Raw genomic sequence first — 54,142 nt, 5'->3', positions numbered from 1 at the left:
CGGCGCTGCTCCCGGCGCTCCGCGCCGGGAGACGGGGCGAGTCGCTGCGCTCCCCGCCAGGGAGCCGCTGCGCGGCTCGCAGTGGGTCCATTCCCGTTGCCGTCGATCGAGTCGCTTCGCTCCTCTGAGTTTCCGAGATTAGGCTCTCACCTGAGCTTTTCATCGGCACGTTTGATCCGGTCCCCCACACCCGAACGAGGCTGGGGAGACGGTGTGGTGCGCACGACCCGCCGCTCCATGTCATACCCACAGCATACCACCCACCCTACTACGAAACCCCAAACAGTCGAAAATCTCGAAACATCCAAACTTATTGATGTACAACATATTACGAACCTTAAAATCTGATGTTTGTGCACAACTCACGTAAATACCTACTAATCAACAGATTATCCAAACATATTGTTAATCAACAACTTTCAAATCTGGCTCCAAATTGGGCGAAACAGACACCCGCGCGCCGCCGGCACTCCCCGGCATGTCGCCGGCACCTCCACATCACAAACCGGGGACATGTCATCACACCAGGTCACAGCACCATTACGCCCAGGGCTGCCGAGGTCGCATCGATCCCACCCATAACCACCGACACACCGCCCAGAATGGGCAGCAGAGATTCAGCAGCCGGTTCGCGTCGCTCGCGGCGACGCCTGGGGGAGGGAGTGCGTCATGGTGTTCGAGAGATTCTCCGATCAAGCCCGTCAAGTGGTCGTCCTCGCCGCCGGCGCCGCCCGCACCCACCACCAGAACTCCGTCGGCACCGACCACCTACTCGTCGGGATCTTCGACGCCGGCGGCCCCGGAACGGCAGCACTGACCTCATGGGGCGTCACCGCGCCGGCCCTCGACAGCAAGCTCGCGGGTACCAGCTCACCGACGGGCACCGCACCGGCCGCCGGGCACATCCCATTCACCCCGAACACGAAGAAGGTCCTCGAGGGCAGCCTGCGCCAGACCGCCCTGCTCGGGCACGAAGAGATCGGCACCCACCACCTCCTCCTGGCCCTGCTCGACGACCCCGCCTCCACCGGCGCTCAAATCCTCACCGACCTCGCACACCTCAGCATCAGCGAGATGCGTGAGCACCTCAAACGCGAACTCGCCCACAGGCCCACACCAGGCCCCGCCCACCGCATCCCCATCCGACTCAGCAACGACGAATACACCCGCGCCCACGCCGCCGCCCGCACCGCCGGCCAGAACCTCGAAACATGGATCCACGAACGCATCACCGACGCCCTCGATACCGAACAACCCGAATAGCAAGTTCAGTCGGGGGTGAAGAACAGACTGATCCGCCGCCGGTCGAGTCCTGGGTGAGCTGGGCGGCACCAGCCCGTGGTGGCGTGCGGGTTGAGCAGCAGACCCGCTCAGACACCCAGTGAAATCCGCCAAACCCGCCGGTGCCACCTCGCCCCACGGCGTGGGCGGGCGATCAGCTTCGTTGCCTTCCTCCGCCCGATCCCCGGCAGCGCCCAGAGGGCGGTTTCCAGGTCCCAGGCGGGCCACCCAGGGGCCAGCGGGTCTGGTTCATCACCCAAATCCCGATCCGGGCCCGCCGCCCTCAGAAGGGCGTTCAGCGCCTCCGCATCGGTATACAGGATCGCGCGGGCCGCGTTGGGGGAAATCTGCACGGACAGGAACGTCACTGCAACCAGATCATCCGCGGTGAACCGATCCGCCTCACCCGCCCGATTGCCGGTGCTCGACCACGAGACCGGCCGACCACTCGCCTCAACCCCTAGCGCCTAGCTATGCCGGGGGTCGGTCTTCTCGCCCTCGACGCTGACCCAACCGGCCGGACCGTAGGTAATCACGACTCCGCTGGTCTCAGTGAAGTCGCTGACACCCTCCTTCCAGGTGGCGCCGTCGAGATGGCGCCGCCACACACGCAGCACGCCGTTCTCGTTCACGTTGTACCAGAAGTCCTCGCGGTCCAGGGTTTCCCCGCGGCCATCTTTCCTATCGACGTACTCCTTGGACGTGCCGTCGTGGAGAACAATCTGGACGGTCATAGATAGTGCCTCTCGGCTCGGTGTGTTTGCTGTTCCTTCGGGCTCTCGTGTGCCGCAACTATCGCATGCCATCCGGACAGGGATTACGCCGTCCGGTTAAGCGAGCTCGCCGACGACCTCACCGTCACCGCACGTCTGCTAGACGAGAACGGTGCATTATGCCTGTGCTCCCCGACGCCCTACCTCCGGCCTCGGCGACCTATCCTCGTTGGTCGGGTAGGCCGCCAGATGCGGTGCTGCCGAACGCCACGGGCTCGCCCTCTAAGACAACGTCGCGGGCCAAATCCGCGCCCAGCGCCTCGCGCGCAGCCTCTTCGATCATCTTCGTAGTTTTGAGCACTACCTTCTGCCCCACCGCCGAGCGGAGCGTCTCAAGCTCATCACGCCGGCGGGCGACATGTGCTGCCACCTGATCGGTGCCCTCGTGGGGGGTAGGAGCCAGTTCCTGCAGGCCGTGAAGGTAGGCCGAATGATGATCTTGCATCGACGCGACAACGCGTACGTGCGCGCGTTATCCGGATCTCTCGTGAGTCTGGCCCTAACACCCATACCGCTTGTGCGGCACCGACCAGCGCTGTGCGGCACAGCGTCTGATGCGCTGACGGGAATAGCTTGATTGGGTGCCCTTTCGGAGGATCGAGGTGCGCCCGTACGGCCTGCATATGCTCGACCGCGACCGCGAGCCCGAGGTAGGCGATTTGAGACAGGGGAAACCACGGCCAATCTCGATCATCCTCCTTCAGCTCACTTCCCGACCCCGGCACGAACGGGCTCGGTGTGCGCTGCCAGTCGTCGAGTTGCCGGAAAGTTCCCTCGATCGCCTCTCGTGCATGTTTCTCTGTGGAGGATGTCACGTCGTCATTCCCGTGCTGGATCGGTCTCTCCGCGATCCCCGCTCTGTCGTCATGTAGAGGCGCCTCAGGCCCTTCACGCCATCAGCTCCGGACAGTGTTGAGCCAGTAGGACTCTGGTGAGCTGTTCCCCTCGGATGGTGATGGCATCGAGATCTGCTCGGCGCATCCTACGCAGATTGGTGGGGTAATCAATCACTGCGCCACGAGGTACGAGATCAGCTAAGTATGACGGCAGATTAGCGTCTCTCATGCCCAGATAGCTGTGGACGAAGCCGCGGAGTTGCCCCGTGCGTCCTGCTTCATGGATGCGTGTTCGGCCAGCGTCCTGTGTCTTCTCGTAGGTGATGTCGAAACTTCGCGGGAGCCTTCGGACCATGTATCCGGACGAAGACTTGACTGTCCGTCCACGTCCGGCATCGGATGAGATCAAATAGTCCAAGTCGTATACGTGGTCGGTGTAGTACACCGACCTCCCGGGGAACAGGGGCGACAACTCGAGGTTTTCGTAGACACCGCCGTCGGTGAGCACGACCCGCTGCCGATGATTCTCGCCGCCTCGACCCGCGAATGTGAAGGTCCGCGAAATCGGGGGGAAGGCGAGAGGGAATGCCGCTGACGCGGAGACGGCGTCAGCGACCGTGATGGGGTCGGTGATCCGGCCGTACTTAGAACATGAGCTGACTGCGCTGCCAAAACGGACGGCGTTCGTGGTCTCGAGGTCGGTGGCAGAGATGACGGTGGCCAGGCCCGGGTGTGTGACTTCTTCGATCCGTTTGCGGCCGAAATCTCTCGCTTCGAGGGCCGCGAGCAGGCTGTTGGTCCGGGTGTAGTGCCGCGGACGCCACGTGGCAAGAGAACGCGTGGTGCTTGCTGCGCTCCGGGCCAGGCTGATGGGATTTCCCGCTCGCCGGGCGAGTTCCCACTGCAGTCCTTGGTGGAGCAGTTCGGTGACGGAGTCGTCGAACTCGGCGAACGATTCGGGGCCGTAGGCCCACATTGCGGCAAGCAGACTTCCACCACTGATCCCGGAGACCACACGGACGTGGCGGAGGAGGTCGCGGTCGTGCAGGGCGCGCAGGCACCCGAGTCCGAATGCCGTGGCTCGGAAGCCCCTCCGGACAGGGCCAGTCCGATGCGTGGATTTGTCCCGGAGGTCATCGACGACGTCCCAGCAGTCGGTACAAAACACGTTGGGACGGATCTGGTGCCGGCATACCGTAGCCCCCTGGAAAGTAGTGTGCCTCCGGTGGAAGCGGGGTTACCGCAGCGTGACCATCACCGGCGGGACGGCGGTGGACGATGCGGGCGTAGATACGTGGCGGGGTTCCGCGGTCGCGCCACTCGAGCCACGTAGGTTCGTCACCTCCGAGGATCAGCATCAGGGCGCGTCGTCCTGTGCCATCCGGGGCTACGAGGGAGGCCATGCCGGCTTCGTCCGTGGCACTCGGGCGGGCCGGACCGAAGGGGTGGGTGTGCCACATGCCGGCGAAGCCGACGCGGTTAGTGGTCGCCGCGCGGTGCAGGTCGATGATGGCCTGGCTCCCTTCGGTTCCGTGGTCGAAGTGCAGTGCTGACAATCTGCTGTCGGGGGTCGGTCCGGTCGCCACATCGATGGAGAGCGTGCCGGTCGCGTCGTCGAAGAATCCGAGCAACATGCCGCCCGTTTCGATGTGGTCCCCGCGGAGCCGGGCACCTCGACGTACCTCGGCACGCATCTCGGCCAGGGCGCGCTGCGAGATCCGCACCTCGACGCCGTCCTCGACCTCGGTGACGATCTGATCGTCGGACCAGGTCAGTCGATCGACGGTGTTCCTCCCCGTCGCCACACTTGGCAATCTGACGACGCTGGCGGTCATGGGACGCCGATCGGACCCGTCGCGGTGATCGGCGAGGATGGTCAGAGCTTCGACGAATAGCATGGACGCGAGCGCCACCACCTGCACTGACGACCCGATAAACGTCGGTGCCGAACATCCCGGCTCCGGGAAGAACATCTCCGTGCGCGGTGGATTGGGGAAGAAGTCCGCTGCCACATCCGACCACGCCCCCGCGGCCGACCCGAGGACCTCGATTGCCGTGCGACGAAGGATGTCATGGCCGGCACCGGTCGCACCCGGCATTGCGACGGTGACCAGCCCACGGTTGGCATCGTGGCCGAACAGTGCGGTGACCACTGGTGGCCAGCCGTTGCGCTGGCGGGCGCGGACATGTTCGAGTGCCGCTCGGACGCCGCCGTCGGCGGTTGCATCGACGACTAGGTCAAACGGGGGCAGAGCCGCCTCACCGCTCAGGTAGGTCGTCACGACGTCATCATTGGTGTACTGCACCGACAGGTCATCTCGGATTTCACTGAGTCGGTTGGCCAGTACATATGATTTGGCATAACCGATGTCGGCGTCGGTGTAGGGCTGGCGGACCAGGATGCCCGGCGACACGGCACTCTTGTCGGCGACCGTGAGAGCGGATACGCCGGCGCGTACGCAGTGCTCGGCAATCGGCGCACCGAGTGCGCCGCAACCGAGGACAAGGACCCGTTTCCCATGCAACCAGGTCGCCGCGGTGTCTGTGTCACGCCGGCGGGTGACCTCGGGGCGGTCTTCGAAAACAACCATCCACGTCGCCTTTGCGAAGCCGAGCCAGCTGGTCGCGAGATCGGCGACCTTGCCTTTCAGGGGCTCGGATGAGAGGAGTTCGACGTCGCCGAGCAGTTCGGTGATGTTGGTTCCGAGCTCGTCGAATTTCCACGCCACCAGATGCGCCAGTCGCCCGGTGCCCTCGACCCGCCGGGCCGGGGTGCCGAGGATCAGCACGGCTGGCGCCTTGTGATCCGATCCGGCGCGATTCGCAACATGAGCGGTGATGAGGCCTGCGATGGTGATCGCGTGAAGCAACTCTTCTCGACTGATTCCGGCCCCGTCGAGGTGCTCGGCGAGAGCTGCTGCCTTGGTCGGGTACTCGAAGCCCAGCTCGTCGCTGATCAAGAACGCCGGTGTCACAAAGTACGGGCGCCCCGACGCGTCGACGGCCTCGAGGTCGTCGGCGAGGACACGATCACGCACCTGGCCAAGGGTCAGCCATTCCACGACATCGATCCGTTTACCGTGACGGCCGCACCACGCGTACAGGGTGCTGGTGCGCTCCGAACCTTCGGCCGCCCACGGGACGCGGGCGCCGAGATCAGGGTGGATCACAATCCACCCATTGTCGTAGCTCGAGTACGCCACCGGGGGATGCAGCGGCTGACCGTCGGGGTCGAGCGTTCCCTCCGCAGCTCGTTGCAGCCACAGCATCAGTCGAGCGATGAGCCCGCGCATCCCGTCGGCCGGATTCCATTCCACCGACGGTGCGGCGTAGATGCAGAGCTGCGAACTCCATTGGACGTGCGGGGTGCCTGCCCAGCGGGTGTGGGGAACCCGCACGGTGGGGGGCTTGTACGGAAAGGTGTCCGGCACGACGAACTCGAACCGCTCACGCGCGCGAATTCGTATCTGCCCGTTGCTGGTCTCGATGCCGTGGGTGTCCAGGGAGACGGTGAACGTCGTCGCACGGGAGCCACGGGACTGGCCGATCAATTCGATCGCACCGTCACTTGCGGCAGCGAGGGCCCTCAGCTGCGTCGCGGCGAGATCGCTCAACGACCGAATCCAACGGGAGCGTCGGGGGCACTAGCGCCACCCCGGTCGGCAGCGATCGCATCCTGGACTCGTTCCGGCCCAGTCGGCTGCGTCGCCGCGCTGGCCGTTTCCGGTAGTGCCTGCGCCACGGCCACCGCGGCAGCGGTCACAGCGCCCAGACGGCGTCGGCTGGCACTGTCGGCGGACTTGGCGAACCCGGCGCTGGCTGAGAGTGCGGAGACCGACTCCCGCACAATTCGGGCTCCGGACGCGTCGACACCAAATACGACGGGCGACGGGGCTTGCTCGTCGCCCCAGGACATCGTGCAGATAAACTCGGCGATCTCCTGGTACCGGTCGCGGGCCTTCCGGTGCGGCGGGTTCATCCCCGGCTCGTCCTTGGGACGGAACGTGTCGCTGCTGCTGACGATCACGACGTCGTCGTGACGGGCGTTGGCCGAGAAGGCGTCCAGCACATCCTCCTGCAGGACATCCTCGCCGTCGACCGGGATGTACATGACCTTCTTCGAGCAGTGGTGCGGCGCGAGCAGCAGATCCCACTCCACTTTCTCCCGGCGGTCGTGGTCGACGCTGTATTTGAAAATCTTCATGATCGTGTCGTGCGCGAGGTCGCCGAACAGCAGCATCTTGCCGTCGACACCGCTGTCGTCGATGAGGGTGATCTGCATCGCCAGCGACGTCTCATTCCGCTCGGCAGCGCAGTCGTCGACGAACGGGGCGTGGAAGAACACCTCGAATCGGTCGGAGCAGTCGTGTTCGTCGAGAGTGCTCACCGACTTCCCTGGCCCGGACAGGTACTTGTCCGGCAGTTCGGAGTAGGCATGCGAGTCGTGGTCGGTGTCGTAGCCGATGACGAGGATCCGATCACCACTGACCGGTTCTTTACCAGCATCGACGGCCTTCTTCGTAGCGGCGACTCGACGCTCCGACTCCTCCTGGAACGCCTTCGCGTCGGTGCACGGGTTCGGAGCATCCTTGTCGGCGAACTCCCGCCACATCCGCGGTGTTGCCCAGAGTTCACCGATGCGGACACGTGAGAGCAGTTCTTCGAATCCGAGGCAGTGATCCATATCGGCGTGGGTCAGCGCGAACACTGCAAGGTAGGGGGTGCCGTCAATGACGGGCAGCGCTTCGACGAGCCGGTCGACGACCGGTACGTGCGGGGTGTCCTCATCCTGGGCCATCGCGAGGGCGTGCAGGTCGACCTGCATAACGATCTCGTCGTCGAGCACGATCGTGCTGCTGTCCCCGGTACCAACAGGCCAGAACACCGCACCGCGGTCCGGCAACTCATTGTTCGCCACTGCTCCTCCTTCACCGGCGACGGCCGGCTGGTTCGCCTGGCGTTTGCCCGGCCTGGAGAACGATAACCGGTCCGACCGACAGCGAACGGCGGCGCAAACCCGCTGCCATCACTGATCCGCGTCCGCCCGCACAGCACACGATCGAAGCGGGGGTGGCGAGCTGGAAGCCACACGTTCACTTGCCGGGGGATGGCCGAGCCGCCGGCACACTTCCCCGCATCCATCAGCTGACGTGACACGACCGCTGGAGGAGTAGTGGGGCGGTGACCTCGATAAATGACATGTCCCCCGGCAGTCTTGACGCCGGGACAAACTCGGGATCAGACCGCTTTACTGGGCTGGGGTCTTCCGGATCGGCCACAGGTCGGACCTCGCGCACAACCAAAGGTCCGTAACTGGCTACGGCCAGGTAGGGACGAGCCCGCGCGGTCCGCCGTCCCAAGTTGCCGCGCACGTGACCGAGGGCGTGCGAAGTTCTGTCGTACTCCCGCTGGCTGATCTGCCTCCGCGGGACAGTCCCGATCGTCGTCCCTTCCTCCGGCGGAAAGTGCCCACATCTAGGTCTCACCGGTAGTCGAACGCCGACCGTCCGGCGCTCAAGCGGCCAAGTATGAATCACATATGTGTGACACAACATGTAGAGGTTGGTTGCACGGTCGCCCACTAGGTGTAGGGTTTGAAAGCACCGAAAGCCCCGGTCCTAATCCGGGAGCCGGAACAGGAGCGGAGCTAGTCGGCGGAACTTGGTCGGTTCATTGCCAACGTAGTTCCTACCCCTTGCGCTGCGCAAAAGATCACGCAGCGCAAGTTCGGCGAACAGCCTCGGTAGGAGTACGCCGCATGTACCAGATCGATTTCTTGCCGGTCGAAAGCGAGAGCGGAACCGGCAGTAAGAGCGGCGATGCAATCGCCGCACAGATCACCCTCGACGACGGCCGCGACGTGGTCCTGGTCATCGACGGCGGATATGGCGCGACCGGGGAAAGCCTCGTCGAGCACATCCGGACCCACTACGGCACCGATCACGTCGATATCGTCGTATCCACCCATCCCGACGCCGATCACATCAATGGCCTGAAGTACGTGGTCGAGACGCTGTCCGTGGGTGAACTGCTAATTCATCGCCCCCGCAATCACGCCGCGAACGTGGCGGACTTCAGCAATCTCGAAGCAGTCAACGATCTAATCAAGACCGCCGAAACCCGGGGCGTCACAATCAGCGAGCCCTTCACCGGTCTTGAGCGGTGGGCGGGCCAGCTGCAGATCCTCGGCCCGACCAAAGACTATTACCGCGAGCTGCTCGCGCAGCACCTGCAAGAAGAGAAGACCGGCGTCGCTGCAGGTCGCCGCTCGCTGGCCGCCTCGTTGATGACCAAGGGCCGCGACTTACTCGCGTGGGCGCTGCCCTCCCTCCCCATCGAGACCCTCGGCGAGGACGGTGAGACCGCTCCACGGAACAACACCTCCGCGATCGTCCTACTCACCGTGGATGGTCACCGCATCCTGTTCACCGGAGATGCCGGCATCCCTGCACTCTCCGCAGCCGCTGATCGATACGAAGTCGCGGTGGGCCCCTTCTCGTCGTATCCCCTCAACACGCTGCAGGCACCGCACCACGGCAGCCGCCGCAATCTCTCACCTTCCCTGCTGAACCGTATCCTCGGCGCGCCGGGCGGTACATACTCGGAATCGTTCCTTGCCCCCATCAGCTCGGCGAAGGCATCGCCGAAGCATCCCTCCCCCAAGGTGGTCAACGCACTTACCCGCCGGGGCGGGTACGTGGTCGCCACCGAGGGCCAGACCATTTGCCTGTTGAACGAGGTCGCCCGTCCCGGTTGGTCGACGGTAGCTGCGATGCCACCGCTCGTCGAGGACGACGACTAGTCCACGCCGGCCTCCTGGGAAGGGACACACCAATGTCATTCGACACCTTCGACTTCCGCGCCCGCACTCTCCCCATGATCGTCGTGTGGTTCCCCGTCATCCTGACCACGACGATGATCGCTAGTGCGTCCCCTGCGGCCCATCGGGTGTGGACACTGCTGCCGCTGCCGCTCATCCTCGTTCTCACCGTGCTCGCCGCCCACCTCGGCAGAGACGCAGGGAAGAAAGTCGAGGGTCGGCTATGGGCATCGTGGGGTGGGCCGCCGGCCACGTCCCGCCTCCGGTGGTCGGCGGCACCGAACCCGATCCTGCACCAGAGCTTGCACGCCAACGTCCAAGCTCTCATCGGGGGCCAGCTCCGCCTCCCCACCAAGGAGGAAGAGGCCGCCGACCCGATCCATGCCGATCAGGTCTACGAGACCGCTGTGCGCACCCTGATCGCCCGCACGAGCAGCCAGGACACCTACCCCAAGCTGAAGAACGATCTCGTTTGGTACAGCTTTCGCCGCAACCTGTACGGGCTTCGTAAGGTCGGGTACATCCTCGACGCCCTCTTGGCCCTCGCATCCACCGCCGCTATCGTGACCATCATTCGTACCCCGATCGAGTACAACCTCGCAGTTCCCATCGTCGGTATCCTCGCGGCAATCGTCGCGGCAGTGTTCTTCTACTGCGTCATCACTCCCGACTGGGTTCGATACAGCGCTGACGCCTACGCGGACGAGCTGGTCAAGCACGCACACATCGTCGCCAGCACCACTGCCGAATAGCGTGCGTGGCGCAGCGAACCCTGCTTGACTGGCTCCTCTTGCACCGGTCCGTCGTCTCCGGCTCCTCGAGTCGGCCGCGGCGAACGGGTTGAGGGCGCGGGGCGGTAGCCGCAGCACACGCGGCCACACGAGCTGGTCAGAGCTCTATGGGGCACTTTCGCCGGATCTCAATGACCGTACTCATGCCAGCGCACCAGTCCCGGACCTCGGGGCTGATCGCGGCGAGGAGGCGAAGCGCGTCGTTGTGCCGGGCAGTGATATTCACGCCGAGCAGAGGCTCCATGTGCGAGACCCGGTTACGCAGACCATGCAGACGACCGGCCCGGTCGGCGACGATGTAACCGTTGGGATCATTCGTGTTGTGGGGGAAGGCGTGACGCAGCGCCTGCTGCCACAGGATTCGCCGGGCGCGGTAGCTGGTGTCGGTGGTGATCTTCGTGGGAAGCAGTTTCGGCCACACGCCAAAGGTGATCTGCGCGAGGATGTCGTCGTGCGTAACCGGCGCACCCTTCCGCGGGTGCGCGGAATCCCTGGTGCCGTCGGCTGCCGTGGCATGGTTCGTTGCCGTCCTCCGCGAGTCCCGGGTCAACGAGTTGAGAGGACGAGCCGGATCGAGGAGCCAATCCTGGCCATGGGTGCCACCCGGCGGGCTGTGGCGCGGCTGGCCGGCGTTCCAAATGCGCAACTGCTCGTCGATAGAGTTACGCAGTGCCACCTCGGTCACCGCGAGGACCTGCTGGAAGGCCGCCGACAGCTGCAAATTCCACTTGTACAGCTCCAGCGCCAGATACGGGTCATTGCCGCACCGCGAGGTGTACGTGGCCAGGCGGACCGGATGCAGATGCTTGTTGACAGCGAGAATCGTCGCGTGCTTTGGCATCCGTTCAGCCCTCCGCTATCATAGATTCCAGATACGAGGACAAGGTCCCTCGTAAACACATGGAGTTCCCCCCACGGCAGCTAGGCCGTGGGGGTTCTTCGTTTCAGAAGCACCCTATCTACTTCCCGGGTTCACCTTCCCCACCAGGCCCTCCCGTACCATCCGTCCCGTTTGTTATAGAAGCGACACCTGTGACAGGTGATGCTTCTGTGATCTAGTCGTTAAGTTGCTGAGAAGCGTCGGACCCGCCGCTGACCGAAGTCCCCTCATAGGAACGGGATGTCAGATGGCCATAACCAGCATGGACCGGGATCACCCACGCCCGAAACGAGATTCACTGCGGAATAGCCTCCTCACTGCCGCGCTGATCGCCACTATGATCGCAACGGGCGGTGGTATTGCCGCTGCGCAACCGACCACTACTCCCACGCCAGTACCGAGCACCAGCACCACCACGACGAATGCGCCGCCCACAACCACCCCGCCTCCCGCTCGTCGGGTCGCACCGAGCACGATGCCAGCCGAAACGCCGGCGTCCTCTGAGGCGCGTTCGTCGGCAGCGCCGCCGCCTACTCCTACGACGGAAGTGGCACCCGCTAACCCCAATGCCGCGCAGTTAGGCGTGTGACTGTTGGGTCAAATGGGACACACGCGAGTAAAGGGCGTGTCGGTGCGTGTGGGACAGCGGAACTCACGGTATCGAGGGCTTGTCCTCGCAAGACAACCCTTTACCTTGGGAGTTCCGCTGTCCACACAGTCTGTCATCCGCCGCCCCGTCGAGGTTGCCGTAGGCCGGTTCGCGCCCGGTCACCTCGGCGAGTTGACCCAGATCGTGCCGTTCGAGATGGTCGACGACGCGCTCGCGTCGACGTCGAGTGTGCAGAAACGGGTGCGCGATCTGCCCTCGCGGGTGGTGGTGTACCTGCTGCTCGCGGCCGGACTGTTCGCCGAGGGCGGCTACCAGCAGGTGTGGGCACGGCTGACCGCCGGACTGGACGCGCTGACGCCGGCCCGGCCGGGCAGTTCCGCGCTCGCCCAGGCTCGCCGCAGGGTTGGGGCCAAACCGTTGCGGGCGCTGTGGGCGAGCTCGCGGGTCGCGGCAGCCGTACCGCGCGCCGCCACCTGCTGAAGCTCTCGTCGTGCGCGACTTCGTATTCGACGGTCACCGGGTCCCAGCCCATGCCGCCGCGCTCGCCCAGGCTCGCCGCAGGGTTGGGGCCAAACCGTTGCGGGCGCTGTGGGCGAGCTCGCGGGTCGCGGCAGCCGTACCGCGCGCCGCCACCTGCTGAAGCTCTCGTCGTGCGCGACTTCGTATTCGACGGTCACCGGGTCCCAGCCCATGCCGCCGCGCCCGCCCGGGGCAAGCGGATCCGGTGCCAGGCGTGTCCACAGGACGACACCGTCCGGTGTGGGATCGCCCGATGCCACACCGAGTGCGAACGGGTCATCTGCCCGCCACCGCGGCGCTGGGAACCGGGCGCTGCTCACCGCCGACGTACCCACCAGCACCGCAGCCGATCCGGCCACACCTGCTCGCAACACCGGCGGGAGAGGGGCATACACCACGGTATATGGCTGCGATCGGCGAGTCCGAGCGGGGCTGATGGGACGACCCGGACGGGGTATGGCCATTCTCTCCACCCTGAGTCCGAGAGCACCCGCGACGGCGGCGGTACGGGCCTCCGGTAAGCGCACGTCGCGCACTTCAGAGTGTTCTGAAGGCGCTGTGCTCGCCGGCTGCGGAAGGGACTGCCCCGGATCTGGTCGACCTGACCTGTGAGGGATCCGCCCTCACGGTGGAAGGATGCTCGACATGCCCGAACCGCTTGCGGGACGCGGGCTGCCGTCCCGGCCTGCCGCGCCTCGCATCGTTTGGAACTGACTACCGCCGGGGCGAGTTCTAGTCGGCTCCCCAGGTCGCCGAGACGCCGCGGTCGCGCAGCCACTGGCTCGGGTTGAGCCGGTTGCCGCCTGCGTCCGACACCTCGAAGTGCAGGTGTGGACCGGTCGACTGACCACGGTTGCCGACGGTGGCTATCTGCTGACCCGCCGCGACCCGCTGGCCGACGTTGACGATGAACTCGTTGATGTGGCCGTAGACGCTGACTGCGCCGTCGTCGTGGCGCACTCGCACCCACAACCCGAAACCGGACGCCGGGCCCGCGGAGATGACCTCACCGTCGGCCGCGGACTGGATCGGGGTGCCGATCGGGGCCGCGATATCGATGCCGCCGTGGTGCGCGCCCCAACGGGGGCCGTAGCCGGAGGACAGTGTGCCGGACACCGGCTGCACGGTGCGGGCCTTGAGCGGAGCGGGGGTGCCCGGGTTGACCGGCCCGGGCATGCCGGGTGCGGGAGGGGCGGCCGGGATGTCGGGCAGCTCGATCGCGGGCAGCTGAACACCGGCGGGCAGTAGGCCCGGCGGGATCTCGAGCGGGCGGGCTGCCGCGGACGCGGCGCCGAACTGCGCGCCGCCGATCAGGATGGCACCGGTCGTCGCGGCGACGGTCGCGATCTTCAGGCGGCCAGTGATGGAATGAGAACGATGTGCCGTCCTGCGGTGTTTCGCCACGGTGTCTTACCTCGTCTTTGTTGGCTAGGCCCGCGCTCTTGAGATTCGCGGCCTCGGACCCCCGTCGAGAAGGAAAGTAACAAAACGATATCGACTGCACAATCGTTACCTAATCGATATTTCAAGAATGATCTTGGTCGAATACGCCCACGTCAGAGATCTAGAACTTCTACATCACCATCACGAGCAGATAACGACACTGGGATCACACCCCGTCGAGCGACACCGCGCAAGGCCGAGAAGCCTGCGGCGGCCTCGACATTCGCGGGCCCGGCAACAACAGCGGGGCCGGTGCGACGACATCCCCCGACGCGACGCGGACTACTCCACAGCACGCCGCAAGCGAACACGCCGCCGACGCGACAGATGTGACGAACACCACAAAACAGGTCCGGTCCAGCGGGACACTCGGACGGGAGAGGGCCTGGCGCGGCCATCCGGTCACCACGGCACCGGCGCACATCGCCGCGTCACATCGCTCTCGTCATCGATCGACTCTCAGCACCACCGCCCTCGGCCGGATCGAGCGCGGCGAAAGGCCCCTGCCGACTGCCATGCCTGCACTTCCCGATGCCCAGTACCTGGAAGAACGAACGATCCGTGCCGCACATCCCCCGCAACCGACCGCTTCCTCAGTCGCGGTAGCCCCGAAAGCCCTCACCGGCGGCAGCACGCCCGGCGGACGGTCGTTCGGGCCCACACCGGGTTTTCGTCAGGCGCCTGAGGAACACCACCGGGGGGTATGAGTCCGGCTGGAGCAGGTGAGGCCACTCCTCCGTTGCATACCTTAGGGGGGTATGGTAAATCTGTAGATGGGTCACGACGACTCGATCGAAACTCCGCACGAACCGAAGAAAGAAGGACATGCGATGAGCACCACCACCGTCACCGTCACCGGAATGACCTGCGGCCACTGCGTCTCCTCGGTCCGCGAGGAGATCGGCAGCATCCCCGGCGTCACCGGCGTGGATGTCGACCTCGCGAGCGGTCGGGTCGATATCGATTCCGCCGCCCCGATCGAGCAGGCGGCGCTCGCCCGGGCCGTCGACGAGGCCGGCTACCAGCTCGCCGGCTGACCGGCAGACACCCGAGACCCGGACAGGAGATTCCCCACGATGAACGCATCGTCGAAGTTCGCCGGATTCACCGTCGGCCTGGCCGCGGTCTTCGCCCTCGCCCTCGGGGCCGGGGCCGCCTTCGGTCCCGAGGACACCGCACCGGCCGACACCCACGACACTCAAACGCATGACGCCGAACCCGGTTCCACCGCGGGCGCACCGGTCGCCGAACAGAGCACTGGAGGACTGATGGTTACCGACAGCGGATACACCCTGGCCTTGGACACGGCGCAGGTGTCGGCGGGCGCGGGCGTGCCACTGCGGTTTCGCATCCTGGGTGCCGACGGAACACCGGTGACCCGGTACGTCGACAGCCACGACAAGGCACTGCACCTGATCGCGGTGCGCCGCGACATGGCCGGATTCCAGCATGTGCACCCGGTACTCGATGCCGCCGGAACGTGGAGCGTTCCGCTCGATCTGACCCGCGCCGGGGCGTACCGGGTGTTCGCCGACTTCACCCCGGCAGGCGGTGACGGTCTGACCCTCGGCGCCGACCTGCAGGTCGCCGGGTCCTACGATCCGCAGCCCCTGCCCCCGGCGGCCGCCTCGGCCGTGGTCGACGGGTACACCGTCACCCTCGACGGCGCCCTCACCCCAGGTCAGGCGTCGAAGGTGACGCTGGCGGTGGCCCGCGGCGGGCAGCCCGTCACGGATCTGCAGCCCTATCTCGGGGCGTACGGGCACCTGGTGGCCCTGCGGGCCGCCGACCTCGGCTACCTGCACGTGCACCCGGACGGCCATCCCGGTGACGGGGTCACCCCGCCCGGGCCGGGCATCGACTTTGTTGTCACCACCCCGAGCGCCGGGGACTACCGCCTGTTCCTCGACTTCCAGCACGATGGAGTGGTGCGCACCGCCGAATTCACCCTGACGGCCGGGAACGTCCCCCGCGCCGCGGCGCCCGCCGCCGAGCCGATGCCCGCCGGGCACGGACACTGACGTACCACCACGCCCCGAGAGGAGGAACGATGAATCCCGTCACCCAGCACCCGACCGACAGCGGCCAGGTCGAACTCGACATTGGTGGCATGACCTGCGCCTCGTGCGCGAACCGGATCGAGCGCAAGCTCAACAAGCTCGACGGCGTCACCGCCACGGTGAACTACGCCACCGAGAAGGCGCGCGTCAACTACGTCGGCGATGTGTCCACCGGCGATCTCGTGGCCACCGTCGAGCAGGCCGGCTACACCGCCACGGTCCCGGCGCCCGCCGCGTCGTCCACCGACGCCGCCGTCCCCGCCGCCGAGCAGGACCCGACCGCCTCGCTGCGTCAACGCCTGCTCGTGTCGCTGGTGCTCAGTGTTCCGGTGATCGCGATGGCCATGGTGCCGGCGCTGCAGTTCACCAACTGGCAGTGGCTCGCGCTCACCCTCGCGGCCCCGGTGGTGGTGTGGGGGGCGTGGCCGTTCCACAAGGCCGCCTTCACCAACCTGCGGCACGGCACCTCCACCATGGACACCCTCATCTCGATGGGCACCCTCGCCGCCCTGGGGTGGTCGCTGTACGCCCTGTTCTGGGGCACCGCCGGCATGCCGGGCATGACCCACCCGTTCGAGCTGACCATCTCCCGCTCCGACGGCGCCGGCAACATCTACCTCGAGGCCGCCGCCGGAGTGACCACCTTCATCCTCGCCGGCCGCTTCTTCGAGGCACGCTCCAAGCGGCGCGCCGGCGCCGCCCTACGCGCCCTGCTCGAGCTCGGCGCCAAGGAAGTCTCGGTCCTACGCGGCGGTGTCGAGCAGCGCATCCCCACCGATCAACTGGCCGTCGGTGACGCGTTCGTCGTCCGCCCCGGGGAGAAGATCGCCACCGACGGTGTCGTCGTCGAGGGCTCCTCGGCGGTGGACGCGGCGATGCTGACCGGGGAATCCGTGCCCGTCGAGGTCGGCCCCGACGACCAGGTCGTCGGCGCCACCGTCAACGTCGGCGGACGAATCGTGGTCCGCGCCACCCGAATCGGGTCGGACACCCAGCTCGCGCAGATGGCGAAACTCGTCGAGGACGCGCAGACCGGGAAAGCGCAGGCCCAGCGTCTGGCCGACAAGATCTCCGGCGTCTTCGTCCCCATCGTCATCGCCCTGGCGGCGGCGACCCTCGGGTTCTGGATCGGCACCGGCGGCGGCATCGCGGCCGCGTTCACCGCCGCCGTCGCGGTGCTGATCATCGCCTGCCCCTGCGCCCTCGGCCTCGCCACCCCGACCGCACTGATGGTCGGCACCGGCCGCGGCGCCCAGCTCGGCATCCTGATCAAGGGACCCGAGGTCCTCGAATCGACCCGCCGCGTCGACACCGTGGTGCTCGACAAGACCGGCACCGTCACCACCGGCAAGATGACCCTGCTCGACGTGATCACCGCCGACGGCGAAGACACCGCGCAGGTGCTGCGCCTGGCCGGCGCGCTCGAGGACTCCTCCGAGCACCCCATCGCCCAGGCCATCGCCAAGGGCGCCCGCGACAAGGTCGGGACCCTGCCGAAGGTGGAGCAGTTCGCCAACATCGAAGGCCTCGGGGTGCAGGGCATGATCGACGACCATGCGGTGATCGTCGGACGGGCCCGCCTGCTCGCCGACTGGGCGCAGCACCTGCCCCAGGATCTCGAAGCGGCCATGAGCGCAGCCGAATCCGAAGGCAAGACCGCCGTCGCGGTCGGCTGGGATGGCAAAGCCCGCGCCGTGCTCGTCGTCGCCGACGCGGTCAAGGCCACCTCGGCCGAGGCAATCGGTCAGCTGCGGAATCTGGGTCTGACCCCGATCATGCTCACCGGCGACAACGCCGCGGCCGCCCGGGCGATCGCCGACCAGGTCGGTATCGACGAGGTGATCGCCGAGGTGCTGCCCCCCGGCAAGGTCGACGTCGTCAAGCGGTTGCAGGATCAGGGCAAGGTCGTCGCGATGGTCGGCGACGGCGTCAACGACGCCGCCGCTCTGGCGCAGGCCGACCTCGGTCTGGCGATGGGCACCGGCACCGACGTCGCGATCGAGGCCAGTGATCTGACCCTGGTGCGCGGTGACCTCCGCGCGGCGGCGGATGCGATCCGGTTGGCCCGCAAGACGTTGGGCACCATCAAGGGCAACCTGTTCTGGGCCTTCGCCTACAACGTGGCCGCCCTCCCCCTGGCCGCCGCCGGGCTGCTCAACCCGATGCTGGCCGGTGCGGCGATGGCGTTCTCCTCGGTGTTCGTGGTCAGCAACAGCCTGCGGCTGCGCCGGTTCCGGTCCCTCGCCGGATAGCCGCAGTCAGGAAACCGCCCCGCGGGTGTGGGGTGGGCGGGGCGTGCAGGCGCCGCCCACCCCACATCCTTTTACCCTATGCAGTCCCGGAAGGAGAGGACGATGTCCTCGGTGACAACGACCTTGGTGCAGATCACCCGGCATCCCGCGACCCGGGCGGCGTTCAAGTGTGCGGTGCTGTGTGCCGCGGCGGCGGTCGGCCGCCGTCTCGACGGCCCACACCCCGTCCCGGATACCCCGGGCGGGCATAATCGGGGGTGCTCGGCATGACTTTCGGATTCCAGGAGGACACCATGGCCACCCCCACCCCCGCGGCCACGCAGGCACCTGCCGAGAACGACGGTCATGACCACGCCGCGCACGGCTACATCACCGAAAAGGACGCCTACCTCAAGCGCCTCAAGCGCATCGAGGGCCAGGCGCGGGGTTTGCAGCGGATGGTCGAGGAGGACAAGTACTGCATCGACATCCTCACCCAGGTCTCGGCGATGACCAAGGCCTTGCAGGCGGTGGCCATGGGGCTGCTCGAAGACCACCTCAGCCACTGCGTGGTCGACGCCGCCGTCGCCGGCGGCCCCGAGGCAGAGGCGAAGATCAAAGAGGCCACCGACGCGATCGCCCGCCTCGTCCGCTCCTGAGGCGAGCCGAGATCACCCGGTGTAGTCCAGCCGGGTCACCATGTCCGGTTTTTGATGATATCCGTTGTGGTAGTGAATCATCGGGTGCTGGGCGTCCGCGGCCGGTCCCAGTGCACGAGAGCGCATCGGCCGGACGATGACGGTGTCCGTGCCAGTGCATGGGATGCCCATCATGGTCAAGTTCGTGAAGGTCAGGCGGGCCCGTCGACCTTCACGGATCGTCAAGTGATCGTAGGAGCGATCGTTGATGGTCCGGGCGTACGAGTTCGGCCGCCAAGATGTCCTCCTGTGACGCCCCCGTTCGTGTCCACCCATGACCACCCACTAAGAGCGTGTCTCATATGGGGAGCTTCTTGAAGCAGGTGAGTGCGGCGGCGAGGTGGAGGAATCCGGCGAAGTGTTCGCCGTGGCGTTCGTAGCGGATGGTCATGCGTCGGTAGCCGGTGAGCCAGGCAGATGGGTCGGCCGCGCGGCGAGGTGTCTGATGAGGCAGATCCTTTTCCGCGCGGCCTCCCGCCGAACCGGACTTGATGGTTTCCCGATCATCCGGCTCTCCGGTGACTATTGCGTGGGCGGTGCGGCCGACTGCCCCGTGTGGATGTGGTCATGGCAGGTGGTGCAGACCACGAGGGTCTTGCGCCGCCGTTTCGCCATGGCCTCAGCCCATTTGGGGCGTAGGGGGCCGGGTATGCCGAGATCTGCGAGCGCGCGGACGTGGTGGACCTCCACGCTGCCCGTCTGCCGACAGATCTCGCAGGTATCCGCCAGGAGCCGTGTGATCAGTTCCTTGTGCGGATAGTCGACCCGGGTCGGCTGGCGGTCGACGACCGTCGCCGACTTCTGCCGGTGGAGTGGGATGCCCCCGAACCGTGCGACCAGTGGCTGTCTGCCGTCGCGTTCGATACGCGCTTCGAAGCAGGTGCGTGGCCCGTGCGGTGTCTGGATAGTGGCTTTGTGCTTGGCTGCCATCTTCGACACCGATGAGCGGTGCTTACCCGCCAGGGTCTTGAGCATCGAGGTCTCCATGACCCAGCGCAATCGATGCAGCCGGTGGACGTCTCCGGCCGGCAGGTAGTACTGGACGATGCCCCGGTAGATGGCCCCGAACGTGGAGACGATGGTGTAGTCGTCGCCGTTGGTCAGGGCTGCCTGCTTGGCGGGTTTGCCGCGTTGCAGGTACGGGGCGCATTTGGCCTTGATCACCTCCAGCGGCACACGCAGCGCGACCTGCCCGTTGACCGCACGGCGGCGCCGGGTGAACTTGCTGCTGTTGTGCTGAACGGTGATCTCGTAACCGAGGAATCGGGCCGCGCCTGTGCGGGCGTGGGTGATCAGCGTCTTGTCGTGGGACAGTTCCAGTTTGAGTTCGTCACGCAGGAACTGCGCCAACCGCTGTTTGATCTCCTCGGCTTCTGCCTTCGGTCCGGCGAACCCGAGCAGATGATCATCTGCGTATCTGCAGTAGCGCAGCCGCCGATATCCCGGGTCATCCGGATCGGAGCTGGGCAAGCGAACCATTTCCCGCCGCAGCATCCGGGCCTCGGCCCGGTCACCGCGTCGACGGGCTTTGGCCAGCCGGTTCTGCAGTTCCAGGTAGGCAGGGTTGCGCGCCCTGCGTTCCCCTCGGGTGTACTCCGGGATGAGGACCGTCTCGACGAACTCGTCCAGTTTGTGCAGGTAGATCGAGGACAGGATTGGGGAGGCCACTCCGCCTTGGGGAGCACCCGAGAGCGTGGCACCCCAGGTCCAATCCTCGAGGTATCCGGCCTCGAGCATGTTGCGCACCAGCCGCAGGAACCGGTTGTCGTGGATCTTCTCCGACAGGGTCTCGATCATCATGTCGTGGTCGAGTGACCCGAAGCAGTCGGCGATGTCTCCCTCGATAAACCAGGCCGTCCCGGTCCAGGTGTGGGCGATCTCCCGCAAGGCGGTGTGACAGCCCCGACCGGGACGGAATCCGTGTGAACGATCGGAGAACGTCGGCTCGTAGTACGCCTCCAAAAGGAGCCGTATCACTTCACCGACGAGCTTGTCCGACCAGGTCGGCAATCCCAGCGGGCGCGTAGTCCCGTTCTTCTTCGGGATGCGCACCCTGCGGACCGGCCGGAATCGGTAGCGCTCGTGGCGCATCGCACCGATGATGCGACCGATCTTTGCCTGGGACATGCCGTCCACGGTTTCCTGTGTGACCCCGGGCGTCATCGCACCCTGGTTGGCGTAGATACGCCCGTAGGCCAGCAGATACAGCTGCGGATTGAACAGTTGCCGATACAGCTCATCGCACGGCAGCCCGCGTCTGCCGCGCTCACACAGGACACTCAGCACCGTTTCGGCGCTCTGCATTACGCATACCTCCCGATCTGGTCGTGTCCACATCACCTGGCCTCCTTCGCCCTTGTGGTCGGCTTTCCCGACCTCCTCGGCCGGTCGTGACTCCGGCGACTACTACGAGGCCTCCGTCGCCATGGGGCTCGCGCCCGGTAGGCGATCCCGCGTTCGTCTCTGTCGTACGTAGCAGCGTGACGTAGGCGGCCCATTCATCTCCTTGAACACCCTCGCTGGGCGTCGCTCCGCGCTCCGGAGGTTGTGTCGGTCACCATCGACTCCGACACAGAGCACGGCACCGGTTTCAGCGGTCCTTCCGGTGGATGGGAACTTGCATCAACTGGAGATTGGGCTTCAGGCAATCCAGCTTTCGCCCTATCACGCGGGTCCTCCCCGATGCGTCGCCCCGACCACTGGGCCCGACCACCGGGTTTCCTGGCATGCTCTTGTCCCCTTCACCTTTCGGATCCAGGTCAGCCACCCGACCCAAGAACCTCCCTCCAAGTCCTTCCCGGCTGAACCGGGGATACGACAGAGCGCCTCGCGGCGCACATGGTGCGTTCGATCTTCCATCGGTACCGGCCGAGGCGATCGTTTCGCTCGATGCCGCGGCGGGCGATCCTCGGGACGATGCCTCGTTCGCGCAGCCACCGTCGGTGAATGTCATAGTCGTAGCCCTTGTCGCCGCGAAGCTTTCCCGGCTTGCGTCGGCGCGGTCCACGCCGAGACTTCACCGCCGGAATCGCTGCCACCATTGGTTGCAGCATCGTGCTGTCATGGGTGTTCGCCCCGGTCACGCCCACGACCAGTGGTATTCCATTTGCTTCGGACAGGACGTGGATCTTCGATCCCTTCTTGCCGCGGTCGACGGGACTGGGGCCGGTCAGAGAGCCCCCCTTTTCGCCCGCACGCTTGCCGCGTCCAGGATTGCTGCCGTCCAGTCGAGTTCACCCGCGCTGCCGAGTTGATCGAGCACCTCGAGATGCAGTTTCTCGAACACTCCGTCCCGCACCCAGGCACTGAACCGTCGGTGTGCCGTCGGAACCGTGACTCCGAAGGAGGGCGGCAGGTGCCGCCACGCACATCCGCTGGTGAGCACGTACACGATCGCGGTGAACACCGCCCGGTCACCGGCCGGCGCACTGCCACCTCCCTGCGGCCGGGCGACAAAACGCGGAATCGACGGTTCGACTATCTCCCACAACGCATCCGGAACCAACCTCAGTGACAACTCATCTACCACGCATCACATTATGTCCCACACATCACTTCATCCACATGAGACACGCTCTAACTCTGCTGGGGATCCCGGGGACTTGCATGCTGGGCGTGGGGCGTGGCGGCCGCATGTGGGCTGAGGTCGCGCACCGTATCACCGTCGCGAAGCTCTGAGACCCGACGAAGACCCCCTCCGAATGGGAGGGGCCGTTCGTGGGTTGGTGGGCGTGCAGGGCTGGAAACCGCTTGGTAGGGCTTCCCGGGGGTCCTCACGCCCCGGAAACCCTTCCTACACGACCCTGCTTCCCTCGCTACTGCCTCGGCTACATACGCCTGACCTGCGCCTCTCACAGGCTGTTCCGCGCCGAGACGGCTCGCGAGATGGCGCGGGTGACGGACGTGCTGTTCTAGCCGAGTATCGCGTCACATGGGCGGCATTATGCCCATCATGCGCATACACATCATCATCATGTCCATCATGGTCATTCCCATTCTTCTCACCTCCTTCTCGGATCCGGTGGTGGTGTTGTGGCTGCCACGGGAAGGCGCTAGACGTTCGGTGGGTCTCGTCGAGGGATCAGTGCGGGGCCGATGACTGGTCACCGCCTCAACTGTCGTAGTCGAGGCGGGTCATCATTCCTGCTTCCTGGTGGTAGGCGTTGTGGCAGTGCAGCATCCAGTCGCCGGGATTGTCGGCGACCAGGTCCACCGCGAGCGAACGCATGGGCAGCACGATGGCGGTGTCCTTGCGCGGGCCGGGGGTCCCGTCGGGTTTGACGATCTGGAAGGTGTGCCCGTGCAGGTGCATGGGATGCCACATCATGGTCATGTTCGTGAAGGTCAGCCGGGCACGTTGACCTTCACGGATCGTCAACGGCTGGGTCTGGTCGTAGGGGCGGCCGTTGATGGTCCAGTCGTAGCGCATCATGCCCCCGCCGAGATCCGCGGCCAGGTTTACCTCCGGGCGTCCCCCGGGCAGCAGGACGGTGTCGGCGGCGACGAAGGTGTCCACGGTGCCGACCCGGCCGCCGAGTTCGCGGGGCGCGAATGCCGGGTCGGGAGCGGATCCGGCGCCGGTGCGCAGCAAGGCCCGGGCGCGGGCGTTCTTGCCCTCGGCCGCCGCGACGAGGGGAAAGATCCCGTCCCCGGTGGTGACGATCACGTCGTAGCGTTCACCCATGCCGAGCAGGAGGGCGTCGACGTCGACCGGGGTGATCGGGTAGCCGTCTGTGTGGGTGACGGTCATGGTGTGCTCGGCGAGGGCGACGCGGAAGGCGGTGTCGGCGCCGGCGTTGATGATGCGGATCCGCACACGCTGACCGGGTGTGGCCGTGAACGTCGACGGTGCGGTCGGGATCCGCCCGTTGATCAGGTAGTACGGGTAGGTGATGTCGCCGGCGTCGCCGCCCAGGAAGCTGCTGGTGCCCACCCCGGTCGACGTCACACTCGAGGTGGGGGCGCCGGATCGATCCGAGCCGCCGCCCATTCCCATGCCGGGCATCTTCCCCATGCCGCCCATGCCGCCTGGTCCGCCCATCGATCCCATCCCGCCCGATTGCAGGTTCGAGAAGATCTGCCGGGGGCCGGGGCCGATACCGTCGGTCCAGTCGTCGAGGACCACGATCCACTCGGCGTCGTAGTCGCCGGGTTCGTTCGGGTCGTCGACGATCACGGGCAGGTAGAGCTCGTAGTCAGTGTCGAGGCCGACATGCGGGTGCGCCCAGTAGGTGCCCGCATGCGGCACCGAGAAACGGTAGGTGAAGCTCTGACCCGGTCCGATGTCGGGGCTGGCGGGGCTGGCCCCGTCCATGTCGTTGCGCAGCGCAATGCCGTGCCAGTGCACCGAGGTGTCGTGGTCGAGGCCGTTGGTGAGGGCGACAGCGATCTCGTCGCCGACGTTGGCCCGAATCATCTTCCCGGGAACGGTGTTGCCATAGGCGAAGGTGCGCACTTGTATCCCGCCGAGGTCGATGTCGGTGGTCTGCGGGGCCAGGGCGGCGTCGACGGTGCGGCCGGTGTGGAGACGGGCTGCCTCGGCGGCCGACACGGCGTTCGCATCGACCGGGTGAGGTCCGGAAAACGGTGATTCGCGGGTACAGGCAGACACTGCGAGGCCGCCCAGTCCTGCGGCGGCGGCGGCGAGGAAGGTGCGCCGACTCAGTCCGGCACCGTACTCAGGCACGTCCGCCCCCAATCCTTTCCAGGCCCTGCAGCGCGCGTGAGGATGTTACTGGCTGCCCGCCAACCGGCCATCGACACGGCAGATCGCTCACGTGTCACTGCCGGGCACGCAATTCGTGCCTGCGGAGGCGATATTCTTCGGCGTCGATCTCACCTCGAGCGAATCGTTCGTCGAGAATTTCCCGGGCCCGAGCGTCGAGGCCGAAGGGCGCGGTGCGGTCCGTTCGCATGCTGCGGAACAGTGCAAAAACCCCGGCAACAACCAACCCCCAGAACGCGACCATCACCACGGCCATCAGTACCCAGCCGCCCCAGCCCATTCCGTACCCCATACCGTCGTTCCACCACATCATGGCTGTTCACCCTTCGTTTCTCTCCAGCGTGATGTCGGATCGCGGTGAATCGATGAGGGTTCTGTGTAGTTTCCCTGAAGATATGGCCGGTTCGGGGTGACCCGCACCGGACCGGGAGGACACCGGCGACGATGGAGACCATGAACCACACGCCACACCTGCCGCCCGACAGCGCCGCCGGATATCGGGCCTTGGTGGTCGACGACGAGCGCCCACTGACCGCGGTCGTCGCCAGCTACCTCGAACGGGAGAACTTCGAGGTAGCCGTCGCCTACAACGGCGTCGATGCGCTCGCTCGCGCCCGGGAAATCGACCCCGACGTCGTGGTCCTCGACCTCGGGCTGCCGGGCATGGACGGAATCGAGGTGTGCCGGGCACTGCGGACGTTCTCCGACGCCTACGTGGTGATGCTGACCGCCCGCAACGCCGAAATGGACACCATCATCGGATTGTCCGTCGGCGCCGACGACTACGTCACAAAACCGTTCAGCCCGCGGGAGTTGGTGGCCCGCATCCGGGCCATGTTGCGCCGGCCCCGGAAGGCACCGGCATACGAGACGCCGCCCACCGGGCCGGGCGGGAATGAGGCTCCCCCGCGGGTATTCGGGGCGATGAGGATCGACGTCGCGGGCCGGGAGGTCCATCTCGGCGATCGCCCGGTGGTATTGACCCGCACCGAGTTCGACGTGTTGGCGGCGTTGTCGTCCCGGCCGGGTATGGCATTTAGCCGCCGGCAGTTGATCGAGGCCGTGTGGGGAGAGTCCTGGGTCGGTAACGAGCACCTCGTGGATGTGCATGTCGGCCACCTGCGCCGCAAATTGGGAGACGACCCGGCCGCTCCCCGGTACGTCACCACCGTCCGCGGCATCGGGTATCGGATGGGGACCGGGCAATGACCCCCCTTCAGGGCCGGCCGTTCACCCTCGGCCTCGGTCCGGTGCTCAGCCGAGGCCCCGGCCTCGGCGTGCGGCTGCTGCTGGCGCAATCGCTGGTGCTGGTTGCGGGCGCCGCAACCTGTTGGGTGGTCGCGGTGTTCGCCGGCCCCCCGCTGTTCCGCGAGCACCTGCACCGCGCCGGGGTACCGGCCTCATCCGACGAGCAGTTCCACGCCGAGCAGGCGTACCGCTCCGCCACAGCCATTTCCCTGGCGGTCGCCCTCGGGGTGGCCTCCCTGGCCGCGTTGGTGGTGACCTGGTATTTCAGTCGGCGCCTGCAACGATCGTTGACCGAGGTGTCGTCCGCGGCGACCGCGGTGGCCGACGGACGCTACGACATTCGGGTCACTCCCCCGCACCTGGGGGACGACTTCGACGCACTCGCCGAGGCGTTCAACCGGATGGCCGCCGGGCTCGAATCGGTCGAGACCACCCGCCGCCAACTTCTCGCTGACCTCGCCCACGAGATCCGCACCCCGGTGTCGGTACTCGAGGCGTACATGGAGGCACTCGAGGACGGGGTCGAGACGCTCGATGCCGACACAATCACGATGCTCCGCGACCAGACCCGCAGGCTGGTCCGTTTCTCGGACGATGTCCGCAGCCTCTCCCATGCGGAAGAGAGCCGGACCTCGATCGAGCCCACCTGGGTGGACCCCGCCGCCCTTATCTCCACCACCCTGACCGCCGCGGCGGACCGCTACGCAGCGAAGGAGGTGGCACTGACCTCTCATGTTCCCGCGCACCTTCCCCGGCTGTGGGCCGACCCGGAGCGGCTCGGGCAGGTGCTGGGCAACGTGCTCGACAACGCCTTGCGTCACACCCCGCGGGGCGGGCGGGTGGAGGTGACCGCGGGCCAGCGGAGCGAGCTGCTGGTGATCGAGGTGACCGACACCGGCGACGGGATCTCCGCCGAGCACCTCCCGCACCTGTTCGAACGGTTCTACCGAGTCGACGCGGCCCGCGACCGCGAACACGGCGGAGCCGGGATCGGACTGGCGATCGCCAAGGCCCTCGTCGAGGCGCACGGCGGCCATATCACCGCCCGCAGTGACGGCCCCGGAACCGGCAGTACCTTCACCATTACCTTTCCGCTGCGCCGGGATCAGCGGTGAGGAAGTATTCGGTGACGGCGATTGCCCGGCACCGGCTTGCGCACAGCCCGCAGCGTGCCGAGCGGACGGAGCGCGGACACCGTCTACGGTGGTCACGAGCACCTGGCTGCGCCAGACTCTCATCGCGCTCACCCCGGGCCAAGGCGATTAGCCGATGTTCCCATTCACGGCGTACATCATGTGCGGTCGGGTCCGGCTGACCGGCGGTGACAGCCATCCTCCCCGGGTCGAGGGCGGTGACCCGAGTCCGTCCTCGTGCTCACCGTCGCGAAACCTTCTGATGCCCCGGGCAGGGCGCGCTGAGGGTGGATCACGCCGGCGGGTCGGTCAGCGAGTATCCGGCCTCGTCGACGGCGTGACGTACCTGCTCGAGCGGCAGTGGCCGGCTGCTGGTGACCCTCACCCGAGAATCCCCGCCGGGAACCAGGTCGATGTCGACGCTCGTCACTGCATCGAGCCGGTCGAGTTCCTCGGTGACCGCCTTCACACAATGCGCGCAGGTCATGCCGGAGACGTGGTAGCCGGCGGTGGTGCCTGTGTTCTCCTCGGGCGCGGTCATCGGCGGGTGTTCGAATCCCCGAAGCCGGATGTCACAGCGAGGCCAGGATGTTCTGCATCGTGGCGATCTCCTGCTGTTGGGTGTCGGCGATGGAGCGTGCCATCGCGACTGCATCGGGATACTGACCGGAATCGATTTCGTTCTGCGCCATGGCGATCGCGCCCTGGTGATGGGTGATCATCTGCGTAAGGAAAAGCCTGCTGGCATCCACGCCCTGAGCATTCTGCAGTGCGGTCATGTCCTCGGCGGACATCATTCCGCTCATTCCCATCCCGCTATCGCCTGGCATCTCCATGCCCGGCATCGACATCGGCATGCTCTGACCCGGAGTCATCATCCCGGACGTGGCCATCGGCATGCTCTGACCCGGAGTCATCATCCCGGACGTGGCCATCGGCATGCTCTGACCCGGAGTCATCATCCCGGACGTGGCCATCGGCATGCTGGACTGTCCCCACTCGGTCAACCAGCCCTGCAGCCGCTCGATCTCCGGGCCCTGTGCTGCCTTGATCTGGTTGGCCAGATCGATCACCCGCGGGTCGATACCGTCCTTGGCGAGCACGACATCGCTCATCTCGATCGCCTGCGCGTGATGCGGAATCATCTGCTGCGCGAACGTCACGTCCGCCTGGTTGTGGGTATCGGCGGAGGCCGACGTGGCGGTGACGCTCGCCGCGGTATTGCTCTGCGTGGCCTGATCGTTGTTGGAGTTGCTACAGGCGGTCAACGCGACCAGAGCAGCAACCGCGGCTGCGCCGGCGGCTAGGGACTTCTTCTTCATGACAGGGGAATTCCTTTCTCACAGTGCACACACGTGCTGATCACGCAAGAGGTCGGGCAGTTGTGCAGTGGGGGCCAAGCGTTCACGCCCGCACCCGCCGGAGATCACGCGAGGCCGTCCAACTCCATCACCTTGGCGGCCTGACAGATTCCAAGCACCTGGGCGCGCTCCCGCTTTCGGCTCGGCGGGCTGTCAGGGCCCCATTCGGCGCCATGCCCTTCGATGACAGATTTGCAGTCAGGACCGCACGAGACGTGCGATGGCGTTGGATGCCTCTGCGATCTTCACGTCGGCCTCGACGCGATCGCCGGCCGCGGCGGCATTGACCACGCAGTGGCTGATGTGCTCCTCGAGCAGGCCCAGCGCCACGGCCTGGAGGGCCTTGGTCATCGCGGAGATCTGGGTGAGGATGTCGATGCAATACTTCTCTTCGTCGACCATCCGTTGAAGGCCGCGGGCCTGCCCTTCGATGCGCCGCAGGCGCGCGAGGTAGGCGCCCTTGGACTGGATGTGGCGATGGCTGGCCTCGGGGGGTTCGGTGCTCACTGCCGACTCCTCTCGCCAGGCCGCGTTCTCCACCTCTCAATATACCCTCCTCCGGTATGATCGGCGATTGCGGACGCCGGGGACGATTCAGCGGCCGAGTCGCCGGTGGTGGATCCGCACGTCGCGGGCACACAATCCCGGTCGGTGTTCGTCTGTACTGCGACACATCCACTCCTTGTCCCTTATCCCACCTCGATCAACCCGACGGCGCCCTGCGCCCGTCTCTCGTTCAAGACTGTCAGTTCATTGCCGGTTCAAGCCGAGGATTTCTGTGAAGATTCGCTGAAGAAGCTTTACCTTCATGGCGGGTGGTGGCGCGGCGACGCGCAAATACGAGCGGCTGGGCACGGACCGTCACGTCGTTAGGCGCGAGGATTGGCACCTCACCTCGGACAATTCACGCGAACGATGTTCGGCGACCAGCTCATCCGCCTGGCGGCAGATAACTGCGACGGGCAGATTCCTGCGGCCGACGTCATGTCGGTGGCCGTTCGGTATCAGAACTCGCTGACACCGAGGGTGAGTAAGCAGAAGCCCGGCCGTGCTGGATCGGTACGGCCGTGGCACGGAGATTCGGTGCCAGTGAACGCGACCGCGGCAGCATCACCCGGTCATCCCTGCCGCCGACGACCCCCGGTAATCACCAGCAATCACCGGAATCGGCGGTTCGAATCTTCCTCGGTGAGCAAACGATAGATGACGTACAGCGAGAACCACGTGATGAGCAAGGCAGCGAAAACCAACAAAACCTCGTAGAAGAGGACCACGATCCCATCCTAGAACGTGGCCACGGGCGACGAAATCGGCTGGCGCGTGCCTCCCGGATTGAAGTGCAGATGACCAGACCTCCAGGCCGGGGCGGGCCAATCCTGCCCAATTCGATCGAGGAAGCGGTAGTGGTTTCGTCGATTTCACCAACACTCGATGACCCACACTGGTGAGGTGGTGCGCGAACGAGCCCGGTTGGGCGGTGAGTTCGGGCGCGCAAGCTCGCCGCGCTTTCCTCGGCGACGCAGTTACAGTGTCACCATGACAGCAGCGGCATGTGCCGTCCCTGCGAACGGCTCGGCTACCGGCTGTGACGGAGGTGTCTCGCGGTGCGTCCGGTCTCGGCTGGCCCGAACCCGGCATCGAGGTTGTGATGCTCACGGGTGACAACGACGCCACCGCGCGACGAATCCCCGGGAAGCCGGCCGAGACGGCCATCGACCAAGCACAGAGCGGCGGATCCTGGTGTGGAGGGGCGCGGCCGACCCCGCCGGGGGCTGGAATCTGGTCCATGACCGGTTCGACCTTGCCCAGGAAGCAACCCGAGAGGCGCTGTGCACGCTGGGGAACGGGTATTGGGCCACCCGTGGCGCGGTGCCCGGAAGCACCGCCGACGCAGTCCACTACCCGGGCACCTATCTGGCCGGAATCTATAATCGGCTCACCACCGCCCTCGATGGGAACACCGTTGAGACCGAACATTTGGTCAATGCCCCGGACTGGACCTTCCTGACCGTCCGCGACGGAGACGGTCCGGTGCTGTGTCCGGGATCGCCGGAGATGCTCAGCTACCGCCAGGATCTTGATCTGCGTACCGGTGTGCTGACTCGCACCCACCGGTACCGCGACGCCGAGGGCCGCACGACCCGGCTCACCTCCCGGCAGTTCCAGTCTCTGACCGAAACCCATCTGGCCGCACTGGAGCTCACCGTCGAAGCCGAAGACTGGTCCGGTGAGATGACCGTCGAGTCCGCCGTGAACGGAGCGGTGGCAAACCGCAACGTGGCAGCGGACCGTGCGCTGGCCCACGAACATCTGGTCCCGGTCCGCTCCGTGGAACTGGACGGTGAAACGGTGCTGTACGAGGCGGTGACCAACCAGTCCCGGATCAGCATCGCGACTGCGGCACGGACCCATGTGGGCGCCGCAGACACCGTCGTCGACCGCCGGCTGATCGCCGAACAGGCCCGCGCAGGGCACACCATTACGCTCAGCGTCGGGCGCGGCATCCCGATGACGGTGGAAAAGATTGTCGCCGTGGCGACTTCCCGGGATCGCGCCACCTCCACGGCCGCCCTGGACGCCGGCAACCGGATCGGCCGGGCACCCGGATTCGGGGAGCTGCTCGGCTCCCAGGAAAGCGCCTGGGCTGCACTGTGGGAGCGGTTCGGGATAGACCTTGAGACGGGTGCACGGCAGTCGCTGGCGCTGAATCTGCACATCTTTCACGTGCTGCAAACCGTCGCGGCAGCTGACACAGACCTCGATGCGGGCCTGCCCGCGCGGGGACTGCACGGTGAGGGCTACCGCGGCCACATCTTCTGGGATGAACTCTTCGTCTATCCCATGTTGACCTTGCGCCGACCCGAACTGACGCGCTCCTTCCTGCTCTACCGGTACCGGCGCCTGGACGCGGCCCGCGCGGCCGCCCGCGCCGATGGCCTGGACGGTGCAATGTTTCCCTGGCAGTCCGGCAGCGACGGCCGGGAGGAAACCCCCGCCGAGCTCTTCAACGTCCGCAACGGGGTGTGGATGGCGGACAACTCCCGCAGGCAGCGGCACGTCGGGTTGGCCGTGGCCTACAGTGTGTGGCAGTACTATCAGGCCACGGCCGACACCGGGTTCCTCGCCGAGTACGGGGCCGAAATCCTCGTGGAGGTCGCCCGACTTTTCACCAGCCTGGCCGTTCACAATCCCGCGGATGACCACTTCGACATCAGCGGCGTGATGGGACCGGACGAGTACCACGACGGGTACCCGGACGCACCGGGTCAGGGTCTGCGCAACAACGCCTACACCAACGTGCTGGCCGCCTGGGTGCTCGCCCGGGCCGAGGACGCGGTGGACCTGCTGGCCTGTCGCGACTGCGACCCGCTCTGGCGCCGGTTGCACCTCAAGCCCGAGGAGCCCGCACGCTGGGACCGGATCAGCAGGCGGCTGCGCGTACCCTTCCACGACGGTGTCATCAGCCAGTTCGAGGGCTACGAGGCGCTGGAGGAATTTGACTGGAACGCCTACCGGGCGCGCTACGGCAATATCGGCCGACTGGATCTGATCCTGCAGGCCGAAGACGACACCACCAACAGGTACCGGCTCTCCAAACAGGCCGATGTTCTGATGCTTTTCTACCTGTTCTCCGCCGAAGAACTCCGCACCGTGTTCGAACGCCTCGGGTACACGCTGCCGCCGGAACTCATCCCCCGTACGGTCCAGTACTATCTCGCGCGCACCAGCCACGGCTCGACCTTGAGCAGACTGACCCACGGCTGGGTTCTGGCCCGGACCGACAGGCCACGGTCGTGGTCGCTGTTCGAGCAGGCTCTGGAGGCGGATCTGGCCGACACTCAGGGCGGGACCACTCATGAAGGTGTCCACCTCGGAGCCATGGCTGGAACCGCCGATATGGTGATCCGTTGTTACGGCGGGGTGGAAACCCGGCAGGACGTCCTCTGGCTTCATCCGGTCCTGCCCGCCGAACTGACCGAGGCGAGGTTCCGGTTCAGTTATCGGGGACAACCGATCAGCATCGGCCTGACCCAGGACCGGGCGCGGATCCGACTGTATCCCTGCTCGGCCCGACCGGTCCGGCTCTGCGTCGAAGGAATCGAGAAGACGCTGACCCCCGGCGAGGTCTGGGAAGTGGACCTGCCGTCGGCGGCGGCCGCCCACGCACTGCCCGAACCTGGCGCCGACCCTACCGCTCCGATGTTGCGGGACTAACTGAGCCCACCCATGCCGCACCGGCTACCTCCCCCGCCCTGGCCGTCACCATGGCGGTCCGGGAGCGTCGGGATTCGAGGGCGGATGCCCGGTTGTGTCCGGGGCGGACGAATGGATCGGCTCGGCGAGCAGGGTGAGCAGCATATCGATCACCATGGCGGTCATCGAGCCGAGGCCAGTCAGCTCCGGACTCGGCGGGTCCGGTATACCGTCTCGGTCATGACCTGGATGCGCCGGCTCGGACCGGGTGGCGAGCTGTTGCAGCGGCACGTGATGGACCGAGGTGACTTCGGCGAGGTTGACCGGTCGGGTGTACTCCGGGCGGGCGGACCAACCGAGCACGGGGGTGACCAGAAACCTGGTCTCGGGCTCGGCGAGTGCGGGCAGCACGCCGAGGATCTGCACGCTGCCCGGGTCCAGTCCGACCTCCTCGCCGGCTTCCCGCAAGGCGGTGGCCACCGGGCCGTCATCCTGCGGGTCCCGGGCGCCGCCGGGAAACACGCGCCGGCCGGGGTAGTCCCGCAGGTCCGGAGCACGCTCGGTGAGCAGTATCCGCGGGCCGGTAGGTCCGTCGGTGAGCAGCACGAGCACCGCAGCGGGGCGGAGCGTGATCGGCTTCGGCGGCGGTGGCTCGTACTGGCGGTAGCGGCGGATTGCTGCCGTAAGCCGGGCGGCCCACTCCGGGAGGGTCTGCGGGGATGACGGTTGGTCACCGGGTGGCTGGCCGGGCGAGTCCTGGCTGTCGGCGCTGGTCCAGCCGATCAGCCCGGACCGCACGTTGAGCGTCGCGACACCGGGAGCGGTGTCCGGCGAGGCGACCAGCCGGGTCTGCTGCCCCAGACCGGGGTGACCGAACAGGGCGCGGGCCGAGCGGTGCGGGGCGGGGTCGCCTCTTCGGGCCCAGTCGGCGGGGTTGTTCGCCAGGGCGATGATGGCCTGTCCCGAGCCGACCAGGTGCGCGACCTGACCGGTGAAGGGCGCCAGGCTCTCGCTCATCGCCGGCACCAGCACCAGGTTGGCTCCGGTCTCGGCGAGGGTGTGCACCGCCTGTGGATTGAGCAGGTCCCGGCAGATTGCGATCACGAGGTGCCATCCGTCGGCGGTGACGTACACGCGCAATTCCGGCCAACCCTGCGGTTGAATGTCCTCCAGGATCGGCTGCTCGGCGGGCGAATGTTTGTCGTGTGTCAACGGCTGGTCGTGCCCGCGGACCCAGGCGATGGCGGTATTGCGCCGCCGAGGCGGCGAACCATCGACGTGATGGTAGCTGCCGGCGACCAGGAGCCGGGGGCCATCCTCGCGGCGGACCCAGTCCTGCAGGTGTCGGGCCAGCGACTCGGTGACGCACAGTTCGGGCAGCACGATGATGGAGGCACCAGCGGCGGCGGCCCGGCCGATGAGCTGATCGAGGTGGCGGCGCTGCCGATCGAGGTCCGTCGGCTGCACCGGGAAGGTCGGCTGCGTCGAGTCGCGGGGCAGAGTGAATTCGGTCAGGGCTCGGTTGGGGTGGCAGGTGGCAACGATGGTGTCGGCGGTGACCAGACCGGGCAGGGCGTCGAAGAGGCTGTAGTCGAACACGATCCGAAACTGTGTCACCCACCCTCCGGCCAGCCGGACCCGGCGAGTCTCATCCAGCCGGTTCGCCAGCCGCCAGGGTGGCGAGGTGGGCTGCATGTCCATCACCGCGCGGATGTCGGGGCCGCCCAGAGGAACTGGATCACCTATCCCGGGCTGGTAGGGGCTGCGTCTGCGGAACGAGTCGGTGAAGAACTGCCCGTAGTGGTCGTCGAGGACCTGCGCGAGCGTGTGAGCGATCACTACCGGCGCCGTCCCGTCGACTGGGCGCAGCGCTTCGGCCAGGGCTTGGCGAACCGGCGCGTCCAGGGTCGCCGCAGCCGGGTGGGACCCGACCACCGTGTGGAACGGAGCGAGCACGTTTGCGACCGTTGCCCGGATGCCCGGATCGGCGGCCTGTTCCCACAGCACGCGATGCTCATCACGGCACAGGTGTAGCAGGTGGGTCAACGTCACCAGCGGATCGGGCTCATGTTGGACCGCCGCGCGTAGGGCAGTCAGCCGCTCGGCCGGGGAGTACAACTGAGCCACGCACGGCGCGCACGGCTCATCACCTGGGTCGAATCCGTTTCCGGTCTCCGCCGGTGTGGATCCGGCCGTGCTGGAATGATCGCTGCGCGTCATGCCGAAACATCCCACCCACGTATCGCGCACCCCGAACGCCGGGCCGTCGTGTCAGCCGGCCCGGCAGTGCCGCTCGAGAGCCGCGGCCGCCGAGCGGCCAACGCGCGCGGAACGGTCACCGGCGCCGTAAGCGGACTGATGGGTGTCGTCGATGTGTGGTCCATCATCACCTTCCTGATCGGTGTAGCCGAGGCCCGTTCAGCCCCACAGGAAACATCCGCCGCGACCGCGCGGATCACGACGAAGTCGCGGGCGTCCGTGCGAAGGGGCCGATATTCATGGTGCGCCGGGCCACCGGGATGTGCGCCGTGATCCGCAGGACTCAAACTGGACCCTCCGATGCTCGTCAACGCAGATCCCAGCCGGGTCATGGCCCGCCGTACCAGAACATCACCACGGTCTTCTCCTCCACCGACCCGGGCTACTCAGAGGGTGAGCGAATCACAGTCCCGCGCAGGGGCGCAGCCGAACTGCGCGGGCAGCGCACGGCACGATCTGGCTTTCGTCGGTTTGGTGTTCGCGCTCTCCCCTATTTCGCGTGGAGCAATCCGTCGCTGCTTCCGAGGAACTGGATCTTTCAGGGAATTGTCAGCGGTATCACCGGCGTGACCGGTTACGGTGTGGCCTCGTGCTCGAGTTCCCGGTGCGCCGGTGGATAGAGCCGCAGTTCTCGTGGTGGGCGCTGCAACGCCGGGTCGAGCTGACGGTGGAGATCATCGCCGCGTGACCCTGATCGGCACGTCGTGGTGGCGGCGAACTGGCAAAGCGATATCGACGCCGCTCATGGGGATGGCGCCGACGGTCACGGTAACGTCACTCAGAACCGAGGAAAGGCGCAGCGCGTGAGCAGCAACGACATATTTCAGGTCGTGGTGGGCGTGGACGGGTCGGCCCAGTCGTTGACGGCCCTCGAGTGGGCGGTGACCGAAGCCCGTCTGCGCCGCGGGCAGGTACGGGTGGTGACCGGGTGGCAGTATCCGACCGCGGCGACCGGCATGGACGGACTGATCTGGGAGCACGAATCGTTCGAGCGCGTCGCACACCAGACCCAGAGCGAAGCGTTGAAAGGTGTTCCCACCGAGGGCGTCCACATCAGCGGAGAGGTCGTCCAGGGGCCTCCCGCCTCCGTTCTGCTCGAGGCCGCCCAGGATGCGGACCTGCTTGTCGTCGGCTCCCGCGGCCGGGGAGGGTTCACCGGACTGCTCCTCGGGTCGGTGTCCACCCAGATCGTCCACCACGCCACCTGCCCGGTACTGGTCGTCCGACCGGGACGGGAAACGCCTGCAGCCGAGTAGAAGTCCGCCCCCGGCGCCCACCACGAAGGCCAAGAGGTTCCCGGGGCCCGAGCAGCGGCTCGATGTGTGCCGGCGCGGGTCCGCGCCGACCACGCTGATCCGCACCCGCAGAGGCTGCCAGATAGCCCGTCCCCGGGCGTGGTGATTACCTGCGAGTGCGCGTGCGCAGAATCTTCGTCACCTGATCGAACAGACTGTTCGGCTCCCTCTCGTCCACTACGGATGTGTTTCCGTCAACGGTCGATCCCTCCCGTCATCTCACTGCTCGGCGGGTGAGACCACTTCGGGGTCCGCCGGGGCCCATTGCCAGCGGGTGATCTCGGGCATGTCCTCCCCGTGGGTGCGGATGTACTGGCGATGTTCGATCAGTTTGTTCTTCAGGTGCTCACGCGGGTGCGCCGAGATGCGGTGGAGACGGGGGACGCGGTCGATGACGTCCATCGCCAGATCGAAGCGGTCGATCTGGTTGAGCACGCACATGTCGAACGGTGTCGTCGTGGTCCCCTCCTCCTTGTAGCCGCGCACATGGAAGTTGTGATGGTTGGTGCGGCGGTAGGTCAGTCGGTGGATCAACCACGGATACCCGTGGTAGGCGAAGATCACCGGCCTGTCCACGGTGAACAGCGCGTCGAAGTCCGCGTCCGTCAGCCCGTGCGGGTGCTCCCGATGGTCCTGCAGCCGCATCAGATCGACCACATTGACCACCCGGATCCTCAGGTCGGGGAACCACTCCAGCAGGATTTGGACGGCGGCGAGCGTCTCCATCGTGGGCACGTCCCCGGCGCACCCGAGCACCACATCCGGTGCCACACCGCTGTCGGTGCTGGCCCAGTCCCAGATCCCGATGCCTTTGGTGCAGTGGGTAATCGCCGCGGCCATGTCGAGGTACTGCAGCTGCGGCTGTTTCCCGGCGACGATGACGTTGACGTATTGCCGGCTGCGCAGGCAGTGGTCGGCCACCGACAGCAGCGTGTTGGCGTCGGGCGGGAGATATACCCGGATCACGTCGGCCTTCTTGTTCACCACGTGATCGATGAATCCGGGATCCTGGTGTGAGAACCCGTTGTGGTCCTGGCGCCACACGTGCGAGGTGAGCAGGTAGTTCAGCGAGGGAATGGGCCGGCGCCAGGCGATGCCGTTGGTGGTGCGCAGCCACTTGGTGTGCTGGTTGAACATCGAGTCGACGATATGGATGAACGCCTCGTAGCAGGAGAACACGCCGTGCCGGCCGGTGAGGAGATACCCTTCGAGCCATCCCTGGCAGGTGTGCTCGGACAGGATTTCCATCACGCGTCCGTCGTGGGCGAGGTGATCGTCATCGGGTTGGGTGCGCGCGTTCCAGGTGCGGTCGGTGACCTCGAGCACGGCACCGAGTCGATTCGAATTGGTTTCGTCCGGTGCGAACATCCGGAAGGTGGACATGTTCTCACGCATCACATCTCGCAGGAAGGTGCCCAGGATCCGGGTGGACTCGACGTTGCCGGTGCCCGGCGCTTCGACCGGGACCGCGTAGTCCCGGAAATCGGGCATCGCGAGGTCGCGGATCAGGGGCCCGCCGTTGGCATGCGGGTTGGCGCTCATGCGTCGAGTGCCGAGCGGGTGCAGGTCCCGGATGTGGGCTGCGGGGGCGCCGGAGGTGTCGAACAGTTCCTCGGGCCGGTAGCTGCGTAGCCACTGCTCGAGGATCTTGCGGTGGCCGTCGTCGCCGCGGGCGTTGGTGAACGGGACCTGGTGTGCGCGCCAGTAGCCCTCGACCTCGAGTCCGTCGACTTCCTTCGGGCCGGTCCATCCCTTGGGGGAGCGGAGCACGATCATTGGCCAGCGGGGGCGTTCGGTGTGGCCGCCGCGTCGGGCGCGCCGCTGGATCTCGGCGATCTCGTCGAGGCTGCGGTCCAGCGCCGCCGCGAATGCCTGGTGCATGTACTCGGGTTCGGTGCCTTCCACGAGGATCGGTGTGTGCCCGTATCCGCGGAGCAGTTGGTCGAGTTCGTCGCGGTCGATCCGGTCGAGCACGGTGGGGTTGGCGATCTTGTACCCGTTCAGATGCAGGATCGGCATTACCGCGCCGTCGCGGCGCGGATCGACGAACTTGGTGGAATGCCAGCTGGTGGCGAGCGGACCGGTCTCCGCCTCGCCGTCCCCGACCACCGCGGCGACGATCAGGTCCGGATTGTCGAACGCCGCCCCGTAGGCGTGCGAGAGGGAGTATCCGAGTTCGCCGCCCTCGTGAATCGATCCCGGGGTTTCCGGTGCGACGTGGCTGGGAATGCCGCCGGGGAAGGAGAACTGGGTGAACAGCCTTTTCATCCCGTCCTCGTCCTGCGTGATGTCGGGGTAGATCTCGCTGTAGGTGCCCTCGAGCCACGCGGCGGCCACCGGTCCCGGGCCGCCATGACCGGGTCCCATGACGTACATCATGTTCAGATCGCGTGCGGTTATTGCCCGGTTGAGGTGGGCGTAGATGAAGTTCAGTCCCGGCGTGGTGCCCCAGTGGCCGAGAAGCCGGGGCTTGATGTGCTCGGGACGGAGCGGTGCGTGGAGAAGGGGGTTGCCCATCAGGTAGATCTGACCCACCGACAGGTAGTTCGCCGCCCGCCACCACGCGTCGAGGTCGCCGAGTTCCTGATCGGTCAATGAGTCTGCCGGAGATGTTGATTCGGGTATGACGTGCATTGTGCTCCTCGTCGTTGACGAATAGTTCGCTCGAGTCACCGCTCACCGCGGACCTGTTGGTGTGGGTTCGGGCGCCGGTCGGGGCGCGGCGGGGTGTGGTTCGGGCGGGGTGGGCAGCTTGAGTCGTTTGAGCATCAGGGCGTTGACCGCGACGATGAGGCTGGAGCCGGACATCGACAGGGCGGCGATCTCCGGGCGCAGCACCAGCCCCAGTGAGGGTTCGAAGACCCCGGCGGCGATCGGCAGGGCGATGACGTTGTAGCCGACCGCCCATCCGAGGTTCTGCCGCATCTTGCGGAGGGTGCCCCGCCCGATCCGCAGCGCGATCGGCACGTCGAGCGGGTCCGAGCGCATCAGCACCAGGTCGGCGGTTTCGATCGCGACGTCGGTGCCGGCGCCGATCGCGATGCCCAGGTCCGCCTGGGCCAGGGCGGGGGCGTCATTGACGCCGTCACCGACCATGGCGACCTTCTTGCCGGCACGCTGCAGCTCGGCGATCTTGGCGGCCTTGTCACCGGGCAGCACCTCGGCGATGACGGTGTCGATGCCCAGCTGTCCGGCGATGCGCGCGGCGGTGGCCTCGTTGTCGCCGCTGAGCATGACCACCTCGATGCCCAGGTCGTGGAGTGCGGACACCGCGTCGGCGGAGGTTTCCCGGGCGGCATCGGCCAGCGCGATCACCCCGACCCCCCGGCCGTCGACGGCTACCAGCACCGCGGTACGCCCGGTCGAGGCCAGCTCGTCCCGCCGATCCATCAGGGCACCGAAATCGACCTGTTCGGCGACCATGAGCTTGCGGTTGCCGACCGCGACCCGGCGGCCCTGCACCGCGGCGGTGGCACCGTGCCCGGGCACGCTCGAGAACTCGGCCAGCGGCAGTTGCGGGATCGCGCGTTCGGCGGTGTAACGGACGATCGCGCCGGCCAGCGGGTGCTCGGATTCGCGTTCGACCGCGGCGACGAGGGCGAGGAGTTCGTCCTCGCCGATACCGTCGGCGACCACGTCGGTGACCTCCGGTTCGCCCTTGGTCAGGGTGCCGGTCTTGTCCATCACCACGGTGTCGATGCGCGCCGAGGTTTCCAGTGCGGTGGCGTTCTTGAACAGCACCCCCCGCTGCGCTCCGAGGCCGGTGCCGACCATGATCGCCGTCGGGGTGGCCAGGCCCAGCGCGTCGGGACAGGTGATGACCACGACGGTGATCGCGAACAGCAGCGCCATCTGCACGCTCTCACCCGCCAGGAGCCACACCACGAACGTGCCGGTGCCGCCGATCAGCGCGACCAGGACCAGCCAGAAGGCGGCCCGGTCGGCGAGTCGCTGCCCGGGCGCCTTGGAGTTCTGGGCCTCCTGGACCAGGGCGACGATCTGGGCGAGAACGGTGTCGGAGCCGACCTTGATAGCGCGGACCCGCAGGGTGCCGGTGGTGTTGATCGAAGCGCCGATCACCTGCGATCCGGGTGTCTTGGTCACCGGCAGACTCTCGCCGGTGACCATGGACTCGTCGACCTCCGAGCTTCCCTCCTCGACCGTGCCGTCGACCGGGATCTTCGCGCCCGGGCGGATGAGCAGCAGATCCCCGACCACGACCTCGGCGGTGGGGATCTCGACCGGTTCCCCGTCGCGCAGCACCAGCGCCATCGGCGGGGCCAGTTCGAGCAGGGTACGGATCGCGTCGTTCGCGCCGCCGCGGGCGCGCATCTCGAACCAGTGCCCGAGCAGCACGAACGCGGTCAGCACCGTGGCGGCCTCGTAGAACACCTCACCGCCGCCGGTGACGGTGATGGCGGCGCTGTAGAGCCATCCGGTGCCGACGGCCACCGCGACCAGGACCATCATGTCCAGCGTCCGTGCCCTCAATGCGCGGTAGGCGCCGTCGAAGAAGATCCAGGCCGAGTAGAAAATCACCGGGATCGACAGGATGAAGGAGAAGACGTCGTCGCGCAGACCGAACGGTGCGGCCACCGTGAATCCGAGGACGTCGCGGCCGATCGGGGACCACAGCAAGATCGGGATCGACAGCACCGCGGCAACCAGGAAGCGGTTGCGCATGTCCCGGACCATGTCATCCATCGACATCCCGGCATGACCACCGCCGTGGCCCATCATCTCCTGCGGCGACCGTCCATGTGCCTCATGTGCCTCATGTGCTGCCGGTGCGGCGGGCGCACCGGGCGGCGGGGCGTGGTGGAGGTGTTCGGCCACGGCGGCCGGCTCGGACATCGGGTCGCATACGTGATCGGGCACCGAACGTCCGGCGCAGTGATAGCCGCAGTCACGCACCCACTTCGACAGTTCGACCACCGACGTCTTCGCCGGGTCGTAGGTGACGGTGGCGGTCTGGTTTACAGCGTTCGCCGCGACGGAGGCGACTCCCGGGCGACGGCGCAGGGTGGCCTCGACGGACGCCGTCGAGCTCGCCCAGTGCAGTCCACCCACTTCGAGCACGGTGGTTCGGTTCATTCGCTGTGGCACCTTTCGTTGTCGCGGCACCGAGCCGGCATCGCCCCGCTCGAGCAGCACCGACTTCAGCTGGTCATGGTGTTGATCACCGACCCACTGGGTTGATGGGGGGCGGGGCGTCAATGCCGGTGTTCTCCGCCCATCGAAAACATCATCGCCGCCATCATTCCCACGCACGCCAGCGCGAACACGATGCCGCCGATTCCCACCGTTCCGGTGGCGATCAGTGCGACGGCGATGACCACCATCGGGATGCAGCAGGCGATCATCATCCAGCGGTGACGACTGTGCCCACCGGCACCCGGATGCTCGGCATGGTCGTCGTGGCCGCTGTTGTCGCCGATAGAGGGCTCCCGCCGATCATCCTCGGTCATGACGTTCCGCCCTTCAACGATGCCGGGACATGGCCCAGCTTCTGGTACAGCGGGCAATGGCCGGTCGCCCCGGTCACCACCAGATCCAGTCCGGCCAGGATCAACAGCACCGCCAATGCCATGATCACGGCCGTTGCCCCGCCCGTGATCAGGTAAACCCCGCCGACCACGCCGACCCCGCCGACGAGGATCCGGGCGATCCGCTCGGCCGGGGTGACGTTGACACTCCATTTCTGCGTCATCACTGCTCCTCGATGTCTGATCAAAACGTTTGTTGAAACTCGGAATACGCCTGCCAGTCACTGGTCGATCACGTCCGAGCCTGCCCCCACCCGGTATGGCTTGGCTGGTTGTTTGGTGAAGATTCGATGAAGAAGTCAGCGCAGAGACTCGAGCCGAGGCCGCTGTCGACATGGACCGACATCAGGTTTCTCGTCGATGCGACAGAACATCCATTTACCTATACGCCCTAGGGGTATATACTTCACTGCACGGGACGCGCATCGACGCGTCCGAGAAGGGTGAAGATCGATGACCACCACATACACAGTCCAGGGGATGACCTGCGGGCACTGCGTGTCGACGGTGAAGGCTGCAGTGGGTTCCGTTCCCGGCGTGACCGGGGTACGCGTGGACCTGCAGACGGGCACCGTGACCACGGTCGGCGCGCCGACCCCGTCCGCTGTCGCGGAGGCCATCTCGGCGGCGGGGTACGAAGTCGTCTCGACGGAACGCACGGTGGCCGCCGGTCGCGCCCTGCCGATGGCGGGCAATGCCGCTGGCTGCTGCTGCGGCTGACGCACGACGCCGGCGGATGGAGGAACCCGCCCGCCGGTACTCGGCTCAACCGCCGTGGTGTTCACCGTGTTCGGTCGAAGGGGGCGTCCGCGTGGGCGCCGGGTTGTCGGGGGCGGTGTCACCGGTGATCGCAGGGCCGATCACGAACACGGACAACGAGAACATCACAGGGGTAGCGGTATTCGAGTTGGGAAGGAATTGGCATGACGACCCGGATCACGAAGTCCGGTGATCGACAGCACGATGTCGTGCTGTCGATCGGGGGAATGACGTGCGCGTCGTGTGCGGCGCGGATCGAGAAGAAACTCAACCGGATGGACGGGGTCACCGCCACCGTCAATTACGCCACCGAGAAGGCCAAGGTCACCTTCGCCGACCGGGTGGCCCCCGAAGACCTCGTCGCGACGGTCGAGACGACCGGATACACCGCCACCCTCTCCGCTTCCCCCGCGGACGCCGCCGGGGCGACGACGGCCGTACCCACAGAACCGGACGAGGCCGCCGAGTGGCGGCAGCGGCTGATCGTCTCGACGGTGCTGACCGTGCCGGTCGTGCTGTTGTCGATGATCCCGGCGCTGCAGTTCGACAACTGGCAGTGGCTGACCCTGACCCTCGCCTCCCCCGTGGTGGTGTGGGGCGCGCTGCCGTTCCACCGCGCCGCCTGGGCGAACCTGCGGCACGGCGCCGCCACGATGGACACCCTCATCTCCGTCGGCGTGACCGCCGCCTACCTGTGGTCGCTGTGGGCGCTGTTCTTCACCCACGCCGGCATGACCGGCATGCGGATGAACTTCGACCTGCTGACCACCGGCAGCACCGAACCGCACATCTACCTCGAGGTCGCCTCGGCGGTGACCACCTTCATCCTCGCCGGCCGCTACTTCGAGGCCCGCGCGAAACGGCAGTCCGGGGCCGCGCTGCGCGCCCTGCTGGACATGGGAGCCAAGGACGTCGCCGTGCTCCGCGGGGGATCCGAGATCTGCATCCCGATCGGCCAACTCGCCGTCGGCGATGTGTTCGTCGTCCGGCCCGGGGAGAAGATCGCCACCGACGGGATCGTCACCGCCGGCACTTCCGCGGTCGACGCATCGATGCTCACCGGCGAACCGGTCCCCGTCGAGGTCGGGCCCGGCGACAGCGTCGTCGGTGCCACCGTCAACGCCGGTGGGCGAATCGTCGTCCGCGCCACCCGGGTCGGCGCCGACACCCAACTCGCGCAGATGGCGCGGCTGGTGATCGAGGCGCAGAACGGGAAAGCGCAGGTCCAGCGCCTCGCCGACCGGGTCTCGGCGGTGTTCGTGCCCATCGTCATCGGGCTCGCGCTGCTGACCCTCGCGGTATGGCTGCTCACCGGGAACACGGTGACGGCGGCGTTCACCGCCGCGGTCGCGGTGCTGATCATTGCGTGCCCGTGCGCGCTGGGGTTGGCGACGCCGACCGCGCTGCTCGTAGGCACCGGCCGCGGCGCCCAGCTCGGCATCTTGATCAAGGGCCCGCAGATCCTCGAATCGACCCGCCGCGTCGACACGATCGTCCTGGACAAGACCGGCACCATCACCACCGGCCGGATGGCCGTCGTCTCGGTGCACGTCACCGACGGGGTGTCCGACGCCGAAGTCCTGCGGCTGGCGGGTGCGCTCGAGCATGCCTCCGAACACCCCATCGCCCAGGCGGTCGCCGCACACGCCGCCGAGGTAGGCCCGTTGCCGGCGGTCGAGGGTTTCGAAAACCACGGCGGCCGTGGGGTGTCCGGTGTCGTCGAGGGCCATGCCATGCTCGCCGGCCGGAACAGCTGGCTGCGCGAGCAGTGGGCGCTGACTGCCCCCGACGAGCTGCAGCTCGTCGTCGACGAGGCCGAAACACAGGGCCGCACCCCGGTGTGGATTGCGTGGGACGGGGCGATCCGCGCGGTGATCGTCATCTCCGACACCGTCAAGGACACCTCCGCCGCAGCGATCAGTGAACTGCGCGAGCTCGGCCTCTCCCCCGTGCTGCTCACCGGGGACAATCACCGCGCCGCGCGGAGCGTCGCGAACCAGGTCGGGATCGACGATGTGATCTCCGAGGTCCTGCCCAGCGACAAGGTCGACGTCATCAAGAACCTGCAGGACCAGGGGCGGGTGGTGGCGATGGTCGGCGACGGCGTCAACGACGCGGCCGCCCTCGCCCAGGCCGACCTGGGTCTGGCGATGGGCACCGGCACCGACGTCGCGATCGAGGCCTCGGACCTGACGCTGGTGCGCGGTGACCTGCGGGCCGCCCCGGACGCAATCCGTCTGGCACGGGCCACCCTACGCACGATCAAGGGCAATCTGTTCTGGGCGTTCGCCTACAACGTGGCGGCCCTGCCGCTGGCGGCCCTGGGCCTACTCAACCCGCTGATCGCCGGCGCCGCAATGGCCTTCAGCTCGGCGTTCGTGGTGAGCAACAGCCTGCGACTGCGCCGGTTCACCCCCAACCAGTAACAGCACCCACCACCCCGCTGCCCGAGGGCACCGGGGTGGTGGGTTCGCCGCCGATCACATCCCCAACCGGGGACGCACGGGAGTGGCGGGGGTGCGGTGGAACAGCCACCCGGCCAGCGCGGTGAGCGCGAACACCCACGCCAACGCCGCCAGCAGCGGCCCGGCTTCGTCGAACCGTGCGGTCAACCCGCCATCGAGCAACACCCGCATCGCCCCAAATCCCGGGAGGGCGTGTGCCCAGGTCGCCGGTTCCGGCCGCAGCATCGGACTCTGGCCGATCCCGATATCGAGAAACGGCACCAGAAAGGCGATGAACACCCCACCCACGCGCCCGAAGATCGGCCCCAGACAGAAACCGAGCAGCCCGTAGGTCACAGCCATGAGCAGATTCCCGGCTCCGTAGACGCCCCACTGCCGGGCATCGAACACCGTGGCGGTCACCATCAACGACGAGAGGGTCACCAGGGCTGCGGCGCATCCGATCATCGTCAACCGCACCGCCAGCAGCCGGGGGAAGGGAAAGCCGGCCAGGGTCAGTCGTCGATCGCCCGCCCGGGCATCGAGCCCGACGAACAGTCCGGCCAACGCCGCCAGCGAGGAGATCGCGATCGGGGTCATCGTCCCGGCATGCACATCCGGCAACCAGAACACCTCCATCACCGTCCGACCACCCTCCACCAGCGAGAACACACCGGACTCCTGCGCGGTCATCGCCTTGGCCAGCACAATGAACACGATCGGTACCACCACCAGCAGCACCCACAGCACCGGGTTGCGGCGGTAGTCGCGCAGACCCATCCGCAGTCCGGCCGAAAGCTGACCCCGCCCGGATCCAGCTGGGGGGCGCCGCCGCGGCCGCCGGGACACACCGACGGTCGCGGTGATGACGACGGTGCTGACGATCAGCGCCGCGAACATCCACACCAGTGCCCAGCCGAGGTCCCCGATCCGGCCGCCGTGCCGGGACGGAATGTCCACCATCCACAACGTCACGAAATGCGTCGGGAACCACCGGGTTTCGATGCGATCGGGGGATCCGACGGCGGGTCCGAAGAACACGTCCAGAATCCAGACGAACAAGATGAGGACGGTGCCGTTGACCGGGTTGCGCACCAGCGCCCCCACCAGTGCGCCGATCGCCAGATAGATCACCGCGAACATCAGCGTGCCGGCGATCGCCCGGCCGAGGTCGCCGATGCCGGTGCGCGCGGCCAAGGCGAGCAGGGCCGCCGCCGCGACCAACGCTCCCAGCACCAGGCCGGTCCCGAGCCGGGCTGCGACCAACCGAATCGGCGCAAGGCCCGCCGAGACCAGTCGCCGATCGGCCGCACGGGCGGCGCCGATCTGGAAGAACATGGCGATACCGGCGAGGAATCCCGCCGCCCAGCCGGCGGTCGCGGTTTCCACCGCGGGCCCGCCCGCGCCGCCGAGCAGTTTCGCGGCATCGGCCATCGACCCGGCCGCAACGATCACGAACACCACCGGGACCAGCACCAGCACCAGTATGTTGACCGGATTGCGGGCGTAGTCGGCCAGGAATCGGTGGACGAGTAGCGCGACCTCGCCCGGCGCCCCCGGCAGGTGATCCTCGCTTCTCATCTCGCCGCCGCCCTCCCGTTGCGCAGGTCGACGATGCGGTCGAATCGGTGCTCGTCGGTGACGAAGTGGCTGATGATCAGCACCGAGCGGCCGGTTTCCCGGCGCTGTGCCACCAGTTCCCAGAACCGTAGGTAGGTGTCCCAGTCGAATCCGGAGTACGGCTCGTCGAGCAGCAGTACCTCCGGGTCGGCCAGCATCGCCAACCCGAGGTTGAGTTTCGCGAGGGTACCGCCGGACAGCCGGTCGGCGCGGGTGTCCGCGTACCGCTCGAAGCCGAGCGCCGCATACAGTCCCCGGCGGGACCGTCGCTCCTCGTTCGGGGTCATCCGGTAGGCGCAGCCGAACAGCTCGAAGTGTTCCTCGCAGGTCAACCTCTCGTAGACCACCGGCTGCTGCGGGCAGTATCCCAGCCGCCCCGACCGGGTCACGGTGCCGGCGTCCGGCCGGTACTCGCCGACGAGGATCTTCATCAACGTCGACTTCCCCGACCCGTTCTCCCCGGTCAGCCCGACCACCTCGCCCGGCTGCAGCACGAGATCCACGCCCCGCAGTACCGGGAAATCGCGGCGGGCCGGCCACCATCCCTGCCGGAAGCTCTTCTCGATTCCTTCAGCGGTCAGCACCGCGTTCACCGGCGCCGACTCCGCGGACCCCGAACTGTTCATCTCGCTCCTCGGAACACTTGCGGTGGTCATCGGGACGTCAGCGCCACTGCGTCAGGCGGGTGCACCACCGGCGGCCGGCACCGGAAAGCGGCGGTGGGGGTGTCGAATCGGACGCCGTGATGGCGAGGTCGATGTGCCACCCCTTTCCCACCGCACTACATCAACCCGAACGAGTGCCGCGTGATCGGTGCACTCTCCTCGGGTTGTGACCCGCCGATTCCTCAACTCAATACCGTGGCAGCGCCGGGCGCAGTCGACCGGTCCGCTTCTTCAACGAATCTTCACAAAACCCTCACCGATTTGCGGGGGTTCGCCGCCGACACTCGGCAACGAACCGACGCATAAACGGGTCAGGCCCGCGGAAGGGCTGCGGCCGACGCTGACTGCGCAAGACCTTTCGAGTCCCCGCGCGCAGGGCATCGAGGGGGTCCACCAGGGATCGAGCTTGCAGGAAAGGAACGCAATGAGCCTGGGTAAACGTCTCGCGCTGATCTTCAAGGCAAAGGCCAGTAAGGCTCTCGACCGTGCCGAGGATCCGCGGGAAACGCTGGATTATTCGTATCAGAAGCAACTCGAGATGTTGCAGCAGGTGCGCCGTGGGCTGGCGGATGTGGCGACCAGCCGCAAGCGCCTGGACCTGCAGGCCCACCAATTGGAGGCGAGGGTCGGCACCTTGCAGCAGCAGGCGACGGCAGCGGTCGCGGCGGGCCGCGATGATCTGGCCCGGGAGGCTCTGACTCGCCGGTCGGCGGCGCAGCAGCAGCTGGCCGAGCTCGCCCCGCAGCAGGCGGCGCTGCAGGCCGAACAGGACAAACTCACCGCGGCCTCACAGCGTCTGCAGGCGAAGGTGGAAGCGTTCCGCATCCGCAAGGAGACGATCAAGGCCAGTTACACCGCGGCCGAAGCCCAAACGAAGATCGGTGAAGCGGTCTCGGGGATCAGCGAAGAGATGAGCGACGTCGGGCTGGCCATGCAACGCGCGGAGGACAAGACCGCCGAGCTGCAGGCCCGCGCCGGCGCCATCGACGAACTCCTCGCCTCCGGGGCACTCGAAGACGCCACCGGCACGACCAAGGACGACATCCAGGCCGAACTGGAGAAGATGTCCTCCCAGTCCGACGTCGAAGCGGAACTGGCCCACCTCAAACGCGCGCTCCCCTCGGGAAATCGAGCCGCGCTACCGGGCACCAGTCAAGAGGCCTCGTCGCCCACCCCCCTGGACGCCGGGCCCGGATCACCGAAGGAGGACCGGTCGTGATCGTACGCATCCTGGGCGAGGGCCAGCTCGACATCGCCGAAGAACACCTCGACGAATTGAACGAGCTCGACTCTGCCGTGGCCGAAGCGGTAACCGCCGGCGACGAACAACGATTCCAGCACGCCCTGAACACCCTGCTGGACCGGGTGAGAGCCGTCGGCACGCCCCTCGCCGACGACTCGCTGTCCGTCTCCGATGTCATCCTCCCCGCCCAGGAAAGCAGCCTGGACGAAGTACGCGCCCTGCTCGGCGAGGAAGGCCTGATTCCCGGGTGAGACGATGAAGAGCCGCTTCCGGCCCGATCGCGGGCTGACCCGCCGCATGCTCTGGACCACATTCCTGCTGGGTCTGATCTATGTCGTATTCACCGCCGTGCTCATCGTTCTGCTGAAGAGTGCGATCGTGGCGGTCGTCATCGCCGGTGGACTGTTGTTCGCGCAATTCTGGTTCTCCGACCGCATCGCGCTCTACGCAATGCGCGGCAAGATCGTCACCCCCGATCAGGCGCCCGAACTCCATGGGGTCATCGACAGGTTGTGTTCGCTGGCGGACATGCCCAAACCGGCGGTGGCGATCGCCGAGGTCGATGTGCCCAACGCGTTCGCCACCGGGCGCAGCCCCACCCGGGCGGTGGTCTGCGTGACCACGGGCATCCTGCGTCGCCTCGACACCGAGGAACTGGAAGGGGTGCTCGCACATGAACTCTCCCACGTCGCCCACCGTGACGTGGCGGTGATGACGATCGCCTCCTTCCTGGGCGTGCTGGCCGGGCTGATCACCCGGTTCACCCTGTACGCTGGCTTCTTCGGCGGGTTCGGTGGCGGCCGTGGACGCAACGACGGAGAAGGCGGCAGCACCGCCGTCGTTTTGATGGCAGTCGTGGTGGTCTCCGCGGTCGTCTACGCCGTCTCGTTCCTGCTCACCCGGGCGTTGTCCCGATATCGGGAACTGTCGGCGGACCGATCCGGCGCGCTGCTCACCGGCCAGCCGTCCGCGTTGGCGTCGGCCCTGACCAAGGTCAGCGGCGAGATGGCACGCATCCCCACCCGGGACCTGCGCCAGGCCGAGGCCTTCAACGCCTTCTTCTTCGCCCCCGCCCTCGCCGAGGGGTTCAGCCTCTCCTCGCTCTTCGCCACCCACCCGCCGCTCGATCGCCGGCTCGCGCAGCTCGGCGACATCGCCCGCCAACTCGGATAGGAGTTCTAGACCCCATGGGCTTCCTCGATGCGCTCCTCGGCCGCTCCGCACCGGTGCCGCCCAATCTTGACCAACTCTTCGCACTGCCCGCCGCCGCGGTCACCCTTCAGGTCAGCACCCGGTTCCACCCCACCGGCACCGGCGCGGTCTGCTTCAAAGCCGCCGAAGGCGGTGGCTTTGCCCAACTACGGGAGGAGGTCGACGGACTACTCGCCCTCGACGGAGGCAAATACAGCGAGCAGACCGACACCTACGGATTCTCCTGGCTCATCCGCCGCACCGACCCCGACGATCTCGAAGGCCTGGTGACCGATCTGCACACCGTCAACAGCGCCCTCGTCGACGCCGGGTTCGGGTCGGCACTGCTGTGTACCGTCATCGCGTTCACCGACGGCACCCGCCCGCTCGGGCTCGTCTACCTCTACAAGCGGGGCAGCTGGTACCCCTTCGCCCCCGCAGGGACCGATCGACGCGACAACAGCCTCGAGCTACAGATCACGTCGGCCATCGAGACCGATCTGCGGGTGGAGAAGGATCTCACTCGCTGGTTCCCGCTCTACAACGCGCCCGGACTCTGACCCGGCACGTCCTGGCACAGACCATGGAGCACATGGCATCGATCCCCGCTGTCCGCGCCTATCCCACCGAGTGTCGCCGGGGCATACAACGCTTCCATCCAAGTAAATGAGGAGAAGTCATCGTGATGTATTGGTACGGCAGTGATCCCGGCGGCTGGGGCTATGCGCTGATGATCATCGGAATGGTGCTGTTCTGGGGGCTACTGATCACCGGCGTCGTGATGCTGGTCCGATATGTCGGGCGCGAGGCATCGTCGCCCACGCACCTGCCGGTGCTCCACACAGCGGAGCAGTTGCTCGCCGAACGATTCGCCCGCGGTGAACTCGACGAGACCGAGTACCGCAGCCGATTGGCGACGCTGCGCGGACAGGCACCGCAATGACCGCAACCACGTCTAGCGGTGCTGTGTGTGCTCTCATGAGCTCTTTGACGAGTCCGAGCCGGTGCTCACTTTCTGCCGCCCAGGGTCACCGTTCCCGTTAGCAACGAGGTGTCGGCGCCGACCGAGCGCCTGCCGAACCGGTGCGAGCAGAACTCAATCCATGGCATTCGCCGGAGATCGTCATACCGGCCAGCCAGATACAGGACTCGTTCTATGCACCGACGGTGATGGACGTTCATGAAGGTTTCGAATCAGGCAAGACGGTGAGGAGGCAGGCGGTGAAGGCACAGGCTTGCATTCCAGGTCTCCCTCAGCAGTTCCAGGGTTCGGTGCTGGTTCGTCATGATCGGGCCGATTTCCACGTGCAGTGGCCACGATGACCGCCGGCACCGGTTCAGCGGGCGTCGCGGAGCTTCGGCGTGCGCCGAAGCCGTGGCGACTGTTGTGGATCACCGCCTCGTGGGGAGCCTGTTTCGTGGCTATTCGCTGGGGGCTTCGGGACTCGTCGCTGTTGTGGTTCGCCGCCCTGCGCGCCTTGGTGGCAGGGGTGTGTCTGGTTTTGGTCGCCGAAGTTCAGAGTCGGCCCAGGCCGCGTGGATTCCACGCCTGGTTACTGATCACGGTGTTGGGCCTGGTCAACGTGGCGGTCGCGTTCGCCGCAATGTTCGCCGGAGTGTCAGGACTGGCGACCGGCACCGCAGCGGTGCTCGCCAACGCCCAACCATTGCTGATCTTGTTGCCGGCGTGGTGGTTGTACGGCGAAGCAGTGACCGTCCAGACCGCAGCGGCGTTAGCGGTCGGGTTCTCTGGCCTGTTGGTGGTGGCGGTGCCAGGGGGCGGTGGCAGCGGAGCGCTGTTGTCACTGCTGGCCGCGGCCGCGATCACGGGCGGCACGCTGCTGTCGCGGCGCCTTGCGGGTTTGGACGTGCTCGCGGCCAGCGGTTGGCATTTCGTGATCGGCGGAGTTGCGTTGGCGGTTTGGGCGGGAATGGTCGAGGGCCCCCCTGCAATCGACTGGACCCCACGATTCGTTGCGGTATTGGCGTTTCTGTCGTTGGTGGGTACGGCCGCCGCGTTCGTGGCCTGGTTCACCGAAACCAGGCACTGCCGGCTGGACGCGCTGAGCGCGTGGACATTCTTGGCACCGGTTGTCGGAATTATCTTGGGATCCTTACTCTTTGGAGAATGGCCTACGGGATGGTCCGCGGCGGGTTTGCTCGCCGTACTGGCGTCGATGTGGATCGTTTTACGGCCACGTCCGGAGCGTTCGGGAACGTGACAGGTTCGCCTCGAGTCAGTAAGTTTCCGTCAGCGCATCGCCGGTACGCGCATGTTCGGTCTCGGACGGTCACCGGACGAGCAGGCTTTCGCACGGACCGAGCCCTTACGCTCGTGGCACCTGACCCCGACATCTGTATATCTGAACAGGTAAGCAGGTGCCGATCGATCCGGCATGATTTTCGGTGTTCGAGCATTACGAGGCCACCATGACGGAACAGCCGCCAAAATGATGACCAGGCCGGTCGCGGTGTGGCGTCAGCTCGATCATGAACAGCGCCAGCATCGTCGGGATGGCGGTCACCGCTGTAGTGCTCAACCTGATCGGCTGGGGCGTGCTGGTGGTGCCCGGCAACCACGGTCCGGGCCGGCATCTGTCCGCCCCCGCCGCGGTGGTGCACTCGGTGATCGGCGCCGACAGTGGCGGGTTCTCGCCGGGCGCGCGGATCGGGCCGATCCCGCTGTGACGATGCCGCCGAGGGCGCGCACCCTGGCGCGATGTGTGCACATCGGGGCCTCGGCGGGGTGGCTCGGCGCCGTCATCACCTATCTCGTGGTGGCCGCGGCCACGTTGGTCGGGGCCGATCCGGAACACGTGCGCGGGGGTTACCGGGTGATGGCGATGCTCGCCGACGCGGTGCTGCTGCCGTTGGCGGTGGCCTCGCTGGTCACCGGGTTGATCTGCTCGCTCGGCACTTGGGGTCTGCTGCGCCACTACTGGGTGCTGTTCAAGCTGGTGCTGAATCTGGTCGCCACCGTCGTGTTGGTGCTCTACACCCGTTCGATCGAGTACGCCGCGACCGTCGCGGCGCAGCCGAGCTGGTCGCCGGCCGACCGGGCCGTCCTGGCGGACCCGACCCATCTGGTGCATGCCACCGCCGCGCTGGTCGTGGTGCTCGCCGCGCTGGTGCTGGCGGTGTACAAGCCGCGCGGGCTGACCGCGTACGGGCACCGGAAGGCGCTGCGGAACCGGGCGGCGGCCAGTATGCCGACATAAGGTCGCGGCCGGATCAGACCGGGTGGCGGTTACTCTGCGCGGGTTTCCAGTAATGCCTTGAGGTTCCGCAGGTTGCCGGCGAAGTCTCTGCGCAGGCTTGCGGCGACCACCCGGTCAGCGAGGGCGAACAGTCCCTTCTGCTCCATCCGCATGTGGCAGCTGAGCCGGGTTCCCTCGGTGGTCTCCTCGGTCCGGTACGTCACCTCGAAGCGGCTCGGGCCGGATGCACCGGTGAAGGTGATCTCCGCGTTCGGCTCGAACCGGGCGTATTCGTTGATCAGGTCCAGCTTTCGACCCAGAAACTTGCGGACGACAACATGTTTGGTGCCCACCCCGGGTGGTCCGTCGGTGATCCGGCGGACCTGCTCGAGTCCGTTCTGCCAGCGGGGCGCGTTGGTCTGGTCGGCGACGAAGTCGAAGACCTCGCCGATGGGGCGTTCGATGACGATGCTGTCCTCGACGTCGATCATCACCGACCACCCTCCCTTTCCGCCGCTGCTGCGTCGCTGCACGAGCTCTGCCGCCGATTGTCCGTCCGGTTGCGGAGAAGGACAGCGGTCAGCTCAGTCGAGTCCGATGATGGAGGCGCCGCGCTTGGCCAGCCATTTGACGGGGTCCACGATTTCCCCGTCCGGGTCTTCGATTTCGAAGTGCAGGTGCGGGCCGGTGGAATTGCCGCGGTTGCCGACGGTCGCGATCTGCTGCCCGGCCTTGACCCGCTCCCCCACCTCGACCAGGTTGTCGTTGTTGTGCCCGTACGTGGTGATGGTGCCGTCGTCGTGCCGGATCCGCACCCACAGCCCGAAACCTTGGGCGGGGCCGGCGTCGATGACCTCGCCGTCGGCGACGGCGACGATCGGCGCGCCGAGGGTGTTGGCGATATCGATGCCCTCGTGTCCACGCCCATCCCCCATGGTGGCGGTGACGGTGCCCGCGCTGGGTGCCACGAATTCTTTGGTACCGGGGCGATTCCAGGTGCGGGGCTGCTGCGGAGCCGCCGCGCCGGCCTCGGTCTCTGCACCGGTCTCGTCACCGGTCGCGTCGCCGGCGGCCCCCTCGGTGTCGGTGCCGTCGTGGGTGTGGGATCCGTCGGCGTCGCCGCCGGTGTCCGCCTCGGGTGAGGGGGCCTCGGTGTCCTCGGGGTGGTCGGTGTGCTTGCTCTGCGGATCGGCCGCGGCCTCGGCCTCACCGGTTTCGGCATCGGTGCCGGCGGTCTGCTCCTCGTCCGGGTTCGGAGCGGTGGCCTCGGCGAGCTCCGAGTCGGGTGCCGCCGCAGCCTCGGCCGGGTCGGTGGCGTGG

At 66.8% G+C, this 54,142-nt stretch carries 47 protein-coding genes and 2 pseudogenes (1 of these 49 cut by a window edge); 24 read left to right on the top strand and 25 right to left on the bottom strand.

Annotated features, from left to right (window positions below):
- The first annotated feature begins 669 nt into the window (after positions 1-669).
- Positions 670-1,263: a Clp protease N-terminal domain-containing protein gene (locus tag PSR88_RS40500; protein WP_342338996.1), complete on the top strand. Its 594-nt coding sequence runs from the start codon at positions 670-672 to the stop codon at positions 1,261-1,263.
- A gap of 107 nt (positions 1,264-1,370) precedes the next feature.
- Here the strand turns inward: PSR88_RS40500 and PSR88_RS40495 are convergent, their stop codons facing one another.
- The 5 genes from PSR88_RS40495 to PSR88_RS40475 all read right to left on the bottom strand — a co-directional run bounded on the left by PSR88_RS40495 (position 1,371) and on the right by PSR88_RS40475 (position 7,808).
- The gene (locus PSR88_RS40495) at positions 1,371-1,658 is read right to left on the bottom strand and encodes a DUF6308 family protein (RefSeq protein ID WP_342338999.1); all 288 of its coding nucleotides are present in this window, start codon (positions 1,656-1,658) and stop codon (positions 1,371-1,373) included.
- A gap of 90 nt (positions 1,659-1,748) precedes the next feature.
- Positions 1,749-2,015 (bottom strand): hypothetical protein, encoded by a 267-nt coding sequence (locus tag PSR88_RS40490; RefSeq protein WP_016881577.1) that lies wholly within the window; start codon positions 2,013-2,015, stop codon positions 1,749-1,751.
- Between the two features lie 927 nt (positions 2,016-2,942).
- On the bottom strand, positions 2,943-4,058 hold the full coding sequence (locus PSR88_RS40485) for a patatin-like phospholipase family protein (RefSeq protein ID WP_157180123.1): 1,116 nt from the start codon (positions 4,056-4,058) through the stop codon (positions 2,943-2,945).
- Positions 4,024-6,504 carry a ThiF family adenylyltransferase gene (locus PSR88_RS40480; RefSeq protein ID WP_016881574.1) on the bottom strand — a complete coding sequence of 827 codons (2,481 nt, stop codon included), beginning with the start codon at positions 6,502-6,504 and terminating at the stop codon, positions 4,024-4,026. Before PSR88_RS40480 ends, PSR88_RS40485 begins: the two co-directional genes overlap by 35 nt.
- Positions 6,501-7,808, bottom strand: coding sequence for a hypothetical protein (locus tag PSR88_RS40475; protein ID WP_016881573.1), 1,308 nt, complete (start codon positions 7,806-7,808; stop codon positions 6,501-6,503). Before PSR88_RS40475 ends, PSR88_RS40480 begins: the two co-directional genes overlap by 4 nt.
- Before the next feature lie 840 nt (positions 7,809-8,648).
- On the opposite strand from PSR88_RS40475, the gene PSR88_RS40470 reads away from it, so the two are divergent.
- Positions 8,649-9,692, top strand: a complete 1,044-nt coding sequence (locus PSR88_RS40470) for a ComEC/Rec2 family competence protein (RefSeq protein WP_016881572.1) — start codon at positions 8,649-8,651, stop codon at positions 9,690-9,692.
- A 32-nt stretch (positions 9,693-9,724) separates the two neighbouring features.
- The gene (locus PSR88_RS40465; protein WP_016881571.1) at positions 9,725-10,462 is read left to right on the top strand and encodes a hypothetical protein; all 738 of its coding nucleotides are present in this window, start codon (positions 9,725-9,727) and stop codon (positions 10,460-10,462) included.
- Positions 10,463-10,598: 136 nt separating this feature from the next.
- On the opposite strand, the gene PSR88_RS40460 is transcribed toward PSR88_RS40465, so the two are convergent.
- The gene (locus tag PSR88_RS40460; protein WP_016881570.1) at positions 10,599-11,342 is read right to left on the bottom strand and encodes a hypothetical protein; all 744 of its coding nucleotides are present in this window, start codon (positions 11,340-11,342) and stop codon (positions 10,599-10,601) included.
- An 820-nt stretch (positions 11,343-12,162) separates the two neighbouring features.
- On the opposite strand from PSR88_RS40460, the gene PSR88_RS40455 reads away from it, so the two are divergent.
- Positions 12,163-12,471, top strand: coding sequence for a transposase domain-containing protein (locus tag PSR88_RS40455; protein WP_411755691.1), 309 nt, complete (start codon positions 12,163-12,165; stop codon positions 12,469-12,471).
- Positions 12,472-12,555: 84 nt separating this feature from the next.
- On the opposite strand, the pseudogene PSR88_RS40450 reads toward PSR88_RS40455, so the two are convergent.
- Both PSR88_RS40450 and PSR88_RS40445 read right to left on the bottom strand, forming a co-directional pair.
- Positions 12,556-12,869, bottom strand: a pseudogene (locus tag PSR88_RS40450) (PhoD-like phosphatase N-terminal domain-containing protein); the annotation flags it as partial.
- Between the two features lie 373 nt (positions 12,870-13,242).
- A complete protein-coding gene (locus PSR88_RS40445; protein ID WP_016881569.1) occupies positions 13,243-13,914 on the bottom strand; it encodes a M23 family metallopeptidase in 672 nt (223 codons plus the stop codon).
- Positions 13,915-14,783: 869 nt separating this feature from the next.
- Between PSR88_RS40445 and PSR88_RS40440 the strand changes: the two genes are divergently transcribed.
- From PSR88_RS40440 to PSR88_RS40420, 5 genes are all read left to right on the top strand, one after another.
- Positions 14,784-14,990, top strand: a complete 207-nt coding sequence (locus PSR88_RS40440) for a heavy-metal-associated domain-containing protein (protein WP_029538706.1) — start codon at positions 14,784-14,786, stop codon at positions 14,988-14,990.
- A gap of 39 nt (positions 14,991-15,029) precedes the next feature.
- Positions 15,030-15,974: a hypothetical protein gene (locus PSR88_RS40435; RefSeq protein WP_016881567.1), complete on the top strand. Its 945-nt coding sequence runs from the start codon at positions 15,030-15,032 to the stop codon at positions 15,972-15,974.
- A 29-nt stretch (positions 15,975-16,003) separates the two neighbouring features.
- Complete coding sequence (locus tag PSR88_RS40430) at positions 16,004-18,265, top strand: heavy metal translocating P-type ATPase (RefSeq protein ID WP_016881566.1); 2,262 nt, start codon at positions 16,004-16,006, stop codon at positions 18,263-18,265.
- A gap of 102 nt (positions 18,266-18,367) precedes the next feature.
- Positions 18,368-18,535, top strand: a complete 168-nt coding sequence (locus tag PSR88_RS40425) for a hypothetical protein (RefSeq protein WP_157180122.1) — start codon at positions 18,368-18,370, stop codon at positions 18,533-18,535.
- A gap of 23 nt (positions 18,536-18,558) precedes the next feature.
- Complete coding sequence (locus PSR88_RS40420; protein ID WP_029538704.1) at positions 18,559-18,903, top strand: metal-sensitive transcriptional regulator; 345 nt, start codon at positions 18,559-18,561, stop codon at positions 18,901-18,903.
- Positions 18,904-19,240: 337 nt separating this feature from the next.
- Here PSR88_RS40420 and PSR88_RS40415 read toward each other — a convergent pair.
- The 5 genes and pseudogenes from PSR88_RS40415 to PSR88_RS40395 form a co-directional block, all read right to left on the bottom strand.
- Positions 19,241-19,357 (bottom strand): annotated as a pseudogene (locus tag PSR88_RS40415) (transposase); the annotation flags it as partial.
- 107 nt (positions 19,358-19,464) lie between these two features.
- Entirely contained in the window at positions 19,465-21,246 is a 1,782-nt protein-coding gene (locus PSR88_RS40410; protein WP_342338993.1) for a reverse transcriptase domain-containing protein, read from the bottom strand.
- Between the two features lie 455 nt (positions 21,247-21,701).
- A protein-coding gene (locus PSR88_RS40405; RefSeq protein WP_342338995.1) for an IS5 family transposase occupies positions 21,702-22,471 on the bottom strand; the annotation gives its coding sequence in 2 pieces (ribosomal slippage) (positions 21,702-22,129 and positions 22,129-22,471; 771 coding nt in all).
- Between the two features lie 582 nt (positions 22,472-23,053).
- A complete protein-coding gene (locus PSR88_RS40400) occupies positions 23,054-24,628 on the bottom strand; it encodes a multicopper oxidase family protein (protein ID WP_016881560.1) in 1,575 nt (524 codons plus the stop codon).
- Positions 24,629-24,722: 94 nt separating this feature from the next.
- Positions 24,723-24,980 (bottom strand): SHOCT domain-containing protein, encoded by a 258-nt coding sequence (locus PSR88_RS40395; protein ID WP_016881559.1) that lies wholly within the window; start codon positions 24,978-24,980, stop codon positions 24,723-24,725.
- Between the two features lie 131 nt (positions 24,981-25,111).
- Here PSR88_RS40395 and PSR88_RS40390 point away from each other — a divergent pair, with 131 nt between their 5' ends.
- Both PSR88_RS40390 and PSR88_RS40385 read left to right on the top strand, forming a co-directional pair.
- The gene (locus tag PSR88_RS40390) at positions 25,112-25,876 is read left to right on the top strand and encodes a response regulator transcription factor (protein WP_016881558.1); all 765 of its coding nucleotides are present in this window, start codon (positions 25,112-25,114) and stop codon (positions 25,874-25,876) included.
- Positions 25,873-27,030, top strand: a complete 1,158-nt coding sequence (locus PSR88_RS40385; RefSeq protein WP_016881557.1) for a sensor histidine kinase — start codon at positions 25,873-25,875, stop codon at positions 27,028-27,030. The genes PSR88_RS40390 and PSR88_RS40385 overlap by 4 nt, the downstream gene beginning before the upstream one ends.
- A 310-nt stretch (positions 27,031-27,340) precedes the next feature.
- Here the strand turns inward: PSR88_RS40385 and PSR88_RS40380 are convergent, their stop codons facing one another.
- The 3 genes from PSR88_RS40380 to PSR88_RS40370 all read right to left on the bottom strand — a co-directional run bounded on the left by PSR88_RS40380 (position 27,341) and on the right by PSR88_RS40370 (position 28,916).
- On the bottom strand, positions 27,341-27,589 hold the full coding sequence (locus tag PSR88_RS40380; RefSeq protein ID WP_016881556.1) for a heavy-metal-associated domain-containing protein: 249 nt from the start codon (positions 27,587-27,589) through the stop codon (positions 27,341-27,343).
- 31 nt (positions 27,590-27,620) lie between these two features.
- Positions 27,621-28,370 (bottom strand): DUF305 domain-containing protein, encoded by a 750-nt coding sequence (locus tag PSR88_RS40375; protein WP_016881555.1) that lies wholly within the window; start codon positions 28,368-28,370, stop codon positions 27,621-27,623.
- A 237-nt stretch (positions 28,371-28,607) separates the two neighbouring features.
- On the bottom strand, positions 28,608-28,916 hold the full coding sequence (locus PSR88_RS40370) for a metal-sensitive transcriptional regulator (RefSeq protein ID WP_029538696.1): 309 nt from the start codon (positions 28,914-28,916) through the stop codon (positions 28,608-28,610).
- 1,233 nt (positions 28,917-30,149) lie between these two features.
- On the opposite strand from PSR88_RS40370, the gene PSR88_RS40365 reads away from it, so the two are divergent.
- The gene (locus PSR88_RS40365; RefSeq protein WP_016881552.1) at positions 30,150-32,624 is read left to right on the top strand and encodes a glycoside hydrolase family 65 protein; all 2,475 of its coding nucleotides are present in this window, start codon (positions 30,150-30,152) and stop codon (positions 32,622-32,624) included.
- 45 nt (positions 32,625-32,669) lie between these two features.
- On the opposite strand, the gene PSR88_RS40360 is transcribed toward PSR88_RS40365, so the two are convergent.
- Complete coding sequence (locus tag PSR88_RS40360; RefSeq protein ID WP_342338994.1) at positions 32,670-34,610, bottom strand: NUDIX domain-containing protein; 1,941 nt, start codon at positions 34,608-34,610, stop codon at positions 32,670-32,672.
- Between the two features lie 491 nt (positions 34,611-35,101).
- On the opposite strand from PSR88_RS40360, the gene PSR88_RS40355 reads away from it, so the two are divergent.
- Together PSR88_RS40355 and PSR88_RS40350 are read left to right on the top strand one after the other, a co-directional pair.
- Positions 35,102-35,482, top strand: a complete 381-nt coding sequence (locus PSR88_RS40355; protein ID WP_411755690.1) for an alpha/beta-hydrolase N-terminal domain-containing protein — start codon at positions 35,102-35,104, stop codon at positions 35,480-35,482.
- A gap of 183 nt (positions 35,483-35,665) precedes the next feature.
- Positions 35,666-36,118: a universal stress protein gene (locus PSR88_RS40350; protein WP_016881549.1), complete on the top strand. Its 453-nt coding sequence runs from the start codon at positions 35,666-35,668 to the stop codon at positions 36,116-36,118.
- A 258-nt stretch (positions 36,119-36,376) separates the two neighbouring features.
- On the opposite strand, the gene PSR88_RS40345 is transcribed toward PSR88_RS40350, so the two are convergent.
- The 4 genes from PSR88_RS40345 to PSR88_RS40330 all read right to left on the bottom strand — a co-directional run bounded on the left by PSR88_RS40345 (position 36,377) and on the right by PSR88_RS40330 (position 41,867).
- A complete protein-coding gene (locus PSR88_RS40345) occupies positions 36,377-38,791 on the bottom strand; it encodes a phosphoketolase (RefSeq protein WP_051004135.1) in 2,415 nt (804 codons plus the stop codon).
- A gap of 42 nt (positions 38,792-38,833) precedes the next feature.
- A complete protein-coding gene (locus PSR88_RS40340; RefSeq protein ID WP_029538693.1) occupies positions 38,834-41,251 on the bottom strand; it encodes a heavy metal translocating P-type ATPase in 2,418 nt (805 codons plus the stop codon).
- A 119-nt stretch (positions 41,252-41,370) separates the two neighbouring features.
- On the bottom strand, positions 41,371-41,625 hold the full coding sequence (locus PSR88_RS40335; protein WP_016881545.1) for a hypothetical protein: 255 nt from the start codon (positions 41,623-41,625) through the stop codon (positions 41,371-41,373).
- Complete coding sequence (locus tag PSR88_RS40330; RefSeq protein WP_016881544.1) at positions 41,622-41,867, bottom strand: DUF2892 domain-containing protein; 246 nt, start codon at positions 41,865-41,867, stop codon at positions 41,622-41,624. The genes PSR88_RS40335 and PSR88_RS40330 overlap by 4 nt, the downstream gene beginning before the upstream one ends.
- 289 nt (positions 41,868-42,156) lie before the next feature.
- Between PSR88_RS40330 and PSR88_RS40325 the strand changes: the two genes are divergently transcribed.
- Both PSR88_RS40325 and PSR88_RS40320 read left to right on the top strand, forming a co-directional pair.
- A complete protein-coding gene (locus PSR88_RS40325) occupies positions 42,157-42,423 on the top strand; it encodes a heavy-metal-associated domain-containing protein (protein WP_016881543.1) in 267 nt (88 codons plus the stop codon).
- Between the two features lie 203 nt (positions 42,424-42,626).
- Positions 42,627-44,888, top strand: coding sequence for a heavy metal translocating P-type ATPase (locus PSR88_RS40320; protein WP_016881541.1), 2,262 nt, complete (start codon positions 42,627-42,629; stop codon positions 44,886-44,888).
- 54 nt (positions 44,889-44,942) lie between these two features.
- Here PSR88_RS40320 and PSR88_RS40315 read toward each other — a convergent pair whose 3' ends face one another.
- Both PSR88_RS40315 and PSR88_RS40310 read right to left on the bottom strand, forming a co-directional pair.
- A complete protein-coding gene (locus tag PSR88_RS40315; RefSeq protein WP_016881540.1) occupies positions 44,943-46,487 on the bottom strand; it encodes an ABC transporter permease in 1,545 nt (514 codons plus the stop codon).
- Positions 46,484-47,152, bottom strand: a complete 669-nt coding sequence (locus PSR88_RS40310) for an ABC transporter ATP-binding protein (RefSeq protein WP_016881539.1) — start codon at positions 47,150-47,152, stop codon at positions 46,484-46,486. Before PSR88_RS40310 ends, PSR88_RS40315 begins: the two co-directional genes overlap by 4 nt.
- 463 nt (positions 47,153-47,615) lie before the next feature.
- Here PSR88_RS40310 and PSR88_RS40305 point away from each other — a divergent pair, with 463 nt between their 5' ends.
- The 8 genes from PSR88_RS40305 to PSR88_RS40270 all read left to right on the top strand — a co-directional run bounded on the left by PSR88_RS40305 (position 47,616) and on the right by PSR88_RS40270 (position 52,843).
- Entirely contained in the window at positions 47,616-48,410 is a 795-nt protein-coding gene (locus PSR88_RS40305; RefSeq protein ID WP_016881538.1) for a PspA/IM30 family protein, read from the top strand.
- Positions 48,407-48,685 (top strand): PspA-associated protein PspAA, encoded by a 279-nt coding sequence (gene pspAA / locus PSR88_RS40300; protein WP_016881537.1) that lies wholly within the window; start codon positions 48,407-48,409, stop codon positions 48,683-48,685. The genes PSR88_RS40305 and pspAA overlap by 4 nt, the downstream gene beginning before the upstream one ends.
- 4 nt (positions 48,686-48,689) lie before the next feature.
- Complete coding sequence (gene htpX, locus PSR88_RS40295) at positions 48,690-49,607, top strand: zinc metalloprotease HtpX (RefSeq protein WP_016881536.1); 918 nt, start codon at positions 48,690-48,692, stop codon at positions 49,605-49,607.
- Between the two features lie 14 nt (positions 49,608-49,621).
- Entirely contained in the window at positions 49,622-50,185 is a 564-nt protein-coding gene (gene pspAB, locus PSR88_RS40290) for a PspA-associated protein PspAB (RefSeq protein ID WP_016881535.1), read from the top strand.
- 125 nt (positions 50,186-50,310) lie between these two features.
- A complete protein-coding gene (locus PSR88_RS40285; protein WP_016881534.1) occupies positions 50,311-50,568 on the top strand; it encodes an SHOCT domain-containing protein in 258 nt (85 codons plus the stop codon).
- 376 nt (positions 50,569-50,944) lie between these two features.
- The gene (locus PSR88_RS40280) at positions 50,945-51,847 is read left to right on the top strand and encodes a DMT family transporter (protein WP_051004136.1); all 903 of its coding nucleotides are present in this window, start codon (positions 50,945-50,947) and stop codon (positions 51,845-51,847) included.
- 268 nt (positions 51,848-52,115) lie between these two features.
- Positions 52,116-52,313 (top strand): hypothetical protein, encoded by a 198-nt coding sequence (locus PSR88_RS40275; protein ID WP_016881532.1) that lies wholly within the window; start codon positions 52,116-52,118, stop codon positions 52,311-52,313.
- A gap of 2 nt (positions 52,314-52,315) precedes the next feature.
- Positions 52,316-52,843 (top strand): hypothetical protein, encoded by a 528-nt coding sequence (locus PSR88_RS40270; protein ID WP_037196531.1) that lies wholly within the window; start codon positions 52,316-52,318, stop codon positions 52,841-52,843.
- 29 nt (positions 52,844-52,872) lie between these two features.
- On the opposite strand, the gene PSR88_RS40265 is transcribed toward PSR88_RS40270, so the two are convergent.
- Positions 52,873-53,313: an SRPBCC family protein gene (locus PSR88_RS40265; RefSeq protein WP_016881530.1), complete on the bottom strand. Its 441-nt coding sequence runs from the start codon at positions 53,311-53,313 to the stop codon at positions 52,873-52,875.
- 93 nt (positions 53,314-53,406) lie between these two features.
- Positions 53,407-54,142, bottom strand: the 3' portion of a protein-coding gene (locus tag PSR88_RS40260; protein WP_016881529.1) for a M23 family metallopeptidase. 485 nt of this gene lie beyond the right edge of the window; 736 of the gene's 1,221 nt are visible here — the last part of the coding sequence; its start codon lies beyond the right edge, outside the window; the stop codon is at positions 53,407-53,409.

The organism is Rhodococcus sp. DK176 (assembly GCF_038447315.2).
Classification (GTDB): domain Bacteria; phylum Actinomycetota; class Actinomycetes; order Mycobacteriales; family Mycobacteriaceae; genus Rhodococcus_F; species Rhodococcus_F jostii_A.
This window is presented reverse-complemented; position numbering and strand designations above follow the sequence as displayed.

Excerpts from the sequence above, each read along its gene's own strand:
- PSR88_RS40330 (WP_016881544.1), bottom strand. The coding sequence starts at position 41,867 with ATGACGCAGAAATGGAGTGTCAACGTCACCCCGGCCGAGCGGATCGCC.
- PSR88_RS40345 (WP_051004135.1), bottom strand. The coding sequence starts at position 38,791 with ATGCACGTCATACCCGAATCAACATCTCCGGCAGACTCATTGACCGAT.
- PSR88_RS40335 (WP_016881545.1), bottom strand. The coding sequence starts at position 41,625 with ATGACCGAGGATGATCGGCGGGAGCCCTCTATCGGCGACAACAGCGGC.
- PSR88_RS40435 (WP_016881567.1), top strand. The coding sequence starts at position 15,030 with ATGAACGCATCGTCGAAGTTCGCCGGATTCACCGTCGGCCTGGCCGCG.
- PSR88_RS40390 (WP_016881558.1), top strand. The coding sequence starts at position 25,112 with ATGGAGACCATGAACCACACGCCACACCTGCCGCCCGACAGCGCCGCC.
- PSR88_RS40280 (WP_051004136.1), top strand. The coding sequence starts at position 50,945 with ATGACCGCCGGCACCGGTTCAGCGGGCGTCGCGGAGCTTCGGCGTGCG.
- PSR88_RS40385 (WP_016881557.1), top strand. The coding sequence starts at position 25,873 with ATGACCCCCCTTCAGGGCCGGCCGTTCACCCTCGGCCTCGGTCCGGTG.
- PSR88_RS40355 (WP_411755690.1), top strand. The coding sequence starts at position 35,102 with ATGGTGCGCCGGGCCACCGGGATGTGCGCCGTGATCCGCAGGACTCAA.
- PSR88_RS40470 (WP_016881572.1), top strand. The coding sequence starts at position 8,649 with ATGTACCAGATCGATTTCTTGCCGGTCGAAAGCGAGAGCGGAACCGGC.
- PSR88_RS40315 (WP_016881540.1), bottom strand. The coding sequence starts at position 46,487 with ATGAGAAGCGAGGATCACCTGCCGGGGGCGCCGGGCGAGGTCGCGCTA.
- PSR88_RS40265 (WP_016881530.1), bottom strand. The coding sequence starts at position 53,313 with ATGATCGACGTCGAGGACAGCATCGTCATCGAACGCCCCATCGGCGAG.
- PSR88_RS40420 (WP_029538704.1), top strand. The coding sequence starts at position 18,559 with ATGGCCACCCCCACCCCCGCGGCCACGCAGGCACCTGCCGAGAACGAC.
- PSR88_RS40275 (WP_016881532.1), top strand. The coding sequence starts at position 52,116 with ATGAACAGCGCCAGCATCGTCGGGATGGCGGTCACCGCTGTAGTGCTC.
- PSR88_RS40395 (WP_016881559.1), bottom strand. The coding sequence starts at position 24,980 with ATGATGTGGTGGAACGACGGTATGGGGTACGGAATGGGCTGGGGCGGC.
- PSR88_RS40270 (WP_037196531.1), top strand. The coding sequence starts at position 52,316 with ATGCCGCCGAGGGCGCGCACCCTGGCGCGATGTGTGCACATCGGGGCC.
- PSR88_RS40310 (WP_016881539.1), bottom strand. The coding sequence starts at position 47,152 with ATGAACAGTTCGGGGTCCGCGGAGTCGGCGCCGGTGAACGCGGTGCTG.
- PSR88_RS40320 (WP_016881541.1), top strand. The coding sequence starts at position 42,627 with ATGACGACCCGGATCACGAAGTCCGGTGATCGACAGCACGATGTCGTG.
- PSR88_RS40285 (WP_016881534.1), top strand. The coding sequence starts at position 50,311 with ATGTATTGGTACGGCAGTGATCCCGGCGGCTGGGGCTATGCGCTGATG.
- PSR88_RS40460 (WP_016881570.1), bottom strand. The coding sequence starts at position 11,342 with ATGCCAAAGCACGCGACGATTCTCGCTGTCAACAAGCATCTGCATCCG.
- htpX (WP_016881536.1), top strand. The coding sequence starts at position 48,690 with ATGAAGAGCCGCTTCCGGCCCGATCGCGGGCTGACCCGCCGCATGCTC.
- PSR88_RS40425 (WP_157180122.1), top strand. The coding sequence starts at position 18,368 with ATGTCCTCGGTGACAACGACCTTGGTGCAGATCACCCGGCATCCCGCG.
- PSR88_RS40325 (WP_016881543.1), top strand. The coding sequence starts at position 42,157 with ATGACCACCACATACACAGTCCAGGGGATGACCTGCGGGCACTGCGTG.
- PSR88_RS40500 (WP_342338996.1), top strand. The coding sequence starts at position 670 with ATGGTGTTCGAGAGATTCTCCGATCAAGCCCGTCAAGTGGTCGTCCTC.
- PSR88_RS40375 (WP_016881555.1), bottom strand. The coding sequence starts at position 28,370 with ATGAAGAAGAAGTCCCTAGCCGCCGGCGCAGCCGCGGTTGCTGCTCTG.
- PSR88_RS40440 (WP_029538706.1), top strand. The coding sequence starts at position 14,784 with ATGAGCACCACCACCGTCACCGTCACCGGAATGACCTGCGGCCACTGC.
- PSR88_RS40490 (WP_016881577.1), bottom strand. The coding sequence starts at position 2,015 with ATGACCGTCCAGATTGTTCTCCACGACGGCACGTCCAAGGAGTACGTC.
- PSR88_RS40410 (WP_342338993.1), bottom strand. The coding sequence starts at position 21,246 with ATGCAGAGCGCCGAAACGGTGCTGAGTGTCCTGTGTGAGCGCGGCAGA.
- PSR88_RS40465 (WP_016881571.1), top strand. The coding sequence starts at position 9,725 with ATGTCATTCGACACCTTCGACTTCCGCGCCCGCACTCTCCCCATGATC.
- PSR88_RS40305 (WP_016881538.1), top strand. The coding sequence starts at position 47,616 with ATGAGCCTGGGTAAACGTCTCGCGCTGATCTTCAAGGCAAAGGCCAGT.
- PSR88_RS40380 (WP_016881556.1), bottom strand. The coding sequence starts at position 27,589 with ATGACCGCGCCCGAGGAGAACACAGGCACCACCGCCGGCTACCACGTC.
- PSR88_RS40430 (WP_016881566.1), top strand. The coding sequence starts at position 16,004 with ATGAATCCCGTCACCCAGCACCCGACCGACAGCGGCCAGGTCGAACTC.
- pspAB (WP_016881535.1), top strand. The coding sequence starts at position 49,622 with ATGGGCTTCCTCGATGCGCTCCTCGGCCGCTCCGCACCGGTGCCGCCC.
- PSR88_RS40340 (WP_029538693.1), bottom strand. The coding sequence starts at position 41,251 with ATGAACCGAACCACCGTGCTCGAAGTGGGTGGACTGCACTGGGCGAGC.